At 50.1% G+C, this 57671-nt stretch carries 50 protein-coding genes (1 of these 50 running past the window's edge); 30 read left to right on the top strand and 20 right to left on the bottom strand.

Annotated features, from left to right (window positions below):
- The 4 genes in view from AAHB90_RS13380 to AAHB90_RS13365 are tightly spaced (at most 45 nt apart) and all read left to right on the top strand, a layout consistent with a single transcriptional unit that may run on beyond the window.
- Positions 1-968 carry the 3' end of a SusC/RagA family TonB-linked outer membrane protein gene (locus tag AAHB90_RS13380; protein WP_342085689.1) on the top strand. The gene continues 2587 nt to the left of window position 1, outside the view, so 968 of the gene's 3555 nt are visible here — the last part of the coding sequence; its start codon lies off the left edge, out of view; its stop codon occupies positions 966-968.
- A 24-nt stretch (positions 969-992) separates the two neighbouring features.
- The gene (locus AAHB90_RS13375; protein WP_342085687.1) at positions 993-2582 is read left to right on the top strand and encodes a RagB/SusD family nutrient uptake outer membrane protein; all 1590 of its coding nucleotides are present in this window, start codon (positions 993-995) and stop codon (positions 2580-2582) included.
- A 45-nt stretch (positions 2583-2627) separates the two neighbouring features.
- Positions 2628-3380: a 5'-nucleotidase gene (locus AAHB90_RS13370; protein WP_342085685.1), complete on the top strand. Its 753-nt coding sequence runs from the start codon at positions 2628-2630 to the stop codon at positions 3378-3380.
- Positions 3355-4293 carry a metallophosphoesterase gene (locus AAHB90_RS13365; protein ID WP_342085684.1) on the top strand — a complete coding sequence of 313 codons (939 nt, stop codon included), beginning with the start codon at positions 3355-3357 and terminating at the stop codon, positions 4291-4293. The genes AAHB90_RS13370 and AAHB90_RS13365 overlap by 26 nt, the downstream gene beginning before the upstream one ends.
- Before the next feature lie 196 nt (positions 4294-4489).
- On the opposite strand, the gene AAHB90_RS13360 is transcribed toward AAHB90_RS13365, so the two are convergent.
- The 3 genes from AAHB90_RS13360 to AAHB90_RS13350 form a co-directional block, all read right to left on the bottom strand.
- On the bottom strand, positions 4490-6103 hold the full coding sequence (locus AAHB90_RS13360) for a Na+/H+ antiporter (RefSeq protein ID WP_342085683.1): 1614 nt from the start codon (positions 6101-6103) through the stop codon (positions 4490-4492).
- 20 nt (positions 6104-6123) lie between these two features.
- Positions 6124-7449: a cytochrome P450 gene (locus AAHB90_RS13355; RefSeq protein ID WP_342085682.1), complete on the bottom strand. Its 1326-nt coding sequence runs from the start codon at positions 7447-7449 to the stop codon at positions 6124-6126.
- A gap of 113 nt (positions 7450-7562) precedes the next feature.
- Complete coding sequence (locus AAHB90_RS13350; RefSeq protein WP_342085681.1) at positions 7563-8042, bottom strand: Dps family protein; 480 nt, start codon at positions 8040-8042, stop codon at positions 7563-7565.
- 212 nt (positions 8043-8254) lie between these two features.
- Here AAHB90_RS13350 and AAHB90_RS13345 point away from each other — a divergent pair, with 212 nt between their 5' ends.
- The 3 genes from AAHB90_RS13345 to AAHB90_RS13335 all read left to right on the top strand — a co-directional run bounded on the left by AAHB90_RS13345 (position 8255) and on the right by AAHB90_RS13335 (position 11845).
- Entirely contained in the window at positions 8255-8932 is a 678-nt protein-coding gene (locus AAHB90_RS13345) for a lipid-binding SYLF domain-containing protein (RefSeq protein WP_342085680.1), read from the top strand.
- 9 nt (positions 8933-8941) lie between these two features.
- Complete coding sequence (locus AAHB90_RS13340; RefSeq protein WP_342085678.1) at positions 8942-9142, top strand: KTSC domain-containing protein; 201 nt, start codon at positions 8942-8944, stop codon at positions 9140-9142.
- Between the two features lie 156 nt (positions 9143-9298).
- Positions 9299-11845, top strand: coding sequence for a TonB-dependent receptor (locus tag AAHB90_RS13335; RefSeq protein ID WP_342085676.1), 2547 nt, complete (start codon positions 9299-9301; stop codon positions 11843-11845).
- Between the two features lie 199 nt (positions 11846-12044).
- On the opposite strand, the gene AAHB90_RS13330 is transcribed toward AAHB90_RS13335, so the two are convergent.
- The 5 genes from AAHB90_RS13330 to AAHB90_RS13310 all read right to left on the bottom strand — a co-directional run bounded on the left by AAHB90_RS13330 (position 12045) and on the right by AAHB90_RS13310 (position 20403).
- Positions 12045-13757, bottom strand: coding sequence for a GMC family oxidoreductase (locus tag AAHB90_RS13330; RefSeq protein WP_342085674.1), 1713 nt, complete (start codon positions 13755-13757; stop codon positions 12045-12047).
- A 249-nt stretch (positions 13758-14006) separates the two neighbouring features.
- Positions 14007-15176 (bottom strand): alpha/beta hydrolase-fold protein, encoded by a 1170-nt coding sequence (locus AAHB90_RS13325; RefSeq protein WP_342085673.1) that lies wholly within the window; start codon positions 15174-15176, stop codon positions 14007-14009.
- 73 nt (positions 15177-15249) lie between these two features.
- On the bottom strand, positions 15250-16782 hold the full coding sequence (locus AAHB90_RS13320; protein ID WP_342085672.1) for a DUF1501 domain-containing protein: 1533 nt from the start codon (positions 16780-16782) through the stop codon (positions 15250-15252).
- Between the two features lie 2 nt (positions 16783-16784).
- Positions 16785-20009 (bottom strand): DUF1553 domain-containing protein, encoded by a 3225-nt coding sequence (locus AAHB90_RS13315; RefSeq protein ID WP_342085671.1) that lies wholly within the window; start codon positions 20007-20009, stop codon positions 16785-16787.
- 163 nt (positions 20010-20172) lie between these two features.
- The gene (locus AAHB90_RS13310; protein ID WP_342085670.1) at positions 20173-20403 is read right to left on the bottom strand and encodes a hypothetical protein; all 231 of its coding nucleotides are present in this window, start codon (positions 20401-20403) and stop codon (positions 20173-20175) included.
- A gap of 310 nt (positions 20404-20713) precedes the next feature.
- Here AAHB90_RS13310 and ypfJ point away from each other — a divergent pair, with 310 nt between their 5' ends.
- Entirely contained in the window at positions 20714-21559 is an 846-nt protein-coding gene (gene ypfJ, locus AAHB90_RS13305; RefSeq protein WP_342085669.1) for a KPN_02809 family neutral zinc metallopeptidase, read from the top strand.
- Positions 21560-21590: 31 nt separating this feature from the next.
- Here ypfJ and AAHB90_RS13300 read toward each other — a convergent pair whose 3' ends face one another.
- The gene (locus tag AAHB90_RS13300; protein WP_342085668.1) at positions 21591-21821 is read right to left on the bottom strand and encodes a DUF4287 domain-containing protein; all 231 of its coding nucleotides are present in this window, start codon (positions 21819-21821) and stop codon (positions 21591-21593) included.
- Positions 21822-21952: 131 nt separating this feature from the next.
- Here AAHB90_RS13300 and AAHB90_RS13295 point away from each other — a divergent pair, with 131 nt between their 5' ends.
- The 4 genes from AAHB90_RS13295 (at position 21953) to AAHB90_RS13280 (ending at position 24623) form a co-directional block, all read left to right on the top strand.
- A complete protein-coding gene (locus tag AAHB90_RS13295) occupies positions 21953-22333 on the top strand; it encodes a response regulator (RefSeq protein ID WP_342085667.1) in 381 nt (126 codons plus the stop codon).
- 155 nt (positions 22334-22488) lie between these two features.
- Positions 22489-22800 (top strand): hypothetical protein, encoded by a 312-nt coding sequence (locus tag AAHB90_RS13290; protein WP_342085666.1) that lies wholly within the window; start codon positions 22489-22491, stop codon positions 22798-22800.
- 7 nt (positions 22801-22807) lie between these two features.
- On the top strand, positions 22808-24070 hold the full coding sequence (locus AAHB90_RS13285; RefSeq protein WP_342085665.1) for a ComEC/Rec2 family competence protein: 1263 nt from the start codon (positions 22808-22810) through the stop codon (positions 24068-24070).
- Between the two features lie 355 nt (positions 24071-24425).
- The gene (locus AAHB90_RS13280; protein ID WP_342085664.1) at positions 24426-24623 is read left to right on the top strand and encodes a hypothetical protein; all 198 of its coding nucleotides are present in this window, start codon (positions 24426-24428) and stop codon (positions 24621-24623) included.
- Between the two features lie 413 nt (positions 24624-25036).
- Here AAHB90_RS13280 and AAHB90_RS13275 read toward each other — a convergent pair whose 3' ends face one another.
- Positions 25037-26077: an NAD(P)-dependent alcohol dehydrogenase gene (locus AAHB90_RS13275; protein ID WP_342085662.1), complete on the bottom strand. Its 1041-nt coding sequence runs from the start codon at positions 26075-26077 to the stop codon at positions 25037-25039.
- 448 nt (positions 26078-26525) lie between these two features.
- Here AAHB90_RS13275 and AAHB90_RS13270 point away from each other — a divergent pair, with 448 nt between their 5' ends.
- The 7 genes from AAHB90_RS13270 (at position 26526) to AAHB90_RS13240 (ending at position 36241) form a co-directional block, all read left to right on the top strand.
- Entirely contained in the window at positions 26526-27362 is an 837-nt protein-coding gene (locus tag AAHB90_RS13270) for a hypothetical protein (RefSeq protein ID WP_342085661.1), read from the top strand.
- Positions 27363-27452: 90 nt separating this feature from the next.
- Positions 27453-28748 (top strand): esterase-like activity of phytase family protein, encoded by a 1296-nt coding sequence (locus AAHB90_RS13265; RefSeq protein WP_342085660.1) that lies wholly within the window; start codon positions 27453-27455, stop codon positions 28746-28748.
- Positions 28749-28818: 70 nt separating this feature from the next.
- Positions 28819-29700 (top strand): hypothetical protein, encoded by an 882-nt coding sequence (locus AAHB90_RS13260; protein ID WP_342085659.1) that lies wholly within the window; start codon positions 28819-28821, stop codon positions 29698-29700.
- A 167-nt stretch (positions 29701-29867) separates the two neighbouring features.
- Positions 29868-33200 carry a SusC/RagA family TonB-linked outer membrane protein gene (locus AAHB90_RS13255; RefSeq protein ID WP_342085658.1) on the top strand — a complete coding sequence of 1111 codons (3333 nt, stop codon included), beginning with the start codon at positions 29868-29870 and terminating at the stop codon, positions 33198-33200.
- A gap of 12 nt (positions 33201-33212) precedes the next feature.
- Positions 33213-34754 carry a RagB/SusD family nutrient uptake outer membrane protein gene (locus AAHB90_RS13250; protein WP_342085657.1) on the top strand — a complete coding sequence of 514 codons (1542 nt, stop codon included), beginning with the start codon at positions 33213-33215 and terminating at the stop codon, positions 34752-34754.
- 97 nt (positions 34755-34851) lie between these two features.
- The gene (locus AAHB90_RS13245) at positions 34852-35424 is read left to right on the top strand and encodes a Crp/Fnr family transcriptional regulator (protein ID WP_342085656.1); all 573 of its coding nucleotides are present in this window, start codon (positions 34852-34854) and stop codon (positions 35422-35424) included.
- A gap of 76 nt (positions 35425-35500) precedes the next feature.
- On the top strand, positions 35501-36241 hold the full coding sequence (locus tag AAHB90_RS13240; RefSeq protein WP_342085655.1) for an SDR family oxidoreductase: 741 nt from the start codon (positions 35501-35503) through the stop codon (positions 36239-36241).
- On the opposite strand, the gene AAHB90_RS13235 is transcribed toward AAHB90_RS13240, so the two are convergent.
- A complete protein-coding gene (locus AAHB90_RS13235) occupies positions 36242-37000 on the bottom strand; it encodes a DeoR/GlpR family DNA-binding transcription regulator (RefSeq protein ID WP_342085654.1) in 759 nt (252 codons plus the stop codon).
- Between the two features lie 144 nt (positions 37001-37144).
- Between AAHB90_RS13235 and AAHB90_RS13230 the strand changes: the two genes are divergently transcribed.
- On the top strand, positions 37145-37510 hold the full coding sequence (locus tag AAHB90_RS13230; protein ID WP_342085653.1) for a DUF4406 domain-containing protein: 366 nt from the start codon (positions 37145-37147) through the stop codon (positions 37508-37510).
- Here AAHB90_RS13230 and AAHB90_RS13225 read toward each other — a convergent pair whose 3' ends face one another.
- Both AAHB90_RS13225 and AAHB90_RS13220 read right to left on the bottom strand, forming a co-directional pair.
- Positions 37511-38875 (bottom strand): sensor histidine kinase, encoded by a 1365-nt coding sequence (locus tag AAHB90_RS13225; protein WP_342085652.1) that lies wholly within the window; start codon positions 38873-38875, stop codon positions 37511-37513.
- Positions 38876-38963: 88 nt separating this feature from the next.
- Complete coding sequence (locus AAHB90_RS13220; protein WP_342085649.1) at positions 38964-41381, bottom strand: TonB-dependent receptor; 2418 nt, start codon at positions 41379-41381, stop codon at positions 38964-38966.
- 121 nt (positions 41382-41502) lie between these two features.
- On the opposite strand from AAHB90_RS13220, the gene AAHB90_RS13215 reads away from it, so the two are divergent.
- Positions 41503-45255 carry a two-component regulator propeller domain-containing protein gene (locus AAHB90_RS13215; protein ID WP_342085648.1) on the top strand — a complete coding sequence of 1251 codons (3753 nt, stop codon included), beginning with the start codon at positions 41503-41505 and terminating at the stop codon, positions 45253-45255.
- 112 nt (positions 45256-45367) lie between these two features.
- Here AAHB90_RS13215 and AAHB90_RS13210 read toward each other — a convergent pair whose 3' ends face one another.
- The 4 genes from AAHB90_RS13210 to AAHB90_RS13195 all read right to left on the bottom strand — a co-directional run bounded on the left by AAHB90_RS13210 (position 45368) and on the right by AAHB90_RS13195 (position 48239).
- Positions 45368-45577, bottom strand: a complete 210-nt coding sequence (locus tag AAHB90_RS13210; RefSeq protein WP_342085647.1) for a hypothetical protein — start codon at positions 45575-45577, stop codon at positions 45368-45370.
- Between the two features lie 90 nt (positions 45578-45667).
- On the bottom strand, positions 45668-46000 hold the full coding sequence (gene ytxJ / locus AAHB90_RS13205; protein WP_342085646.1) for a bacillithiol system redox-active protein YtxJ: 333 nt from the start codon (positions 45998-46000) through the stop codon (positions 45668-45670).
- Positions 46001-46244: 244 nt separating this feature from the next.
- The gene (locus tag AAHB90_RS13200) at positions 46245-47171 is read right to left on the bottom strand and encodes a S1C family serine protease (protein WP_342085644.1); all 927 of its coding nucleotides are present in this window, start codon (positions 47169-47171) and stop codon (positions 46245-46247) included.
- Positions 47172-47282: 111 nt separating this feature from the next.
- Positions 47283-48239: an NADP-dependent oxidoreductase gene (locus AAHB90_RS13195; protein ID WP_342085643.1), complete on the bottom strand. Its 957-nt coding sequence runs from the start codon at positions 48237-48239 to the stop codon at positions 47283-47285.
- A 95-nt stretch (positions 48240-48334) separates the two neighbouring features.
- On the opposite strand from AAHB90_RS13195, the gene AAHB90_RS13190 reads away from it, so the two are divergent.
- The gene (locus AAHB90_RS13190) at positions 48335-49201 is read left to right on the top strand and encodes an AraC family transcriptional regulator (protein ID WP_342085642.1); all 867 of its coding nucleotides are present in this window, start codon (positions 48335-48337) and stop codon (positions 49199-49201) included.
- On the opposite strand, the gene AAHB90_RS13185 is transcribed toward AAHB90_RS13190, so the two are convergent.
- Positions 49202-51199 (bottom strand): T9SS type A sorting domain-containing protein, encoded by a 1998-nt coding sequence (locus AAHB90_RS13185; RefSeq protein WP_342085640.1) that lies wholly within the window; start codon positions 51197-51199, stop codon positions 49202-49204. It lies immediately after the preceding gene.
- Between the two features lie 222 nt (positions 51200-51421).
- Between AAHB90_RS13185 and AAHB90_RS13180 the strand changes: the two genes are divergently transcribed.
- The 7 genes from AAHB90_RS13180 to AAHB90_RS13150 all read left to right on the top strand — a co-directional run bounded on the left by AAHB90_RS13180 (position 51422) and on the right by AAHB90_RS13150 (position 55836).
- The gene (locus AAHB90_RS13180; RefSeq protein WP_342085638.1) at positions 51422-51808 is read left to right on the top strand and encodes a DUF2958 domain-containing protein; all 387 of its coding nucleotides are present in this window, start codon (positions 51422-51424) and stop codon (positions 51806-51808) included.
- A 106-nt stretch (positions 51809-51914) separates the two neighbouring features.
- On the top strand, positions 51915-52853 hold the full coding sequence (locus tag AAHB90_RS13175; RefSeq protein WP_342085637.1) for a ring-cleaving dioxygenase: 939 nt from the start codon (positions 51915-51917) through the stop codon (positions 52851-52853).
- A gap of 83 nt (positions 52854-52936) precedes the next feature.
- The gene (locus AAHB90_RS13170) at positions 52937-53566 is read left to right on the top strand and encodes an alpha/beta hydrolase (RefSeq protein ID WP_342085636.1); all 630 of its coding nucleotides are present in this window, start codon (positions 52937-52939) and stop codon (positions 53564-53566) included.
- A complete protein-coding gene (locus tag AAHB90_RS13165; protein ID WP_342085635.1) occupies positions 53563-54279 on the top strand; it encodes a pirin family protein in 717 nt (238 codons plus the stop codon). Before AAHB90_RS13170 ends, AAHB90_RS13165 begins: the two co-directional genes overlap by 4 nt.
- A gap of 45 nt (positions 54280-54324) precedes the next feature.
- On the top strand, positions 54325-54630 hold the full coding sequence (locus AAHB90_RS13160; RefSeq protein ID WP_342085634.1) for a response regulator receiver protein: 306 nt from the start codon (positions 54325-54327) through the stop codon (positions 54628-54630).
- Positions 54631-54645: 15 nt separating this feature from the next.
- On the top strand, positions 54646-55224 hold the full coding sequence (locus AAHB90_RS13155; protein WP_342085633.1) for a Crp/Fnr family transcriptional regulator: 579 nt from the start codon (positions 54646-54648) through the stop codon (positions 55222-55224).
- 147 nt (positions 55225-55371) lie between these two features.
- Positions 55372-55836: a PA2169 family four-helix-bundle protein gene (locus AAHB90_RS13150; RefSeq protein WP_342085632.1), complete on the top strand. Its 465-nt coding sequence runs from the start codon at positions 55372-55374 to the stop codon at positions 55834-55836.
- 178 nt (positions 55837-56014) lie between these two features.
- Here AAHB90_RS13150 and AAHB90_RS13145 read toward each other — a convergent pair whose 3' ends face one another.
- Both AAHB90_RS13145 and AAHB90_RS13140 read right to left on the bottom strand, forming a co-directional pair.
- Positions 56015-56509 (bottom strand): CinA family protein, encoded by a 495-nt coding sequence (locus AAHB90_RS13145; RefSeq protein WP_342085631.1) that lies wholly within the window; start codon positions 56507-56509, stop codon positions 56015-56017.
- 56 nt (positions 56510-56565) lie between these two features.
- Positions 56566-56964, bottom strand: a complete 399-nt coding sequence (locus AAHB90_RS13140) for a hypothetical protein (protein ID WP_342085630.1) — start codon at positions 56962-56964, stop codon at positions 56566-56568.
- Between the two features lie 300 nt (positions 56965-57264).
- On the opposite strand from AAHB90_RS13140, the gene AAHB90_RS13135 reads away from it, so the two are divergent.
- A complete protein-coding gene (locus tag AAHB90_RS13135) occupies positions 57265-57630 on the top strand; it encodes a hypothetical protein (RefSeq protein WP_342085629.1) in 366 nt (121 codons plus the stop codon).
- The last annotated feature ends 41 nt before the right edge of the window (positions 57631-57671 follow it).

The following is a 57671-nucleotide window of genomic DNA, read 5'->3' as shown; positions in this document are numbered from 1 at the left end:
CACGCAAGGTACCGACGCAATCGGGTGTGGGCACGATCATCGACAACTACGGTACTATGCGTAACCGTGGTGTGGAGTTGAGCATTCAGGGGAATATTATTCAGAAAAAGAATGTGACTTACTCGACGCGTGTCAATATCTCAAGGAACGTCAATACGCTCGTCGACCTTGGCGACCGGACCCAACCTGATTATGTGAGTATCAACGGTAACCTGCTGGGCGGCGTTTCGGGCATATTGGTTCCCGGGCAGGAAGTGGGCCGCTTTTTTGGCTATCGGGTAGATGGTCTGAGCCAGAAGGATGATTTCGACGCCGACGGTAATCCCAAATTTGCCACGTTCGAAGGCCCGCGGCCTCCGGGTTCGAAGGGTAGTCCGCTTTATGGCGCCTGGAAATATTCGGATGTGAACGGCGACGGCATTATTACCGCCGACGACCGGGTTGTACTCGGCAAATCAACACCCGACTTTACATTCGGATGGAGCCACGATCTGACCTGGAAAAACTTTGCTGTCAATGCATTGTTTACCGGTTCTGTTGGAAATGATGTGCTGAACCTGACACGGTTCTATATCAGCAATGGGGTGGTCGATTACGGCGGAGTAGGGTTCAACCAGTCGGAAGAATGGTTCCAAAACCGATATACCGAAGCCAGGCCGCATAATAACCCCAAGTATCCTGGTGTGCAGCGCGGGATCGCCTCGGGGGATATTAATTCGGTGATGCTGGAAGACGGCAGTTTTGCCCGCCTGAAAATGCTCACTGTTTCCTATACTTTCCCCAAACTCGGTCCGATTCAGAACCCAAGACTTTTTGTAACAGGTACCAACCTCTGGACCTGGACGAACTACTCCGGTTTCGATCCCGAGGTGAGCTCTTATGCGCAGTCGTTGCTACAACAGGGTATCGATTACGGCGCTTATCCAGCCCAGCGTTCTTATACGATCGGGTTCTCCTGCAATTTCTAGTGTTGACCAATGCATTTGAAAAACATGAAAATACATATCAAAATATCCGTAATGCTGCTGGCTTTGCTCGCCATTACGTCCTGCAAGGATAACCTGGAAGAATCACCATACTCCTCGCTGGGAAAAGATGTGGCCTTCAAAGACGAGGACGGTCTGAACCAGGCGACGATCGGCGTTTACCAGGCGTGGACTACTACCGATCATTCGGACATCTATAACCGGTTCATCCTGGCCGAGTCAGGGCACCGGTATGCGACCGCGGGCATTCTCGGCTCAGGTGCTGATCCTTATTACCGTTTTGCCCATACTTCGGTTTCCGGGGCGTTCGAATCGGTCTGGGCGCGGTTTTACAAGATCATTTACCGAGCTAATACGGTGATCGATAATGCCAAAATGGCCGTTCCGGGTGAAGAAGAGGAGGCCGATCCCTACATTGCCGAAGCGCGCGTGCTGCGGGCCTATGCCTATTTTAATCTCGTGAGGTTGTTTGGCGGCGTGCCGCTGATTTTGAAAGAAATTAAGTCGTTTGAAGAAAAGGACCTGATTTTTGCGCCACGCGCGACAGAAGCGGAGGTGTATGAAGCCATCCTGGCTGATCTTGCATTTGCCGAGACTATTCTTCCGGATTCTCGCGGTGGGGCCGAGCTTGGGCGTGTGTCTGCCGGCACCGTGAAAGCATTGATGGGCAAAGTTTACCTGACAATGGCCGGTAAGCCTCTAAACCGCACTGAGAATTACCAGAAGGCAGTTGAAAAGCTGAGCGAGCTCGTAGGGCCGGTGAACGAGGAAAAGTATGATATGGAATTGCTGCCCGATTTTGCCGATGTTTTCGCACTGGCTAATGAGCGCAACCGCGAGATTGTGCTGTCATTCGGCTATTTTGTTAATCCTTCTAATCAGAACGGTAACATATTGCCCTTTCATCTGTTTCCGTCAGGTCTGGTGAATGGCGATGAGCAGACCAACTATGGTTTGACCTATGATTTCTACAAACTGTTTGACAAAACGGACACGCGCCGTGACTTCACCCTGGTTTCCAGATATGCATTCACCGGCGGCGCCCGGGCGGGTGCTGAGCCAGGCGACAGCATTGTGTACGACCCTACCACCGCACATTACCTGAACAAGCGAACCAAAGAGCCCTTTGCGCATGACGATTTCAGATACGGCATTGCATTCGGGAAACTCGCGCGGGAAGCCCGCCCGGCCGGAGCGCCAGTACAGGGTTATAGCTCTGACCTGATCGAAATGCGGTTTTCAGACGTGTTGCTGATGTTGGCTGAAGCGTTGGTGGAAACGGGTAAACCCGCCGATGCACTTCCGTTGCTCAACCGCGTCCGGGCACGTGCGAAAGCGGCACCATCGAAGGCTGCCGGGGTACCTGCATTACGCGCGGCCATCCGTACGGAGCGCAGGCTTGAACTGAGTGGGGAATTCAATACGGTGTTCGATATTCGTCGCTGGGGAACCTTGAAGGACGAAATCGCGGCCATGTCAGACGACCAGATAGTCGACAATGTGCTGATCCCCTACACAACGCGTTTGGAACTCTACCCAATCCCGCAGTCTCAGATCGATGCGAACCCGAATCTGAGGCAGAATGACGGCTGGTAGCGGAAATTTGAAGTTTCAGATGTAATTTCAGGTTTTAATTACATTATGAAAACTCCTTTCAGACGCTGTGTGGTACTTTTTACGGGCCTTGGCCTGCTGGTATCATGCCAGAAGCACCTCTCTGTTTCCAAAAGCGAATATAAACAGTACGGCATCGACCAGCAGGTCGGTGCCGATTCTGCTATAATCCGGTACTATCAGCCTTACAAGGACAAAATGCAGGCTGAAATGAACCGCGTCGTAGGCCAGACCGAAATCGCGCTTACGAAGCCTTCCGATCCTGAAACGCTTATGGGCAACTTCTTCGCCGATGCCATGCTCAAAGAAGGTTTGAAAAAGGATCCCACCATTCAATTTACGCTGGCGACCAAAGGCGGCTTGCGTACTACATTCCCCAAGGGCAACATCACTGTTTCGCACGTTTTCGAGCTTATGCCGTTTGAAAATGAAATGGTTGTGCTCAAACTGTCGGGGCAGAATGTGCAACAGGTCATTGATTTTATTGCCAAAAAGGACGGAGAACCGGTGGCTGGTATCCGCATGAAAATCAGGGATAATAAAGCCTACGACGTCACGATCGGCGGGCAGCCTTTCGATATTACCAAAACATACAATCTGCTCACCTATGACTATCTGGCCGATGGCGGTGACGAGCTGGAATGTCTCCGGAACCCGCTCGAACGCCGTGAGATCAATCAGAAAGTAAGGGAGGCATTGTTCGAAAGTATCAGTGACCTGACACGTCAGGGTAAGAAAATAACCGCTCAACTCGATGGGAGAATTGTTTCAGATAAATAGGAGAGATTTCCTCAAAAAGGGTAGCCTGGCTGCTGCTGCGTTGAGTTTGGGCACGCTACCCGCATTTGCCAAACGGGACTCTGTCGTACAATTGACGATTTTGCATACCAACGATGTGCATAGTCGCATTGATCCGTTTCCTATGGACGGCTCACGTAACCAGGGACTCGGAGGGGTAGCCCGCCGGGCGGCATTGGTCAAGAGGATCCGCTCCGAGCAGCCTAATTTACTTTTGCTGGATGCGGGTGATATTTTTCAGGGAACTCCTTATTTCAACCTCTATGGCGGTGAGCTGGAATTTACGATCATGAGCCAGATGGGTTATGACGCTTCCACGATGGGTAACCATGATTTTGACAACAGTATTGCCGGTTTCGTGAAGCAGCTTCCGCATGCGAATTTTCCGTTCCTGGTAAGTAATTACGATTTTAATAATACCGAACTGAAAGGAAAGACGCAACCCTACAAAATCTTCAAAAAGCAGGGACTAAAAATCGGCGTATTCGGGGTTTGTATCGAGCTGGAAGGACTGGTCAACAAAAAGAACTACCTGGAAACGGTTTATCTCGACCCCATTGCCAAGGCTAATGAAATCGCCTCGCTACTTAAAAATGACCAACATTGCGATCTCGTCATTTGCCTCTCGCATTTGGGGTATAAATACAAGGAAAACAAGGTGTCCGATCAGGTTCTGGCCAAATCAACGCGCAACATCGACCTGATCATTGGCGGTCATACGCATACCTTCATGAAGGAACCCGAAAATATTCTGAACCTCGACGGCAAGGTAACGACGATCAACCAGGTAGGTTTTGCCGGTATCAATCTCGGTCGGCTGGATTATTTCTTCGACCGGGAAAAGGGTGGGCAGAAGATGGTATCGGTGGTGCTGCCGGTGGGGGAGCGGGGTTAATGATTAAATGATTAAATGATTGAATGACTGAATGATTGAATGAGTGAATGAGCGGAATCAGCAGCTTTGGAATTGGAAACTTGCGAATAAGTAAATGAGTGAGTATCCATAGACTAAGGGATCAGTGGAATTTGTAGTGAATTAGTTAAAACATCAAACAAAAATTCACTTATTAACTCATTCAGTCATTCAAAATTCATTCAATATGCAGAAACTGCTGCCGTACCTTCTCCTCTTCCAGATCCAGCTGGGCTAGGTGCTGGCGGATGATCTCTTCTTCGTAAGTCTCCTTTTTATTGAAAAGGTGCAAAATGTGGCGCTTGTGTTCGAGAAGTTCTTTGTTAATTTCCTGAAAACGGGCGATGTAAGCGTGGCCGGCCGGTTCTTCTTCTGAATCGCGGACGTGATCCAGGAACCCGATATCGCTTTGCAATTTGTATTTCAGGCTTTGCAAAAGTTCGTTGTCATCAATTTCGCTCGCATATTTGGTATTGATCAGTTCCAGCGAAGCCTTGGCCAGCTTCCGGCGGATGATCACGTCTTGTTCCTGGGCGGACACTTCGTAATCACGCTCTTCGACTCTTAAGAATCGCACCAATGCTGGAAGTGTAAGGCCTTGAAATACAAGTGTTACCAGAATTACGATGAATGTGATAAAGAGGATCATGTTACGCTGTGGAAAGGGCTGTCCATTGTCAAGCAGGATCGGTATAGATAATGCGGATGCCAGCGAAACCACCCCGCGCATGCCGGCCCAGCCGAAAATCAGCGGCATGCGATAGCCGGGGCTACTGTCAGCCGTCGTGATGAAGCGGCTGATGAACACGGTGAAAATCGATGAACCAATCGTGCTGGCAATGCGTGTGATGATTACGACCACCGAAATGATTAATCCGTACTTGATCGCTTCTCCAAGCGATGCTTCCCCAAAGCCTTGGATTATCACAGGAAGTTCGAGGCCGATGAGCATGAACACAATACCATTCAGCACAAATCCCACTGTCGACCACACATTAATGCCCCGAATGCGGCTTAAATGGCTCAGGATGCTGTGCTGGTTGCGCGATAGGAACAGACCGCCGGTGACCACGGCGATTACACCTGAAAAATGAAATTCTTCCGCGGCAATATACATCGCATAGGGCGCTACAAATGTCAGGACTGTGTCGATACTCGGCGTGGTAGGGAGCCAGCGGAGGATGGCGTAAAAAACCAGGGCGATGCCCAGGCCCACGGCAAACCCCATGATGATGACCAGAAAAAAATTCCCGATCGCATCGGTCAGAACAAACCTGCCGGAGACGACTGCTACCAATGCAAAACGGAAGACGATCAAAGACGAGGCGTCGTTCAGCAGGCTTTCACCTTCGGCAATGGCGATGAGGCGTTTGGGGACTTTTACATTTTGCAGAATGGAAGTGGTAGCCACGGCATCAGGCGGAGAAATAATACCGCCCAGCAGAAAGCCCAGCGCGAGCGTGAATCCGGGTATCACCGCCTGCGATACGTATGCGATGACGCAGGAGGTGAATATCACGATAATGAATGCAAACGAGCCGATCACGCGCCGCCATTTCCAGAAATCTTTCCAGGAGGTCTGCCATGCGGCTTCATAAAGCAGAGGCGGCAGGAATATCAGGAATATCAGCTGCGGGTCGATCTCTACCGAGGGCAGACCGGGAACCAGGCTCAACGCGAGGCCGCCCAGTACAAGCACGATGGGGTAGGCGATTTTGATCCTTTGCGCCAACATAACGAGGAACATGATCACCACGACCAGCGAAAGGTAGAGAATAATGGATTCGTGCATATAATTTATTCAGTATCGGCTTATCGAACGTACAATTTAATACCGTTGGTCGACTTTAAAACAATCTGCGGATGCATTCCCACGCTGTAACCCGGTTCTCGCACAAAGTCGAAGCGTTTGACCAGTGCGGACAGCACCAGCTGCATTTCCATCAATGCAAACTGCTGCCCGATACAGATTCGGGGCCCTGCTCCAAAGGGGAGGTAATTAAATTTTGCCCGGTTTTTTACGGCTTCCGGCTGAAAATTTTCGGGGTTGAATACGCCGGGGTTTTCCCAAAGGCCGGGGTTCCTGTGCAGTTCAAAGATCGACATGAATACAGAACTCCCTTTTTGAATACCATAGCCCTCGATCTCCTGGTCGACGGTGCTCTCGCGGGTCATCGTCCATGCGGGCGGGTACAGGCGAAGGCCTTCCTCGACGACCTGCCGCGTATACGGCATTTGAATGAGTTGCTCGAAGGTGGGTACACTATCAAAAATTTCAGCCTCTTTCCGGATACGCGCTATGATCTGCGGCTGCGCGGAAAGCTCCCAGAGCAGCCAGCTCAGGCCGGTAGCGGAAGTTTCGTGGCCTGCTGCGAACATCGTGATCGCCTCGTCGCGGATCTGCTCGTCGTTCATTTGCTCGCCGGTCTCTTCGTCCTTGCTGTCGAGCAGGAGTTGGAGCAGGTCGTTAGGCGTCTCGCCGGACAGGCGACGTTTTCGTATAAAGTCGTAAACCAGGCTATTGAAATATGCCAGGTCGGATTTGAAGCGCCTGTCTTCGCCATTAAGGGCCATCAGTGGCAGCCGGTAGGGCTTGCGCACGCGTGTGACGAGGTAGGTTTGAGTGCGGCTAACCTGCTGGTAAATCTGCTCCTTATCCTCGGTATTCATGTTTCCGAACAGCGTCTTCAACGCGATGTCAGAGGTAATACCCATCATTTTGGCATCGATATCGATCGCCGCCTTGCCCCGGAATTGTTCCAGCTCTTCCAGGAATGCAGCCATAAGCTCGCCCATCGTAAGAAACAGTTCCAGCAGACGTTCGCGGTGGAATGCAGGCTGTACCAGCCTTCTTTGTCTTAACCAGAAATCTCCGTCGCTGATAACGAGTCCATTGCCAAGTACGGGCCTGAGCATCTTGACCGAATTGCCCTTTTTGAAATTCTTGTGGTGCAGTTGCAGCACATGCCGGAAAAAGGCGGGGTCACGCGTCACGATAAATTCTCTGAACAGCCGGATTTTGAAAGTATCGCCGCATTCGTCGAAACCCTGGCGGAGAAAACGCAGCGGATCCTTTGCAAAACGGATCGCGGAAAGCAAAGGAATCGGGCCGATCTTGAATTCGGGAATGGAGCGCATTGGATAGCAAACATTGAGAATTACCGCAAATAAACCAATCGCAGGCAAAATGCAATGCACAAAAAAGCCGCGCTTTATTTCAAAACGCGGCCGCGGGTGTGCATAGGTTTCATTTATTTCTTTCCGGCGAACGAGCGCAGCATCCAGGTGTTCTTTTCTTTGAACTGCATGAAACGGTTCACCATATCGTTGGTGCCGTCGTCGCCAGCTTCTTCGGTGGCCGTGAGAAGTTCACGTTCAAGGCTGATGAGCTTTCCGAAATCGTCAAGAATAGCGTCGACCATGTCCAGGTCTTTCATCCCGATCGTGTTGATCTCCCTGATCTCCGATTCGTTGATATAATCGGCAAAACGGCTATGCGGTGGCTTGCCAAGGGTGAGTACGCGTTCAGCAATTTCATCGATCGTTTCCTGCGCGTTGGTGTATAATTCTTCGAATTTAACGTGCAGGGTAAAAAAGTTCTGTCCCTTGATGTTCCAGTGGCAGCCTCTCAGTTTTTGGTAGTGAATATGATAGTTGGCGAGGTAGTCATTTAGCAGATCCACAACGGGTTTTACGTCGGTTTCACTCAGACTGATTGCTTTGGCATCCATATTAGTTGGGGTTGGGGATTGACATTGTTTCCGGTAATTCTGTCATCAAAATCATACCAACGGATCAGAAACGGCCGGGTAATGCGTTAAAAGTTGCGGATAATGTCGGATGACGTCACGAAACCTGTTTCTATTGTCAGAATGCGGTTTTCCGGGCCGGACAGGCACGATCCTTGATTATCTTTTTTCATACCCATTAATCCCAATAATCTATGTTCCTCAACAATCTGAAATCAATGAAAATGCAGGCCCTTCTGATGATCGGAATGGCTGTTTCGGCCTCTTCTCTCGCACAAAACAAAGAAGAAGAAAAGATCAACGCCGCCACCGCGGTACTGAGCGATTTTAATGGAATGCAAATACCGGCACAGCTACTGGAAGCCTCAAAAGGTATTATCATTATCCCAAGGATGATCAACGGCGGCCTGATCGTCGGCGGAAAACATGGCAGAGGCCTGGCGATGATCAAACGGGAAGACGGCAAATGGAGCGACCCGGTGTTCGTAACCATCACAGGCGGTAGCGTAGGCGCGCAGATAGGCGTGCAGGCCGTGGACCTGGTGTTGGTATTCAAAAGCGATAAATCGCTCATGAATATCGAGAAAGGCGACTACACCCTGGGGGGCGACGTTTCGGTGGCGGCCGGGCCGGTCAGCAAAAATGCTTCCGCTACCACCGATTACAAACTTGAAGCCGAGGTATATTCTTACTCCCGCGCCAAAGGCCTGTTTGCAGGTGTTACCGTGAATGGCGCCATGCTTGACGTCGACGTGCGGGCAAATACGGGTCTTTACGGCAGCAAAGCGACCGTCAAGTCTATTTTTACAGAATCTAACATTTCGTCCAAAGCAGTCGACCAGCTGCGCGAAGCATTGGATGATTTCAACTAAAATCCCGCTATGCCATCCGCCGTCGTTTCCAAAATGATCTACAACGAGGAAACAGAAACATTGCGCATTGTTTATGTTTCGGGGATGGTGTATGACTACAAAAACGTTCCCTGGGAGGTGTACCAGGCCATGAAAACCTCGGGCTCGAAGGGGACGTTTTTGAACAAACACATCAAGGGGAATTTTGAGTTTGAAAAGGTGGATGAGTGAGTGACCTGACTATTCATCGACTCAAATGAAAATCGCCTAGCGACGTATCTTTCTTCACTTTACAAAAAATGAGTGGCCAAATACCTTGAAGGCGAATTCAGATTTTTATTACTTTGCGATATTTCCGTTTGGCTATAACGGATGGTTGCGCACTGTATGAAAAACATTTTTACTCCGCTATTTCTCCTATTTTCAATTGTCTGTCACGCTCAAAGCCAGCCTGATACGCTGAAAGTCCGTGCGCTCGAAGAAGTTGTGGTGACGGCTTCGCGGGTAAACGAAAGCATTCTCGTTTCGCCGGTGAGCGTGCAGAAAGTAAGTGCTAGGGCAACCGCATTATCACCGGCATTGTCGTTTTTTGACGCGTTGGAAAATGTGCAGGGTCTGCACATGATCACGCCTTCGCTAGGTTTCAAGGTTCTGAACGCGAGAGGATTTTCTAATACTACCAATGTGCGTTTTGCGCAACTGACCGACGGCATGGACGTGCAGTCGCCGCATATCGGCGGGGCGATCGGTAACTCGCTTGGTCCGACGGATCTCGACATTGCCAGCATTGAAATTCTCCCTGGCACGGCCTCAGCATTATACGGGATGAATACCGTCAACGGCCTTGCGAATTTTTTTACCAAAAATCCTTTCAATTCCGAAGGACTTTCAGTTCAGCAGAAAACGGCTGTTAACCACCTGAATGACAGTCATAGTAAGGCAAAGCCGTTCACGGAAACGACGATCCGTTTTGCCAAAATCATTACCCCAAAATTTGCATTTAAAGTAAACGGCGCATTTACAAAGGGTTACGACTGGATCGCATCCGACCAGACCGAACTCAACGGCAATGCTAATAGCAGCACGCAGCTTTTCGGTGCAGATAATCCGGCTAGTGACCCAGTGAATAAATACGGCAACGAAAGCTCGAACCGGAAAACCATGACGCTTGGCGGCAAGCGTTACGTGGTAAGCCGCACAGGGTACCAGGAAGCCGAAGTGGTGGATTATAACTTGCAGAATATTAAAGGAGACGTGGGTCTTTACTACAAAGCAGCGCCCGGTGCTATGCTGACCTATACCTACCATTTCGGCCTGCTTGACAATGTGTACCAGCGCGCCAACCGCTTCCGTCTGGAAAATTACCTGGTGCAGCAGCACGGATTCCAGTACCAGTCGACTTCTGTGCAGGCTAAATTGTATATCAATTCTGAAAATACCGGCCGCTCTTACAACCTGCGTTCGATGGCCGAGAACCTAGACCGGAGCTATAAATCCGACAACGACTGGTATGCCGATTTCACCAAGGGCTTCAACGGGGCTGTTTCAGGCGGGGCCGTTGTAGCGGACGCGATGCGAGCGGCTCGTTTGGCGGCCGATGCAGGCCGTTACCTGCCTGGCACCGGCCGTTTCAATGCCCAGTTACAGAAATTGCAGGACATCAACAATTGGGACGTAGGCGCCGCATTGCGTGTGAAAGCGGATTTCGTGCATGCCGAGGCGCAAGTGAGCCTGACTGAAAAGTATCTTAAAGCATGGAAAGACAAATACGGACTGGATATCTTGCTGGGCGCCGATCATCGGACTTATATCATCGTGCCCGACGGCAACTATTTCGTGAACCCGGAGCCTGGAAAGGAAGGTAACAACATCACTTATGGCAAAACCGGCGGCTTTGTTTCCCTGAACAAGGATTTGTTTCGGAATAAATTACGGCTCGGTGTGATTCTGCGGGCAGACAAGAACGACTATTTCAAAACGACATTTAATCCCAGGTTATCGGCCGTTTATAGTCCGGTTCATGACCACAATATCCGCGTTTCGTTCCAGACGGGCTATCGCTTTCCGAGTATTTTCGAGGCTTACAGCAATGTCAACAGCGGTGGTGTGAAGCGGGTAGGAGGGCTGCCGGTAATGTCGCAGGGTATTTTTGAAAATGCGTGGCTGGCCAATTCGATTACCAGTTTCCAGCAGGCGGTTTTGAATGATATTAACCAGAATAGTCTCACGCAGGAGGTTGCGATCGAAAAAAATAAAGGTTTGCTTAAAAAGAACCCTTACACCTATGTCAAACCCGAACACACAAAAACCTGGGAGGCGGGTTACAAGGGTCTTTTCCTTGACGGGGCATTGTTTCTGAATGCAGATTTGTATTTCAACAGGTACAGCAATTTCATAGCGCAGACCAACATGAATGTACCGGTATCAACCGATGCAACGACGATTCCGCACGATTTGTACGATAAAGCCCGGCAGGCGCAATACCGGATGTACACCAATTCACGCTCGGTAATCAATAACTATGGTTTCAGTGCGGGTTTGAACTATCAATTAGAGAAAAAATGGGTTTTCGGGATTAATACTACCTTCGCGAAACTAAAAAACGCTGAAAATCAGGACGGCCTTGAAGATGGCTTCAATACCCCGAAATGGCTGTGGAACGGTTCCGTTTCCCGCACCAATCTGCTGGAAAGGTTCGATGCCACGATTTCCTATAAATGGCAGTCGGGCTATTTTTCGCAGACATTTCTTGTAACCGGCACCGTGCCCTCATACAGCAGCCTCGACGCGCAACTGACCTACCGACTACCTGCCTTAAAAAGCCTCGTCAAAGTCGGTGCCAGCAATTTGCTGAACAAATACTACGTCTCATTCCTCGGCGGCCCGTCAGTCGGAGGGATGTATTATCTGACGGTTGCTTTTAATGTGCAATGAGTGAATGATTGAATTTCGAATGATTGAATGATTGAATGACCCGCCGTGGAACGGGGAATGAATTTCGAATGAGTGAATGAATAGTCATGATTTGTCAATGGTGGTCTTGAAAGTTTAGAATAGCAGAGAAACAATATCTGACAATTCCTGACCATACCTTACTAACTATTCAATCATTCGGTCATTCAATCATTCAAAACTAAATATTCCCCTTCCGCATCTCCTTCACTGCATAATCCGCTGCCCGTGCCGTCAGGGCCATATAGGTCAGAGATGGATTTTGCGTTGCCGTTGAGGTCATACATGCGCCGTCGGTCACGAATACGTTCGGGACATGGTGCATCTGATTCCACTTGTTGAGCATCGAGGTTTTAGCGTCTTTGCCCATTCTCGCGCCGCCCATTTCGTGGTTTTCACTACCGGGATTTCGCTGGGTGTCGGAGGTTTTGATGTTTTTGAAACCGGCCTTGTCGAGCATTTCGCTGAGTTCGGTGTAAAAATCCTTCACCATTTTCATATCGTTGTCGTCAAACGACACATTCATACGCAATTGCGGAATCCCCCAGTCATCTTTCAGGCTTTCGTGCAGTGTTACAAAATTGGATTCCTTGGTAATTACCTCGCCCATCATTTGAGCACCCAGCGACCAGCCACTTTCGTCGGGTGCAAACAGGCCGGCTTTCAGTGATTCGCCGAGACCGTCGTTGGTATTTCCGGCTTTTGAAGCTGAAAATGAAGTCGCGTAACCGCGTAGAAAGTCGGTTTCCTGCTTGAAAACGTTGCGAAAACGGGGAATGTAAGCACCATTCGGACGACGTCCATCGGTGGTTTGATCATGGTAGCCGTCAAAATCTGCCGTAACACGGCCGCGGTAGTTGTGGAAACCGATGAACTTGCCCAGCACGCCGCTGTCGTTACCCAGCCCATTCGGGAAACGGTTCGATTTGGAGTTGAGTAAAATCAGATTTGAATTAATGGCTGAGGCATTGACGAATATGATTTTAGCATAAAATTCTTTCATTTCCTTCGTCTGCGCATCCACCACGCGTACGCCGGTGGCCCGTTTTTTCTTTTCGTCATAGATTACCGAATGCACTACCGAATAGGGACGCAACGTGAGATTCCCCGTTTTTTCGGCCCAGGGCAAGGTGGCAGCATTGGTGCTGAAATACCCGCCGAACGGGCATCCTCGCTGGCACATATTGCGGTGCTGGCATTTGGCACGGCCCTGCTGGGTATGAATGGGTTGCGGATCGGTAATGTGCGCGGCCCGGCCGATGATAACCGGCCGTGTACCTTTGTAATTTTTGGCTGTCTGATCGCTGAAATGCTTTTCTACGCAGCTCATTTCGTGAGGAGGTAGAAACTCACCGTCGGGAAGCTGCGGCAGTCCATCCTTGTTTCCGGAAATGCCCGCGAATTTCTCGACATAGCTGTACCAGGGCGCGATGTCCTTGTAGCGAATCGGCCAGTCGGTAGCAAAACCGTCACGAGCAGGACCTTCGAAATCGTAATCCGACCACCGCTGCGTTTGTCGTGCCCACAGCAACGAGCGGCCGCCAACCTGGTAGCCGCGCATCCAGCTGAACGGCTGGTCCTGCACATATGGATGCTCATAATCCTTTACCACGAAATGCATCGCATCCTCCTTGAAAATGTAATGCTTGCTGGCCATCGGGCTTGCCTCGCGAACGGCGAGTGGCGGTAATCCACGGTGTTCGAACTCCCAGGGCATCATGTTCGTAGTGGGATAATCCACGATATGTTTGACATCTCGCCCGCGTTCGAGCACGAGCGTTTTCAATCCTTTTTCAGTTAATTCTTTTGCCGCCCAGCCCCCGCTGATTCCGGTGCCAACAATGATCGCGTCATATGTTTGTGCCTTTGTGGCGTCGATATTAAAATAGCTCATGGTAGGTTTAGTTTTGAATGATTGAATGACCGAATGTGGCTAGGTGTGATGGTAAGGCGGTCATTTGTTGTCAGGTATTGTCATTCGTTGTCAGGTGTAGTTTTAGCTATAATATAAAGTCCGATACAGTGGCTATCCCTGACCATTATGACTATTTCTGACCATTCCTGACCATTTATGACCATTCCTGACTATTCGTGCCTACAACAACCATTCACTCATTCAGTCATTCAATCATTAATCGTTCAATCATTTAAACAAATTCGGCAGCAACTTATCGTGTAGGAGCATGCGCCAAGTGCCCCAGTCGTGGGCGCCTTCGCCGCCGATGAAATAGTCGTGTTTAATGCCGGCCTTTTCCAAAGCGGCATGTGTTGCGGCCGATCTTTTGCCTACAAAATCCAGCTCGCCGCTTCCTAGTCCTACCAGCAGGTAATCCACCTTGTCTTTGATTTTAGGATCGTTAAAAAATGCAGGGTTCAATTTTTCCGGTTCCAGGTCCCCTGCGCTCAATATCCCGAACGAACTGAACAGATCGATTGCATTGAAACCCACGGCTTCCGTGTGTCTGCCGCCCATCGAAAGCCCTGAAATAGCCCGCCCTTTCCGGTTTTTTACCGTGCTGTAATGCGCATCGACAAACGGAACAATCTGTTTGCGGAGCTCTTCTTCGAACAGTTTATAAGTCTTCTCTAAATGTTTAGGATCGCTGCGGTGAACGACCTGGTTGTTAGGCATTGCGATGATCATCGGCACTATTTTACCTTCTGCCAGCAGGTTATCGGCGATAAAATTGGCCCGCCCGTCCAGTGTCCAGCCCGAAGCCAGCTCGCCGCTGCCACCCAGCAGATAAAGCACCGGATATTTCTTCTTCGGGTCGTAGCCCGGAGGCGTGTATACAAACATCTCTCGCTCGCCGTTCAGCACATCTGAATGGTAAATTTGCCTCGCTATATTTCCGTGCGGTACATTGCGGGCGTCATAATACGCAGGCCCGCTTCCGTGTACGACCAGGTTGCTGTATCCCGGCTGGTTAGATGCGCCGGTCAGCGTGTTGTTCGGGTCGGCCACAGCCACTCCGTCGATCAGCAAGCGGTACACATAGATATTCGGCGTTACCGGCCCGACCGTCAATGTCCACAGCCCCTCACCGTCTTTCGTGAAAGGGATATTGGCCTTGCTTTTCAAAGCCAGCAGGATGGGCCCGCCGGTCAGTTCGACCTTCTGTGCGTCCGGAGCTTTCACGCGGAACGTAACGGTATGGTCGTCTTTCACTTCCGGCGAAATTACATTGCCGCCGTAGGGTATCAGCTGTTCGGTATTTTTTTGCGGCGCCCAATCGAGATTGACGTTCGCCTGCTGTGCTGCCGAAAGCAACGGAGTTGCCAGCAGCGCCGAGATGATCATGTATTTTTTCAAGGATTATCAGGATAAGTATTTCGGGAACATAGACGAACAAACGGAGGAGACACTCTCATCCGAAAACAACAGATCAGGCCAGAATATCTTTGACCAGCTTTCCATGCACATCCGTCAGCCGGAAGCGCCTGCCCTGGTATTTATAGGTCAGCCGCTCGTGGTCGACGCCCATCAAATGCATCAGCGTGGCATGGAAGTCGTGGACATGAACCGGGTCTTTGATGATATTGTAGCTGAAATCGTCGGTTTCTCCATAGCTAATCCCCGATTTGACGCCGGCACCTGCCATCCACATCGTGAAGCAACGCGGGTGATGGTCGCGGCCGTAGTCGGTGGCGCTGAGCTTGCCCTGGGAATAGACTGTCCGCCCGAATTCCCCTCCCCAGATGACCAGCGTATCGTCGAGCAGGCCTCTGCGTTTCAGATCCATGATCAATGCGCCCGTCGCCTGATCGGTCGCTTTGCATTGCTGGGCGATGGCTTTCGGGAGTCCTCCATGCTGGTCCCAGCCCTGATGGTATAGTTGCACGAATTTGACGTCCTTTTCGAGCAGTTTGCGGGCCAGCAGACAGTTGGCCGCGTAAGTGCCCGGGTCGCGGCTATCGGGGCCGTAGAGTTCGAAAACGTCATCCGGTTCGCCGGATGTGTCCATTACTTCCGGGACAGAGGTCTGCATTCGGAATGCCATTTCGTATTGCGCAATGCGGTTATTGATCTCCGGGTCGCCGTAGGCATCGTTTTGCAATTGGTTGAGTTTGGCCAGGTAGTCGAGCATTTCCCTCCGGTCATGGCCGTCGTAGCCTTCGGGATTATTCAGAAAAAGCACCGGATCTTTGCCCGACCGGAACTGCACGCCCTGGTGCCGTGATTCGAGAAACCCGTTTCCCCACAGACGTGCGTAAAGCGGTTGATCTTTAGGGGCATTTTTGGAAACCAAAACAATAAAAGTCGGCAAGTTATTATTATCGGTACCGAGGCCGTAACTCACCCAGGAACCGATCGAGGGCCTGCCGGGAAGCTGATTACCTGTCTGGAAAAAGGTAATTGCCGGGTCGTGATTGATCGCTTCCGAATAAATGGATTTGACAATGCAAAGATCGTCGACCACTTTGGCCGTATAGGGTAGCAGCTCGCTCACCCAGGTTTTGGTTTTGCCGTGCTGGTTGAACCCGTAAATGGAAGGTGCCATCGGCAGTACGCTCTGACTTGCGCTCATACCCGTAAGGCGCTGGCCTTTCCGTACCGAATCGGGCAGGTTTTGCCCGGCCATTTGAACCAGTTTAGGTTTATAATCAAATGTTTCGAATTGGGATGGTCCGCCCGCCATGAACAGATACACGACGCGTTTGGCTTTGGGTGCAATATGCGGCAATGCTTTCAGAATTTCCGATTCCAGGTCGCCGGCGGCTGCCGCGCCGGATTGCGCCACCGACTGGCGTGCAGCTGAGCCGTAGAGCTTGTCCAGACCGAATAGGGAACCTACGGCCACCGCGCCGAGCCCGAGCGAAGTCTGGGTTAGGAAGCGGCGGCGGTCCAGTTTCCGGTGAAGTTTGTTGAACTCGGGGGTATGCAGGCGAAAGTCTTCGTCTTGATGATGGTGCTGCATGGTTATCGTTTGGTTAAGCAGGCGTCGGAGTTGAGAATGGTGCTGGCAATTACGCTGTTGGCGGCGAGCAATGCGGGATCGAGTGTTTTGTCGATGGAATGCTGTCCTGAACGCAGCCAACCGACCGCCTTTTCGGGATATTTCCTGAATTTAGTTTCCTGCGTTTTTCGCAATGCGAGTAGCAGCTCAATCTCTTTCACAGGTGGTTTACGACCGGTGAGCTTGCGATAGGCAGTGGTGATGGACTGGCGTGGATCGGCCATTCGGGTCATTTGCTCACCCATTACCGCCATTGCTTCCACGAATGTCGGATCATTGAGCGTCACCAGGGCCTGCAACGGGGTATTGGTTTTTTGCCGACGCACAACGCAGAAGCTTCGCGAGGTGGCATCGAAGGTGGCCAGCGTAGGATTGGGCACCGAGCGCTTTACGATCACATACAAGCTGCGTCGGTAAACTGCATTGCCCGAATCGGGGGTATAAGTAGTATTGTTGATCGACCATAGCCCTTCGGGTTGGTAGGGCTTTATGCTCTTTCCGCCGATTTTGGTATTCAGCAATCCGCTTGCCATTAGTGCATTGTCGCGGATCATCTCTGCTGACATTCTGTTTGCGGGTCCGCGCGCATACAGGCGGTTCTCGGGGTCGTGCTCGCGTACCTCCCTGCTGGTGCGCGAATCTTGTCGGTAGGTAGCAGACATCACGATCAGCTTGTTGAGTTTTTTGATGTCCCAACCCGAATCACGGAAGGTAACTGCCAGCCAGTCGAGTAGCTCCGGATGGGTGGGTAGCTCGCCCTGATTACCGAAGTCCTCCGTGGTTTTGACAAGGCCTGTTCCGAAGAAATTCTGCCAGTATCGGTTTACAGCCACGCGTGCGGTGAGCGGGTTGTCGGCGTGGGTGAGCCATTTAGCCAGGCCGTAACGGTTTTTGGGTAAATTTTTCGGGTATTCCAAAATCGAAGCCGGTGTCGACGGAAACACTTTTTCACCTGGCGCATCATAATTTCCGCGAACTAATATGTGAGCTTGTTTGGGTTTGGGCATTTCCTGCATCACCATCAGCTCGCGGATAGGCTCGGTAGAATCCGAGAGCAGCGTTCGTGCGTCGCGCAGGGTAGCACGTGCCTTCGCGGTAGCAGGATCGACTGCCGAAATATAATAGCCTTTCAATGCGGCCAACTCGGTTGCGTTCAGGGTTGCAGCATTTTTAGAGGCGATTGCCGACCAGGCCGATTTACCGGCCAGAATACCGGTTTCAAATGGCGTCAGTTCCCGGTTATAGACGGTAACGTCATCTACTTGTGCATTTTTTAATCCGAACCCCCGCCACCAGGCCCCGATCTGCAAACCTGGTTGAACCGCTGATTTAAATAAAATTTCCTTCGTCAACTGATCCATTGTCGTTTCCATTGCCGCTTCGCGCCCGTTAACATATAATCTCAAACCCGCCGCTTTGGAGGAGCCATCGTATGTGACTGTCAATTGTACCCATTGATCTTTGGGGACAGGCTGTTTGCTGATCCGCGTAAGGGCGTCGGAAGGCGCGGTGTGCGCCATGTTTAGTTCAAGACGGTCGTTTTTAAGATACAAATGATAACCTCGGAAATTGTAGAGGCGTTCGGCCTGGCTTTTGTGCAGGATCACACCTTCTTTGAGTTCTTTGGGAATATTTACCCAAATCCCGATGCTGAACGGTTCCGATTTTCGGAACACACCGTCCTGGCCCAAATCGAGGTAAACGTCGCCGTCCAGCCGAAGGGCCTTGCCGTCAGATTTAGCTGTAAATACGGGATCTCCGCCCGGAGAACCGGCTTCCCGTTTCATCACCCCGGATGCTTTGCGATTGGCCGCATTCTGCAAGGAGCTGTTGTCAAAGTTGTAATGTGCCTGTAAACCGGCCTTGGGAAGTTGTTCCCTAGCCAGATTACGGTAGCTGCCGGCATCGATCCATTTCCTGAAACCGGCCCCGGCATCGCCTTGGATGGCTGCTAGCTGCTGTTCTTGGGTTTTGATCCTTGATTGGATAAACCGTAGCGTTTGTTCTTGCGCAGCGGTTGGTAAAAGCATTGTGGGCGTAGGCAGGGCATCATCCCAGGAAATCTGGCCGGCTTCCTTTACATTGTTGAAGAAGCTGAACAATTCGTAATAGTTCTTTTGCGAAATAGGGTCATACTTGTGGTCATGGCATTTGGCGCAACCTACCGAGAGGCCCAGGAAAGCATCGCCGAACGTATTGGTACGGTCGACGACGTATTCGGTCTGGAATTCTTCCTCGATAATACCGCCCTCCATATTCTGCTGATGGTTGCGGTTGAAGGCGGTGGCGATCCGCATATCCTTCGAGGGGTTAGGGATCAGATCGCCCGCAAGCTGCCAAAGGACAAACTGGTCATAACGCATGTTTTTATTGAATGCATGGATGACCCAGTCACGGTAAGGCGACATATCCCTCAGTCTGTCGACAGTATAGCCATGCGAATCGGCAAAGCGTGCCAGATCAAGCCAGTCGACGGCCATTTTCTCCCCGTAATGCGGCGAGGCCAGCAGCCTGTCTACCTGCTTTTCATAAGCATCGCGTGAATTGTCTTTTAGAAATGCATCCGTTTCGGCCATCGTAGGCGGGAGGCCGGTCAGGTCAAGCGAAACGCGCCGCAGCAATATTTCCTTCTCTGCCTGCGCCGAAGGTTGCAGCTTTTCTTCTTCCAGTTTTTTAAATACAAAATGATCGATGGGATTGACCGCCAGATTATCGTGCCGTGTTTCGGGGATTTCCGGCTTTTCAGGTTTTACAAATGCCCAATGCGGCTTGTATTGGGCGCCTTCATCTATCCATTTGATTAAAATTGCCTTCTCGCGCGCCGAAAGGGTGAGGTGCGATGCAGGCGTGGGCATGACATAATCCGGGTCTGCGGATATGATACGATGGAAGAATTCACTATCGGCCAGGTCGCCGGGATCGATCGCCGTTCGCCCTGAATTTTTAGACACTTTGTGGAATGCAGATTCGGCCATATCCAGGCGCAGACCACCTTTTTGTTTAGCCTTGTCGGGGCCATGACATGCAAAACATTTGTCGGAAAGTACGGGTTTTACGTGCTGGTTGTAATCCAGCTTGTCGGGCAGCTCCTGCATGGCAACCTCCACATCCTCGGGCAATTCAGGGGAGCAAGAAAAGAAATACGCCGCTGATATTACCGACAAAAAGACAACTTTAACATGTTTCATACCACCCGTAAAGCCCGTCCCGCTAAAAATATAATTTAATATTTATTAAAAATAGTACAAAAAGGCGGGAAGGCCTTGTGCAGGGCACGATTTTACTGGCAGACAGGAAGGAGAAGAAAAGGGGAGGAACGTTGTAGGTAACAGGTTCGCAGCAGCAGACGTGCTACTGCTGTTGTTCGGCGAGCGCCAGGTCGTTGTTTCTGATGGACACGCGAATGTCCTCGATCTTGTGGTAGTTGAGCCAGCGCTGAAAGTCCAGTGCCCGCTCAGGCTGGTGATGGATGATCGTCCCGTTCGTCAGCATCAGCGTGAACGTGCTGTACGTCTGCAGGAACTTACAGACTTCGTTGGAGTGATATTCGAATCCTGCAAAATAAGGTTTAGTGAAAGTCATAAGCTGATTTAATTAGATTAACTTCAGTTGCCTAAAATTAATTACATCAAACTTCGCCCGAAGAATTTATTGAGCGATGTTTTGGAATTACTTATTTAACGGTTTTAAAAGTTATTGTATGGAGAAACTGCGTTACAAAATCTACAAATTGTAGTCTTGTCCACTAATATTTGTACACCGGGGCGTCTGTTGTAAAATTATCACTGCCCGTCTCTTTCCATGGCTGGCATTATTTCTATATTTGGATGCAACGGGTTCGGGAGACCGCCCCGTATTAGATTTTATCATTAACTTAAAATACATCAACAACATGCGTTGGCAGGATTTACGCAGAAGCAGCAACGTCGAGGACCGCCGCGGAATGTCGGGCGGGGGAAAAGTTGCATTAGGTGGTATCGGGGTGATCATCGTGGTCGCTATCGGATTGCTTACCGGTCAGGACCCTCAGGAGATCTTGTCCAACATACAGGGTGCACAAACCGAGCAGGCTGAAAACCGGCCGGCTGGCCCGCGTCCGGACGATAAGACAGCGGAATTCGTTTCTGCTGTTCTGGGAAGCACTGAGGATGTATGGACGGAGATCTATAAGCAGAACAACGCCGAGTATGAAAAACCGGTACTGCAGATGTTTTCAAATGCGACGCAAAGTGCATGCGGCGGGGCATCATCGGCTATGGGCCCATTCTATTGCCCTGCCGATCATAAGGTTTATATCGATCTTAGTTTCTGCGACGAACTGCGCGACCGGTTCAATGCACCGGGAGAATTCGCCGTCGCCTATGTGGTGGCGCACGAGGTGGGGCACCATGTGCAGAACCTGATGGGTATTTCGCAGCAGGTACAGGAACAGCGCGGAAGGCTAAGTGAGGCCGAATACAACAGGCTGTCGGTAAAGCTGGAATTGCAGGCCGATTTTCTGGCGGGTGTGTGGGCCAATCATGCCAACCAGATGGAAAATATCCTCGAACCCGGCGATCTGGAAGCTGCCCTGACGGCCGCCAATGCCATTGGCGACGACAAGCTTCAAAAAGAATCGCAAGGCTACGTGGTTCCCGACGCATTTACCCATGGCAGCTCCAAGCAGCGGATGTACTGGTTTAAAAAGGGTTATGAAACCGGCGACCTGAACCAGGGGCGTTACCAGGACATTCAATAAGCGGAATCGATGTATCTGGCCGTCCGCTGTGCTAGTCGCTGTTTTCGTCCTTAATACCTTTCAATAATGCATAGATAGCCATGGCATGTCCTTGGCCAAGGTCGTATTCGGTTTTGAGCCATTGTACAATGTCGCCCGCCTTTGTTGTGGCTTTTAATTGTCCGTTGGCCGTGAAGCCCTTCTCTTCGGCCAGCTTCCTGAAATCGTCGGGGCCTTTGCCGGTTTTGGCGAGAATTGTTTTGAGGTATCCCTGGAATGACATATTGTTTTGTCAGGAGTTTAAGGATTTAAAACTGCAAGATATAGGTATATTAATGTTTATGGTAAAGATTTACTTGATTTAGGCCTTGTTGTAATATAATTTGCGCCGAGATCTCTTTATACCCCTGGTTAATGCCCTATCAGAATATTCTCCTAATCGACGATGATGAAGATGATCAGGAAATTTTCCTGACCGCCCTGGAATGTACCCAAAAGCCTGTCCGCTGCACTGTCTTGGATAGTGCCGGCAAGGCTTTGAGCCAGATCATAAAGGGAGAAGTCGAAGCTGACCTTATTTTTCTTGACCTGAATATGCCCCTAATGAACGGGCAGCAGTTTCTTACGGAGATCAACAAGGATGAAGAGCTCCGTAAAATCCCGGTGGTGATCCTGTCGACTTCTTCCAATGCCGCAACGATAGCACAGGTCAAAAATCTCGGGGCGCGCCAGTTTTATACCAAGCCGGGCCGTTTTGAAGATCTGGTGGCGATCCTGGAAAAAGTCCTGGGGTAACGCCATCCCCGGCGCAAGCTGCCAGCCAGTCAGGCGGTGGTGCCTATGCAATAAAAAACTGGTGGGGCGTTCAATGAAAATTAAGATTTTGTTAAAGCATCCGCTATCTTGATTCGGCTCCTTACCTTTGGCGCCGAATTAAGTTTGGATGTGAGATGACACACGAGAAAATATTTGTTTTAGAAACCGGAAGAGCCGTGAAGGTAAAAGTGGAGGGCGTACTGGCCGACGACCTCTCGAAAGTAAGTATCCAGGTCGATGTTTTGATCAAAGACCAAAAAGAGGAAGAATTCAGACCGCCCATCGGACTGACGCATCCTAAGTACTGGAAATTAAAAAACCTGGACCCCGAAAAAGCCAGTTTGCTGCAAATCCGGTATAGTGGCGTGCACCCGAAACAGATCAGAAAGACGATCCGGGAGTTTGATAAATTGCATGCATTGGAAATACAAGACCAACCTTCTTAGTCATCGCATGAAGTGCTCCATGATTATAAAAACGGGCCTGGCCATCCTCTGGCTGGGCTTCAATGCGCCGGCGGTAGCCCATGCTCAGACTGTCGGCCAGAGGCTGCCGGCCTGGCAGCAAGGCGAGCTGGATATTCACCATATCAGCACGGGAATGGGGAATGCCACTTTTATGATCCTGCCGGATGGCACCACATTTCTCGTGGATGCAGGGGCACTCGATCCGACGGAGGCACGCACGCAAAGTGCGCGGAACACAAAGGCGATGCCCAGCGCGGAGCGGCAACCAGGTGAGTGGATCGCCCGGTATATCCGCAATGTAGCCAAAACGCCCGTGGTGGATTATGCGCTGATGACCCACTTTCATGACGATCATATGGGGTCGCCTTCTTCGATTTCCAGGAAGTCGGAGCAGGGAAATTATTTGTTGGCGGGCATTACGGAGGTAGCGGAATTTGTGCCCGTGAAAAAGATCCTCGATCGCGGCTGGCCCGACTACGCCTATCCGACTCCATCCAGGGATACGATGATGGGCAATTACCGCACGTTCCTTAATTGGCAGGTCAAAAATAAAGGAATGCGTGTAGAGACAAGCGTTCCAGGTCGTACCGACCAGATTGTGTTATTACATGATCCGCAGAAATATAGGAACCTGTTTGAAGTGCGGAATATTTCTGCCAATGGCGAAATTTGGACCGGCATGGGTAACACTACCCGTAAGCATTTTCCCGAGCTGAAAGATTTGAAACCCGAGCAATATCCCAGTGAAAACATGTGCAGCATTGCCACCAGGATCAGCTACGGGAAGTTTGATTACTTCACCGGAGGCGACACCCCAGGCGTTTTGCAGCCCGGCGTTCCAGCCTGGCATGACGTAGAAACGCCTGTGGCAAAGGCAGTCGGCCCGGTGGATGTACACATTCTCGATCACCACGGCAACCGCGATTCACAAAACGACTTCCTGCTCGGGGCGCTGCGGCCGCGTGTGCTGGTAATCCCCGTGTGGTCATCGGATCACCCCGGCCACGACGTCCTCGATCGTATTTATTCCCAAGGCATTTACCAGGGCGAGCGGGATGTATTTGCCACGGGGATGCTCGAAGCCAACAAGCTGGTGATCGGGGAAATGCTCAACCGTTTGAAAAGTGATAGCGGACATATCGTGATACGCGTCGCAAATGGGGGAGACAGTTACAGGGTTTTTGTGCTTGACGATCGTGACGAGCAGTTGAAGATCAAGGCGATACACGGACCTTACACTTCCCGTTAGTACGAGAAAGACCGGAGCAGACCGTAAATCTGAAATGCTTTCGCGAAGCCGGAAAGCTCCCTGCCAGCGGGTCGACAACGCTGACCTGACAAAGTGATATCCCGATGCAGGCACGATACGTTCTGTCAGTACGCAGATCGGTTTGTGGACGAGGCGAATGACTTTCTGGGAGAGCAGACCTGCTGAAACCTGCGGAATAATGTGCCATTCGGACATTGATCCGGATGGCACATTTTGTCATTCAGAGATACTTAGGGTCCCGCAGGATAAACGGTATTTTATTTGTTTTGAAAGCCAAAAAGCATGCCATACATTTGATTGAAACAAAGGCACTTAATCAATCAAACGACACTTTATGCAATTAACAGACTATGTCTCGTGGGCCATCATGATCGGCACCGGAAGCTGGGGATTGTTTTCTGTAATCAAATACATCTCGATCTTCTTTAAAGACGAAGTTACCTTTACCAATCTTAGAAATGGTAAGACGATTACATTGGGGAAACATCACCGCAAGGGCCAGGCGGAGGAACTTCTGGATTTTTTTGACTAAAAATGCCGCCTGTCAGAACTCGAAAAAGAAGGGCAGTTAGCAGGGCCGACAGCTCGGTAACCGCGATAGCATCATTCTATTCGACGATTATCCTCCACCTCCCGGAGTTTGCGTCAAAGGGAATCTTATCGGTTTGCGCGCCCGTTTTTGGGTATTTGACTTTCATTGTATGGAGATTGCTGAGATCAAATGCCAATCTGGCGTATCATGAATTCAAAACCAAAAAGTATCTGGCCGAACTTGAAACCGAAAAGCGCCGTCCCGATTTGTCATGCGAGGAGCTAAGGGTTGTTGAGGCGCAGATGAGGATGTATAAATCTGCAATTCATCAAAAAAGGACGGAGGATCTGAACATGGATTGATGTCTTTCAAGGTCATTCCCGGCACCGTCAATCCGGCGCCGGGATTGAAGATTACAAAGTAGCCATATCAATCACGAACCGGTACCGCACATCACCTTTCAGCATACGTTCGTAGGACGCGGTGATGTCTTTGATATCGATCAGCTCAATGTCGGATACGATATTGTGCTCTGCGCAAAAATCTAGCATTTCCTGCGTTTCAGCAATGCCTCCGATGCCGGAGCCTGCCATGCTGCGACGGCCCGTCAATAACGAGAACGGATGTACAGAATAGGCTTCGGTGGGCACCCCTACGTTAATCAGCGTCCCGTTTGTGCGAAGCAGCGACAAGTACAAATCCATGTCGTGGACGGCAGAAACGGTGTCGAGGATGAAATCGAAGCTGCCTTTTACTGCATTTACCTGCTCTGGATCAGAGGTGACTACGAAATGGTGGGCTCCAAGGTCTTTTGCAGCCTGTTCTTTTGAAGCAGAGGTGCTGAGCACGGTTACTTCTGCGCCAAATGCAACGCCGAATTTTACGCCCATGTGGCCAAGACCACCCAGGCCCAGGACGGCTAACTTATGCCCTTTGCCCACTTTCCAGTGCCGAAGCGGGGAATAGGTGGTGATGCCGGCGCACAATAAAGGGGCGGTGGCTGCCAGAGAAAGCTTATCTGAAACCGACAGGACAAATTCCTCGCGTACGACGATCGTGTTGGAATACCCGCCATAAGTGGGCACACCGCTGCGGTCGAGGTTGTTGTAAGTTTGCGTGTTACCGTCCAGGCAATACTGTTCCAGGCCGTCCTTGCAGTTTTCGCAAACCTGGCAGGAGTCGACCATACAGCCAACGCCGGCAAGGTCGCCGGTTTTGAATTTCTTCACGTGCGCGCCTACATGCATGACTTTTCCGACAATCTCATGTCCGGGTACCATCGGGAAAATACCGGGAAACCATTCGTCCCTGATCTGGTGAAGATCAGAGTGACAGACGCCGCAGTACTGGATTTCAATCTGAACGTCGTGCGGGCCAACCTCCCTTCTTTCAAATTCCCATGGCGCCAGGTCGGTCTCGGGTGATTGGGCTGCGTATGCTTTTGCTTGTATCATGTCAGAAAATGGGGTTTAATGCAAAAGACAAAATTAGCACGCGCTTTTCTATCGGAATTAATACTTTCAAAACATTGCTTATAGTTTTCAAACAATGTCCTTTCCCGTTCGTTTTTTGAACACTTTCTTTTTCGTGAGCGGGAGGAGAGATTGCGCTCCGATTAAAAAAGAGCTTTCCCTTACATCGAAAATGGCTTTCGGATCGTTTATTAATTTATGTTGGCTCAACGTATATGAGTGGTGCGTTCCTGCTCCGGATTTCGTCCGGAACTTAATGAATGCATTGCTGCGTTACCGGCTCATAGCGAATAATTTAGTGCGACTTAGAACTATTACAACCATTTACAGGCGAAGTATGCAAATTCGGAGGCCGGAGGCATTTGCGATTTTTTTGTCCTTGTGGGGCATAAGCATGATTTGTTGTGCCCAAAAGCCTGGCTTGCAAGGCATGGCACCGTCCAAATGGATCACTTTCCGTACAACGCATGCACCAGGGAAGGTTTATCGGTTTGCCAATGGTGGTAACAAGACTTTCACAAACGAGGAAATGTACGTCCGCGCATGGATTCCTGTGATCCATAAAAAGAACTTCGCTTTGGTTCTCGGGCCTAATTACCGGGCTGAACAGCTGGAATTTAAGAGTAGCGGTGAAAACCCTGCCAAAAAGTTCGAGGGATGGAACCTGAGGACATTCGCGCTGGACCTCAACTCATTTGTCCGGCTCGACAGCACTTCATGGCTGGTTTTGACCTCCCATATCAACAAAACGGGCAATTTTGCCATGCTTTCGGCAAAGGAAATTCCGCTCAACTACACCGTTTCTGCATCCTACCTGAAAAGAAAGTCGCCCAACAAGGAAATCGGGGCGGGTGTCATTTTCAACAAAAGCTACAAATTGACTTTACTGCCAGTTTTTCTCTTCAATTATAACTTCTCTGAAAAAGAAGGCGTTGAGATTATGTTACCCAAGAAAATGGCATGGCGTCATAATCTTTCACCCAGCGATCTGCTCTATTTCAAAGCCGAAGCCGTTACGCGGACGTATTACCTTAACCGTGTCGCGGTGGGAACGCCTGATGTCTGCCGCCGTATAGATGTCGATATGGGCATTTCCTACAACCGCAGGTTCGGAAACTTCGGAGGCGTGGAGGTCTTCGGCGGTTACCGTAAGAATATTTCAAACAAAATGGTTCATGACGCAGTGCCGGTCCGCACTTCCGGGCTTGCAGCGACTGTCGAATTCTATATCCAGCCGCCCAGTTTCAGAGGGAAAGGCCGGAGGTAGGCCTTAACAAAATGTTGATTTGGCGTGCTTTGAATTAACTTTCGGGTAAAATCGGCCAGTGTAGTTTTACGCAAACTAACCTGGATACAGATGAAACCCTTTTTACTTTCCCTGATCTCGACAGCCGCTGCTGTTGCTATATTAAATAGCTGTACCGACCATAGCCTTCCCCATGAAAATTATCCTGAAAGGGCAGAAGCGCAAAATCCGAGAATCATTACGCAGGTCGGTAATGTAAAGGTTTACAATGGCGGTTTCGGATCGGCCGTCGTACAGGATCCGAACGATCACACAGCCTTTTACCTTCTTACCGACCGCGGTTCCAATATCGACGGCAAGGTTGCCGACTCCAAAGTATTCGCGGATCCCGGTTTTGCGCCGCAAATCGGCAAGTTCAGGCTAATGGGTGACCAGTTGGTGCTGGAAAAGACCATTGAGCTTAAAAATGAGAGCGGGATCAAACTCAACGGCCTCCCTAATCCTCCCGGATTTGGTTACAGCGGCGAACTGGCGCTGGATGTGAACAACAACACCCTGCCGAACAGCATCGACGGGCTGGATTCCGAAGGTCTCGCCATGGCGAAGGACGGTACTTTCTGGGTAAGCGACGAGTATGGCCCGCATATCGTGCATTTCGATGCCAATGGCAGGACGATAGAGCGTATCAACCCATTTGGAAACGGGACGGGTGGCCGCAGGATGCCCCTGGTTTTTGCCAAACGACGCCCGAATCGCGGAATGGAAGGACTTACGATCACTCCCGACGGCAAAACGCTGGTCGGTATCATGCAATTTCCACTCTACAATCCATCGGCAGCAGAGGTTTCGGGCTCGCTGGTGACACGAATCCTGAGCTTTGACATTGCTACGGGCGTCAGTAAGGAATATGTGTACCTGATCGACCGCGCCAACTTGCAGGCGAACAGCGAGATCGCGGCCATCGATAACACTACTTTTCTCGTGCTCGAACGTGATGGTGAGTATGCCACCAATGCGAACCGCTCAACCGTGGTCAAGAAAGTTTATAAGATCAATATTGGCAATGCTACCGATATTTCCGATCCGGCCAATGGCGTGAACGGCAAGCTGTTCGGCGGACTCACGGTTGAACAACTGAAAACATCGGCTAACCTCGCTGCCAATGGTATTAAACCCGTTACGAAGACGTTGGTGGCCGATCTGATGACCGACATTCCGGCCCTTTATCCACACGACAAGGCGGAAGGAATCACGATCATTAACTCCACAACTATTGCCATTTCCAATGACGACGATTTTGGCGTGGTAGGAGCAGGCGGTGTGTATGCGCAGAAATTACTGCCCGCTACCGGCGCAGTAGACCGCAACACGATCTATTTCGTGAAGTTGAAACAACCACTTTGGTAATAATTCTCATTTTCAAGCGGGTGCAGGGCTTTGCCTTGTGCCCGCCATTTTTTTTAATACCCATATCAAAATGAAGCTACTAAAATTCCTGGGCGCGGGAGGCGTGGCTTTCACGGCCATTTCCGCATTCATCATACCTGCCAAACCTGATGTGTCGCTTGTTTCTTCCTGCACCGTCGATTCGCTCGGGGCCTGCCAGGGAGCCTCGTTCCTGGATGGCGAGGTTTATCTTTATGGAGATCGCGAAGTGGGCATGGTGCGCGAGTTCGATCTGAGGGGCGACTCTTTACAATTCACAGGAAAGGAAGTCCGGCTGACGGTCGATGGCAAGGATGTGATTAATCATCCGACGGGTATTGCCAGGCACGGCAAGTTACCGGTATTTATCGGCAACAGCATCCGCCTGAATACGGAAGGTACCTCGTGGCGGGCTGTGATTTACCAGGTCGATTGGAAAGGGTTGCTCAAAACAGGCACGCTCGACGGTAATCTGATCCGTACGGTCGAGGACGACGCCTGCATTCAGGGGACAAGGCCGGAGTATGTTCAGTACCACGGCAAATGGTTCGTGGCGACGGCCGATTACGGCGACAAGCGAAATGAGGTGCGCCTCTATGATCCGGCTATGTTACAAAAAGTAGGTAAAACGAGCGCCCGGGGTGTACTCGTGAAGAAGTTTACCTGTGGGCCTTGGGTGCAGAACTTGCACTGGGTACCGGAGAAAGGTGTTTTGGTCTTAATTCAAAATCAGATAGAGGGGCGACGCTGGCGGTTCACATTTGTCGATCTTAAAAAGTCACTTGAAAAAGGGGAGCAGGTTGTACTTAACTCGGTGGATATTGATAAGGCCGACGAGCTCGAAGGTTTTACTTTCACAGGCGCTTCTTCAAAAGGAATAGCGGTGACATCGTCCCGCAAAAGCAACGTTCATCAGTTACATGTGAGCTGGTAACCGGTTACTTCTGGTTCTTGAGAATTTTACATTTTCATAATAAACATATCCCATACAGGTAATAGGCGAAAAATACCTTTGCGCTCGATTTTTAGCTCCTAGGTGGAAAGGTATTGACGTGGGTTGTGACGTGTTTTCTTGTTTTTGTTAAATTTTTTAAAACTATTATGAAGAAACTGATACTGCCAATTGTTCCGTTGGTCTTGACAGGTATCCTGGTTTTCAGTCCGGGCAGGCATGCAGTGGCTTCCGGTAAAGGCCGGACAATGTTTGAGAAGCCGGTTCGCGTAATGAACGTGACCGGTAAAGTGGTAGACGAGACTGGCCAGCCATTGCTGGGTGTGACGGTTTTGGAAAAAGGTACCAACAAAGGTACGGTAACCGATGCCGCGGGTACGTTCTCGCTTGACGCCGGCGCTGGTTCCACACTTGTATTTTCATTTGTAGGCTTCATTGCGCAGGAAGTGGTGGTTTCAGGCAACGAGCCATTGACCGTTACATTGAAAGAGAATGCGATGATGCTCAACGAGTTTGTGGCGGTAGGCTATTCTACAATGCGCAAAAGCGATCTGACGGGCGCCATTTCCAGCGTGAAGGCGAAGGAATTGAATTTGACCACTCCCACCGTTGGACAAGCACTTGTAGGTAAAGTGGCCGGCGTGCAAATCTCGCAGGTAAGCGGCGCACCTTATGTAGGCACGAAGATCCGCGTCCGTGGTGTGGGTTCGGTGAATGCGAGCTCGGATCCCTTGTATGTGATCGATGGCTACCCGGCTGGTAATGATGTTTTCATTAATCCTAATGATATTGAATCGATCGATATCCTCAAAGACGCGGCCTCGGCGGCTATTTACGGTTCCCGTGCAGCGGGTGGGGTAGTGTTGATCACCACCAAGAGGGGAAAGGAAGGTAAAGGCCGGCTGGAATACGAATACCAGTTTGGCGTGCACCAGCTGAGCAAGAAGGTCGATCTGCTGAATTCCTCCGAGTTTGGCCAGCTGATGATCGATGGCCGCAATGCGAGCTACCACGACCTGACGGTGAATGCAGGCAAGCCATGGAACGACGGAATGTACTCCGACGACAATGCTACCCGCATTAAAAATGTGGGTAATGCGGGTTCGGTGAGCATTCCTACGGATTTGTACGATTTCGCCAATCAGAAACTGATTACTCCGAAATACAATACCGACTGGCAGGACGAGCTGTACCGCAATGCACCTGTGCATCGTCATAATATCTCATTTTCCGGCGGGAAAAACGGTTTGCGATATGCGATCAGCGGCGGGCAGCTCAATCAGCAGGGCATAATCCTGAGCACCGGCCAGCACCGAACCAACTTCCGGACCAACCTCGATGCCGAAATAAACAAAAAGCTGAAAGTTGGGGCCAATCTCGCATTTACTTATAATACCAACCGCGAGGTTCAGGAAGGCCGTTTCGATAAAGGGCCGATCCTTGGGGCATTGATTTACATGCCGATTTTCAAGGCTTACAATGAAGACGGCAGCCTTTCGAAGAACGAGGCGGCTGCTCTAAGCTCGGCGTACGGCTTCCAATCCATTGAGAACCCGGTGGCATTGGCAACTGAGACGCACATCAACCGCAGAGGTCAACGCGGGACGTTCAATGGTTTTGCAACTTATGAGATCATCCCCGACCTGACATTCAAAGTCAACCTCGGTTTGCAGACTTACAACGAGAAATATGAATTCTACGCTCCGACCAGCCTCAGCAGCGGCGCGAATCCTCCGGGATCGCCCCAGGCTATTGCGGCGGCAAATGCCGTATCGCAGATGACCACGCAAATGGACAAGCTGGCCGAGTTTACTTTGAACTACAAAAAACAAATTGGTAAACACAGTGTCGACGGTCTGATAGGCTATACTGCGCAGGAAAACAACCGCGACATCGTTTCGGTTACCGCCCGGGGATTTTCCAACGACCGCATCGAGGAAATTACAGGAAAAGGCGCAGATGCAACCCTTTTCTCACTGAATACCGGAGCTGACCAAACCGGTAAGGTGAACTGGACCTTGCTCTCATACCTGGCCCGTGCTGCTTATAACTACGATGGTAAGTATTATCTGACCGCAACGTTCCGTACCGATGGTTCGTCGCGCTTCGGCCCGAACAACCGTTGGGGTAATTTTCCGTCGGTTTCTGCCGGCTGGAATATCTCCAACGAGCAGTTCTACAAAGATGCATTAGGCAATAACTCGACGTTGAAACTTCGTGCCAGCTGGGGATTGAGCGGTAACAACAATATCGGTAACTACAACTTCCTTCAAACCATGGCTGCGCCGGGCGGGGTAGTGTACGGAAACGGTACTGTGAATACCGCTATGTGGGCCACGGGTATCAAAGACCTGAACCTGGGCTGGGAATCGACCTCGCAGTACAACTTCGGAGCTGACCTGGGCCTATTTGACGATCGTTTGTCGATCATGGCAAACTATTACATCAGCCGCTCGTTCAACTTGTTATTCAATCAGCCGCTATCGGCGATTTCCGGTGCTTCGACGATTCTGACCAACCTTCGCAACTCAAAGGTACAGAACAAAGGCATTGATCTTCAAGTGGATGCCCGCGTGATCTCGACCCAGGATTTCGACCTGAATGTGAGCGGTAACATCTCTGTGAACCGAAACAAAGTACTCGATATGGGTGGTGCCAGTACGATCATCACCAATGGCGCCGAGCGTTCATACCTGACGCATATTACGCAGGAAGGTCAGCCGATCGGTATGTTTTATGGTTTCAAGGTAAAAGGAATGGTTCGCGAGAAGGATATGGAAAATATCGCGGCAGATAATGCAGCTTATAACTCGTCCACACAGTCGTATCCGGCAGGTTACCAGCTGAAAGGACCCGCACGTTCGACGGCTTCTACCAATCCGCTTCGTCCGGGTGACCTGTATTTCGAAGACGTTAATAATGATGGTGTCGTAAACGATGCCGACAAACGTGTAATCGGTTCGCCGCATGCGAAATTTACCTACGGTTTTGCGATCACGGCAAACTATAAAAACTTCGATTTCAGCTCTTCCTTCAACGGGACATATGGAAACAAGGTGCTCGATGGGCAGGATTACTACCTGTACAACATGGAAGGATCGGGTAACCAGTATGCGAAGGTGGCAAACCGTTACCGCTCCGAATCGCAACCGGGCGACGGCCACGTGTACCGCGCTTCGCGTGGAGGCACGCAAAGCAACAGCACGCGTTTGTCGACCTTTTACTTGCAGAATGGTTCTTTCCTCAGATGTACCAACCTGACATTGGGCTATAACATGACCAGCATTGGCAGTCTTACCCATAATGCGATCAGTGCATTGCGCTTGTATGTAGGTGTCGACAATGCTTTTACCTTAACGAAATACCTGGGCTACAACCCGGAGGTGGATTACAACAACGGAGCTAACCTGACGCCGGGTGTCGACTATGGAAAATACCCGCTCGCGCGTGCCTATAACATTGGTGCCCGTATTACATTTTAAGCAGCAGAAGAGATGATCAAGCGCAAATACATTTTCAATACTTTATTTTCCGCATTCGGGCTGGTAGCCATGTCGGGTTGTTCAAATGACTTCCTGGACCAGGAAAATCCCAATGCGGTGTCGGCGCCCACTTTTTACAGGACGCCCGACGACGTGGCCCTGGCCGTAAACGGTATCTATAACTCGCTTCGCGACGGAAATGGTCTCGGAGAGAACAGCGGTTTGTTCAGCGAAGAGCGTTCGGACAACACCGGTCGAAACGACAACCAGTCGAACGCGGGCGAGCCGTTCCAGTTCAATGATTTTTCGCTGTTGCCCAGCAATACTTACCTGAAATCGCACTGGCTGACGCTGTTCCAGATGGTGACGCGTTGTAACCAGGTGCTGGCGGGTATCGAGCGGGTAGCATTTGCAGATAACAACCTGAAAGAGCAGTACAAGGCTGAGGCCAAATTCATCCGCGCATTGACCTATTTCCATCTCGTGCGCAAATGGGGCGATGTGCCTTTGGTAACCAAAGAACTGCTCAGCACAGAGGAGGTAACAGCTGCAACTTACCGTGAGAAGCAGGATGTAGTCTACAACCAGATCGTACAGGACCTCAAAGACGCGGTAGCTTCGACGTTGCCGGACAAACAGACGGCCAATACCAAAGGTAAGGTGACCAAAAATGCCGCCAATGCATTGCTGGGCCAGGTGTATCTGACAATGGCGACCACGCTGGACGCTGCCAACCGTACGGCAAACCTGAATGAAGCCAAAAAATACCTGCTGGCCTCGTATAATCTGCGCTCGTTCGGGGAGTTGAAGGAAGTGCCTTATGTGGATGTGTTTGATGTAGCCAAAAAATCGACGAATGCGGAAATTATCTTCCAGATCGTGAACAAGCAGGGTGATATCAACTTTTCGTCTTCCATTGCCCGCAACAACCAGGCGAAGGGCGAGACGATCAACTCATTGTTTGCCTCTTCGGGCTCGGGCGGTAATGTGACGCCCGATCTGGTGCAGGACTACGAAGAAGGTGACGCCAGAAAAGACTTCTCCATCAAATATGCCAACGATCCGATCGTGAAGGACTATTTTATCACCAAATACCGCGATGCCAGCTCGGCCGCTACGACCAACGGTTACGGCGGAAATGACTGGATCCTGATCCGCTATGCGGACGTAATCCTGATGCTCGCCGAGGTGAACATGCAATTGGGAGACGAGCCTGCCGCTATCGGTTTCCTCGACCAGGTTCGGGAGCGGGCCGGGTTACCCAAATATGCAGCTTCAAAGGCTAATGCGACCTATGCGGCCAACTACCCGACATTGAAACTGGCCATCCTGCACGAACGACGCGTGGAGCTCGCATTCGAAAACCACCGCTGGTTCGACCTGCTGCGTTTTTTCACGACCGATGAGCTGGTGGCCTATTTCAAAAGCAAAAAACAGGAGAATTTTGGCATTGCCAAGCTCAGCAACTTCGGCAAAAAGGACCGCTATTATCCGATCCCGTTTGACGAAACGAAGCTGAACCCGGAGAAAATGTACCAGAACGAAGGCTATTAAAACCTGAACCGGACTATTGCAAAACCCTGTACCTAGCAAGCGCAGGGTTTTTGTTTTTGGGGATATTATATTTGAATAAAACTTTTCAAAATGACTTATGCCGCAGCGATTGCTTTCGATCCTCCAACTCACCCACACGATCCCGCCCGCTGATCAGGAAATAATCCTGGATGCATTCGCTGTGCGGCAGTTCCGGGAAGGCGATGTGCTGTTCAAAGGCGGAAAGATTTGCCAGGAAATGTTTTTTGTCCTGAATGGGGTGCTGCGGATTATGGTTACCAATGAAAAGGGCAATGAAGTAACGCATTACTTTTTGAAGGAAACCCAATTTTGTACCATTCTGAACAGCTTCAATAACCACGTGACGGCCCACGAAAGCATTTGCGCGGCCTGTAATGTGCAGGTTTTGAGCATTAGCAAAGCCGATCTATGGGCGCTCTACACCCGCGTGCCTTACCTGAAAGCGGTGATCGACACGATTACCAACCAGACACTGCTCGAAAAGATACAGATCCGCAATGCCTATCTCGGTCAGGACTCGGCCACGCGGTACCAGCAGTTTCTGTCGCGGCAGGCCGATATAGCTACCCGTGTGGCGCTTTCAGACGTCGCTTCCTACCTCGGTATTACGCCGCAATCGCTCAGCCGCATTCGCAAAAGCCTGCGCTGAAAACCGTTTTTACCATTTGTTAAGTGCTTTGGCAGGCCGGTAGAGGAGATTTGTATTGTCAAAACATTCAATACAAATGGAAACTTCAAATTCAGAATTCTCCCTTTATGGAAAAAGAGTAGTAATCCTGGGCGGTAGCTCAGGGTTAGGACTGGCTACGGCCAAAGCGGCCTCGGCGGAAGGCGCAAACGTGATCATCGTATCGAGCAACGCTGCGCGGGTACAAAATGCGGTATCGCAATTGCCCGGCAATGGTTTCGGAATGCAGGCGGATCTTTCGGACGAGGTGTCGATCAAACGGGTTTTCGAGGAAATTGGCATGTTCGATCACCTCGTTTTTACGGCTGGCGAAAGCCTTTTGTTAAGTAAAATCGCCGATACGGAAGTTGATAGTGCCCGTGAGTTTTTCAAGCTGCGTTACTGGGGTGCATTCATGGCGGTCAAATACGCGGCACCCCGGATCAATGCGGGGGGCTCGATTGTACTCACTGGCGGGATCGTCAGCGCACGCCCGAACGCGGGCTGGTCGATAGGCGCGAGCATATGTGCAGCGATGGACGGTTTCACGCGGGCAATGGCCGTGGAACTGGCCCCGGTACGTGTAAATCTTGTATCCCCCGGCGTGATCCGCACCAACTTATGGTCGTCAATGGACGAAACGGAGCGCGATGCATTTTATGACCAGGTCGCGGCTGCATTACCCGTGCGTCATGTGGGTGAGGCCGACCAGGTTGCGCAAACTTATATCTACCTCATGAAGCAGCCCTTTGCGACCGGCCAAATCCTGGTCACCGACGGCGGTTCGGTGCTCGTCTGATCAGCCAGCCAACTCCACATTCAGCCCGTTCTGTTGCAATGCTTTGATTTTCGCCTCGTCGGCACTGGAATCGGTTATCAACGCGTGAATGGCTGAAAGCTCTGCGAATTTGACATAACTGTCCCTGCCGATTTTGGAGGCATCACAAAGCAGGATCACTTGCCCCGCATTGCGGATAAATGCCGTTGTAATGGTCGATTCATGCTCGCTGTGCGCGGTAAGGCCGTTCTCTGCCGACAGACCATCCACGCCGATGAATGCCTTGTGAGCATGGTAACCATTAATATGCTGCACTGCTTTGTCGCCGTGGACGGCCTTGCGCGCCTTGTTAAGCTCCCCGCCGATGAGGTTGATCTGGATCGACGGAACGTCTATCAACTCAGCCAGGATAGGCAGTGAATTGGTAATGACACGAATACTTTTCTTTTTCAAAAACCGGCACATCTGAAATACGGTGCTGCCACAATCGAGAAAGATGATATCGCCATCCTGCACGAACGAGGCAGCTTTTTCCGCGATCTGCTCCTTGGTCGGGCTATTAACACCCGACTTTTCCGAAAACCCGGTCAATACCGGGTTTTCCATTTTCATAGCGCCCCCATGGGTACGTATGAGCAATCCTTCCTCTGCAATGTCCCCCAGGTCGCGCCGGATCGTTGCTGGCGATGCTTCCAGGATTTCGGCCAGTTCGAATACGGTAAGGCTTTCCGCCTCATCCAACGCCGCAAGAATTTTTTTCTTCCTTTCTTGAAAGTTCATAGTATTTGCTTACTTTTGATCAATATTAATCATTTTTGATCAATATTGATATATCTATTAGCTGTGGATGTTGGTAATGCTCACCAAAAGTAGCATGTATGATCATTTTTAATAAAGTTATTTCATTTTTAATCACAATTAGCCATGAGTGGATTAATGATCCTGGTTGCCGGACCCTACCGGTCGGGTACGAACGATGACCCTGTTTTAATGCGTAAAAACCTCGACAAGCTCGAATCGGTGACCTTGCAACTATTTCGCGCCGGTCACTTACCGGTGATAGGGGAATGGATTGCCTTGCCGCTGTTGGAACTGGCAGGTTCCAAGGTGCCCGGGGATGCGCCGTATGAAGAGATTTTGTACCCGGTAGCAGGCCGGTTGTTGGAGAAATGCGATGCGATCCTCAGGCTGGAAGGGGAGTCCAAGGGGGCCGACGAAGATGTAAGGATCGGTCGCGAGCGCGGGTTGAAAATTTACCATGGTCTCGCCGAGGTACCCGGTTGCGCGTGATCAGAGCAAATTGGGCTGCGGCACTTTGTTCTTGTCGAACATAGGTACCGAAATGTAGAAGCAGGTCCCCTCTCCGGGCCTGCTTTCCAGCCAGATCCGGCCGTTCTGGGCTTTGACGAACTCCATGCAAAGCATCAGCCCCAGGCCAACCCCTTTCTCATTGTTGGTCCCGAACGTAGATTCTACGTTCAGCGAAAAAATCGATCGCTGTTTTTCTTCCGACATTCCGATGCCGTCGTCCTGTACGGAAATCAGGCAGTTCTTGCCCTGCGCCTGGGCTTTCACGATAATATGTCCGCCCATGCCGGTGAATTTGATCGCATTTCCTACGATGTTCCGCAGGATAAGCTGCATCATGTCACTATCGGCGTAAATGCGCGCCGATGGGTCGAAATAATAGTCGAGGCTGATGTTTTTGCGGGCTGCGATGTCGCGTTCCAGGTTCAGGGTAGGTTCAAAGAGCTCCTGGACTTTCAGATATTCCATATGCACCGAAACACCATGCAGTTGCGATTTGGACCAGTCCAGCAGCTTGGAGAGCATGGCCATGGTGTTCTTAGTCGAATTGAGCAGGTCATTTTCGATATCGAGCTTCTGTTCTTCGTCGAGTTCGTGCTGTGTCAGAAGTTCGAGGAAGTTCTGGATACTGGCCAGCGGTGAGCGGAGGTCGTGAGCGACAATGGACATCAGCTTGTTTTTCTCTGCATTCAGTTTTTCGAGCTCCTCATTCTGTTTGACGATCTGAGAGTTTTGCAGCTCGATCGCCTTTGATTTTTCCAGTGCCGATAACTTTTCGCTTTCATAACTTCCCCTGATGTAATCGATGCAGAAGTAGGTAATTGCCGCCACTACCGCGTAAGCCGACATATGATCGACAAAGCGGTTAGAGCGGGTTGTATAGGTTTCCGGCACCAGATGAGGATAGTATAATTCGATCAGATTGAGAATGATCAGCATCGTTACGTTAACCGGGATCCACACCTTGTATTGTTGGACGGGGGAAATAGCAATGCTTAGCAGCAGGAAAAGCAGGAAAAACAGGTCGGTAGGCCCGCTTAGACCCGAATTAAGGAAATAGTTAACGATGAACAGCGCAAGCCCGACGATATTGGCCAATAACGTGCTGACACTGCTTCTGTTTTTAAACCGCGACGCGTAATACAACGCGACGGTAATTAATAAAACGATAAGACTGGCCAATGCTATTTTGGGCAGTCCTATCGCATAGTTGAATGGTACATTATAAGTCAGTGCAAAGGTTGATATCAGGCATACCGAATGGAATATCCGTGCATTCAGGGGAAAGACTGACGGGTCACCGGATAGGTAAGTCCATGTTCGATAGATCGAATCTTTGAGAGGCAAGACGTGTAGGGTTTCGTTCCTGCAAATATAACGTACGCGAATCCATTAAACGCAAGTAGAATTAATATTAATTGACGTTTGTAGAGCTCTATCCTTTGATGCGGTTTAACTCATCTTCCGACCCCGACCTGCGGCTGCGTGCTGCTTTGATTTCCTTGCTTCCAAAACGGTAGTTGAAATTAATACGCAGCATCTGACCTTCAAAGCGGAACCGCAGGCGCGTTTCGATTCCCGCATATGCCGATGTATAGCCGCCGCGTGCAGTATGGAAAACGTCGCTGAATGTGGCCTTTAAACTGGCATTATCCTTCCAGAATTTTTTCTGGACTCCCACATCCACCATTCCCATTTGCCAGTTGTAGTCGATACGGCGGTAGGGCGAGTTGTACCAGCCCGAGAGCTCGATTGTCCAGCTGTTTTTGAGCTTGAAAGTGTTCTGGCCGTTGAGATTAAATGCGGTCGTCCGGTTGTTGACGATGATGCCGTTGTCGAGCGCGGCCTTCCACAGATTGTGGTATCCGCTGACATTGAAATTCAATTCCCACCATTTGGTGATCGGCGTGGTAAGACTTATATCGAGACTGAAACCCTGTGAATAGTCGAGATTTTCGGTGATGAAATAGGTGCGGCTGCTATCGTAGGGAATGCGCAGGCCAACCACAGGGAACTTGGTGCGCCGGTAGCCGAATGAAGTTGTGAGTATGCCTTTGTATACGTGCGAAAGTTTGAAACTGTTGGCATACTCGGGTTTGAGGAACGGATTGCCCTTCGAATACACCAGCTCGTCGATGCGGTATTCGAAAGGGTTGAGGTTCTGGTAGCTCGGGCGATTGATACGGCGACTGTAATTGAGGTTCCAGGTGTGGTTCTTCGAAGCCCGGAACGAAATGGCGCCGCTTGGGAAAAAATTCAGATACGTGGTATCGACTTTGTCCAGGTCGTTATGCTTGTAGCTGGTCAGGTCGCCCAGCGATTTGGTATGCTCGGCACGAACCCCCGCTTGTATATCCCATTTTTTACCTAGCGAGATATTGTAGTTGATATAAGCCGCATATACGCGTTCGAGGTATTTGAACCGGTTGCTGCGGTTGGTATCAATCACTTCAACGTTCTGTAATACGTTGTAAAAATTGAATGTATTGTCTGATTTGACGTCCGAAAGTTTGACGCCATAGCCGAGCTTCCCTTTCCTGAATGGTTGCTCATAATCGATTTTGAATGATTTGATTGTGATATCTACGGGCGTTTTCGAAACATAATTCCGCTCGATCGGCTCGTCGCTGCCGGTCTGGAAGCGGTATTTATTGGGTTGGTAGCTGATCCCGCGCGAAGAAAACCGGCCATAGTCGGCGTCGACATTCAACTCGTGGCCGGTCGTGTCGGCATAGCGGTAGTTGATATTCAGGTTCAGGTTCTTGTTCTTCTCCGGGTTGGATGTCCGCGATGACAGGATCAGCGAGTCGGCTGTCAGATTGTTGCGCTTACTGATAAAGGTCTCGCTTTCCCCGCCGCCATTGTGGTTGCTAATGCGGCCGTTTGCGCTGAAACCAAGCGTGTTTTTGGAATTGATAAAATAGTCGGCGCCGATTTTAGCGCTATGCGTGGTATCGCGCCAGATGCCGTGCCACAGTTTGTTGTAGGCTACATTGTTGAGAATCTGATCGTCGTAGGTGGTATTGTGCCAGGCGCCCTGGTTGAAACCATAGTTGCCGAATACATTCAGCTTCTTGTCGCGGTGGTTCAGGTTTACCGATGCATTGTATTTTGGAGTAATACCAAACATACCTCCGAGGCTTACATTACCGTTGGTACCGAGCTTGGCATTCTTCTTCAAACGGATATTGATAATGCCGAGGTCGCCCGCTGCATCGAATTTAGCGGATGGATTCGTGATGATCTCAATGGCTTCGATATCCGCTGAGTTCATGCTCTTTAATGTGGAGGCGAGATCTTTCCCGGCCAGGGGCGAAGGCCGGCCGTCGATGTAGATCCGTACCCCGGTTTTGCCCCGCACCAGAATATTTTCGTCCCGGTCGACCTGCACGCCCGGGGATCGTTGCAGCAGATCGAGCGCATTAGAGCCAGTGGCGTTAATGCTCGCTTCTACATTGAAAACCATCCGGTCGTTTTTGACTTCGATGAGCGGCTTGGTGCCGGTCACTTTCACTTCATTCAATTGCTTCGCTTCGGGTAGCATCGAAATCGGTGGCAAACTGACATCCAGGCCGGCTACGTCGAACATCGCAGATTGATACATTTGCTGGCCTACCGCCGACACACGTACAAAATACCTGCCGTCGGGGATGCTGCCGAGTTTGAATGCGCCGTGCTCATCGGCGACGTCGGCTTTAACCAGGGTGGAGTCTTTGGATTGGTTGATAGAAACGGCGGCGAATCCGATGGTCTCATTTTGCTGGTTTTTAACAACGCCGCTTACCGTGTACGTCTGTGCGAAACCGGAGAAAGCAAGTCCATGAATCAGTAGGCTGAGTAGTAATTTTTTCATAAATGGCTAATATTCGTATAGCCCAAGGAGTAAGAATGACTTTAAATGTTGCATTAGGTCATAATTTTTCTACATTTAATCTGATAATCGACGTTCCTTACCCAGAATTGAAAGAAGTGCCATGAAAGCGATCTTGTATAAGATTGTATTATTATGCTTCCTATGCTTTCAGGATGTGATCGCCCAGGAATTTGCACCCAGGTTCCGGCGGTTCACCACCGAACTGGGACTGTCGCAAAGCCATGTCAGCGCCATCTTAAAAGATAACAGGGGCTTCATGTGGTTTGCGACAGAAGACGGCCTGAACCGGTTTGACGGCTACAAATACACGCATTATAAGCACGATCCAGCTAACCAGGCATCCATTCATGACAGCTTTGTATTGTCGCTGCTGGAAGACGAGGAAGGAACACTGTGGGTGGGCACATCCACCGGCCTTGACAGTTACGATCGGCTGACGGATCGCTTTATACATTACCCGCATCCGCGATATGGCTTGGCGATCAATACCATATTCCGCGACAGCCGTAACCGCCTCTGGCTCGGTACCGACAAAGGTCTTTACCTTTTTGACCGCAAACGCGGCACCTATCAGCTTTACCGGTACTCAGGCATGGGTATACGTTCGGGTAGCGAATTTGTGACCAGCATAGCAGAGGGTAAAGGTTATGTGCTTTTGGTAGGGACGGAAAAGGGTTTGTTTAAGCTGGATTTCAAATCAGGCACACTTGCCGCTTACGGGCCGGGCGCCGGTACAGGCAGCGCACAGAAGTCCGATTGGATTAAGGTACTTTATCCCGACGGGAAAGGGAATCTCTGGGTGGGGACACATGGCGGGGGCGTTTCGGTGCTCAATCCGTCGGGTGAAATTGACAGGCATTTTGCGCATGATCCGGCAGATCCATGGAGTCTGGCCCATAATGATATTCTTTCAATGGCTGCCGACGGCGCTGGAAAGCTCTGGATAGGTACCGAAAACGGCGGGATCAGCATATATGATCCGGTCATGAACCGGTTTTCCACTGTGCGCAACAACCCCGACGACCGCTATTCTCTGAGCAGCAACTCCGTTTACGCCATTTACCGCGACGATGCAGCGAATATGTGGATCGGTACCTATGCCGGCGGCGTATCATATCTACCTAAGTTCGGCCCCAAGTTCGATTCCTACCGTCAGAAAGTCGGTAACCCGAACAGCCTGAGCAACAATACAGTACTTGCTATCTGTGGCGATAGTACCAACGACGACATCTGGATCGGTACCGATGGGGGCGGCCTGAACCGGTTCAATCGTAAAACGAAGAATTTTACTTTCTACCGGCACCGGGAGGGAGATCCCCGCTCGATTTCCAACGACTATGTGATCTCTGTGATCTGGGTTTCACGGGACGTGCTTGGCCTGGGTTTTCATAATGGTGGATTTGATTTCTTCAATGTAAAGACGGAGGCAGTCGAGCATCATATTCCTGAAAAAAATAACCCTAACAGCCTTTCAATTCTGGACGTCAACAATATGACCAGGGACCGTGATGGCAACCTTTGGATCGGAACATGGAAGGGAGGACTCAATTTTTACGATGTCAAAACAAAAGAATACACGCATTACCGGCACAATACGGGCGATCCTGCAAGTATCAGTGGCGACATCATAGCGACGATTTATCAGGATAAGAACGGAAATATATGGGTAGGGACCTTCAATGGCCTCGACCTTCTTTTACCCGACCGCAGCGGTTTTAAACATTTCCGAAATGATCCGAAGAACCAGTCGAGCATCTCCCATAACAAGGTACAATCGATTCTGGAAGCGGAAAACGGTGATCTCTGGATAGGTACGGTGGGCGGCGGACTTTGCTATTTCGATCAGAAAAAGCAGGCATTCAAGTCGTTTAGTGAAAAGGACGGGCTGGCAAGTAATGTCGTCTTTGGCATTCAGCGCGATAGTAAGGGGAATTTGTGGCTTAGCACGAACAAAGGCATCTGCAAATTTAACCCTCATACCAAGGTATTTAGAACTTACGGGGTTTATGACGGCCTTCCTGGTAACGAATTCCGCGATAATTCGCGGTTTCAAACCACCGACGGGCAGATGTATTTCGGGGGTATCAATGGTTTCATCAGCTTTTACCCCGACAAACTGCGGTACAATGACTTCGTTCCGCCGGTTTACATCACCGATTTTCAGATATTCAATCGCCAGGTTGTTACCGGCGCTGACGATCATATCTTGAATAAGCAGATCAGCGAGGTCAGAAACATTACCATTTCTCATGACCAATCGGTGATCACGTTCGAGTTCGCTGCATTGAGCTATACCGTGGCCGAGAAGAATCAATATGCCTATATGCTGGAAGGTTTCGATACAGATTGGAACTACTCGGGCAACAAGCGTACGGCGACCTACACCAACCTCGATCCGGGTACCTATACATTTAAAGTCAAAGCTTCGAACAACGACGGTTTGTGGAATGAAACGGGTGTGGCCGTCGAACTGGTCATTACGCCGCCTTTCTGGCTGACCTGGTGGTTCCGCTTGCTGAGCGTCATCGTGATTGTAGCGATGATCGTGGCCTTATATCAGATCAGAACTTACACGATCCGTAAGCAGAAGCGGGTTTTGGAGCAGCAGATCCAGGAAAGGACCAAGCAGCTCGAACGCGCGATAAGCGAACAGCAAATGGCCGTGGAAAAGGCAGAACTGGCAAACCGGGCCAAAAGCGCCTTTTTGGCGACTATGAGCCACGAGATCCGGACGCCCATGAATGGGGTGATCGGGCTCGCATCCCTGCTGGCGGAAACCGAGCTCACCGAGGAGCAGCGCAATTTTACCAAATCGATCCAGACTTCCGGGAAGGATTTGCTGAACGTGATCAACGACATTCTCGATATTTCCAAAATAGAATCGGGGAATATGGAGCTCGAAGAAAACGAGTTTGGATTGAAGACCTGCATTACCGAAGTGATGAGCCTTCTCAGGGCCAAAACGGTTACCCAGCTGTTGAACCTGACATTGAAAATTGATGATAATGTGCCGTCCTACATCGTGGGAGACCGCCTGAGACTTGGCCAGATCGTGACCAATCTGGTAGGCAACGCCGTGAAATTCACGCCGCGGGGCGAGGTGCATGTGCATGTATACGTGATCGCGCAAGAGGATAAGGATGTCCGGCTGGGCTTCGAAGTTACCGACACAGGCATCGGCATTGCTGCAGATAAGCTCGACAAGCTTTTTAAGCCTTTTTCGCAGGTCGATTCATCAACAAGCAGGCAATACGGGGGCACGGGCCTTGGATTGGTAATCTGTGAAAAACTGACAGCGCTCATGGGCGGCGGCATTGAAGTGAAGAGCGAGCCTGGCAAGGGAAGTAAGTTTCGGTTTTCGATTGCGGCGAAAATCGCTCAGGACATACATGAACCGAAAGCCACCAGTCCGGACAGCGACGATTCGCGAAGAAAACTACATTCAGATTTTGCCGGGCAGTTTCCGATGTCGATCCTCGTTGCAGAAGATAATAAGGTGAACCAGATTGTGATCATGAACACGCTAAGCAGGCTCGGTTACCGCGCGGATCTGGCACAAAACGGGCTGGAAGTTCTGGATCAAATGCAAAAAAACGATTATGATGTAATCCTGATGGACATGCAGATGCCGCAAATGGACGGACTGGAGGCTACCCGGCGGATTAGGGCAGAGCATACCAAACATCCTTTTATCATTGCCATGACCGCCAATGCTTTGCAGCAGGACAAGGAGAAATGTTTTGAGGCCGGAATGGACGATTATCTCAGCAAGCCGGTGATCCTCGACGATCTGGTTGTGCTGCTGAGGAAGTGGGCAATCCGTCTTGAAATGCGTGCATCGGGCAGCGTATGATTTTGTTCTCAAACTCCGGAGGAGGGCATTATGCAAAAAGAGCAGCCTGAAAGCTGCTCTTCTGCGTTTGTATATGATGAAGTGTTAATAAGCCTAGGTTTAATTTGTTGTTTTATAATGTCTTAAAAAAATCCGTTCCAATGAACCCGGACCCGGATTCTTTTCCTTCACCTTCACGCCTGACGAAGGCAACTGCATCATCGGTAAGCAACTCTTTGAGGTGCTTACCTCCGAAATCATCATAGTACCAAATCCATACCATTTTTTCGGAGACGATCGAATAATGCAGGCCCGTCATAGTTTCTGTTTGTTGATGAGACAAATTTATGGATTATTTCCTTATTAATGGAAATAATCCATAAAATATTTTTTGATAACACAGGTTGCCTGGGTAATGGTCCTTGGATGAGCCTTAATTCAAAGAAGCCAGGGAGTCACGTAAGGAAACGTCTTCATGAGAAGCGTCGTAAACGCATTGCCCGCCCTTAACGACCAGAATTTGGGGAGATTCGTGCTCAACGCCAAAATTGCTGGCGATGGCCTGAGACTCTTTACGGTTCTGAATCACATCTACGATATAAATAGGTATTTCAATATGGGAAGCGGCATTCACTTCTGATTTAAGCTGCCGGTAAGCCATCAGGCTGGTCGCGCAGCGGGGACTGTGTTTATAGATGATGGAGTAATCGGCCGACTGATAAATGCTATCTACTTCTTGTTCACTGCTAATGGTAATCCAGTTCATAACCTGTAAGGAATTTTGTCAAACTAATTGCAACAGGTTACACAACACAGAAAGTGTAGTTTTTCATTCCATTTAAATTGAAAAAGCGCCCTGGTATTCTGTCAGTGCATAAATCTCTCTGTTTAGCCGCGAGGGGAAAGTACGGGGAACCGCTCGGAGAATCTGATGCTGGAGACAATCTGTAAAATGCAAAAGGTGCTTCAAATCAAATTGATTGAAACACCTTTTAGCCATTTACGCGAGGCTAAGCCTTCTTCTCAACCGGAACGATGATGAAATTGAGCAGCTCCGTGTGCCGGATTACCGAAATGTCTGTCATGCTGAGAATGTCACGGCTGGTTAGTGCTTTGAACAATTCATTGGAATTACTCACGGGCTTACCGTTGAATGAAACGATAATGTCGCCTTCCAGAAGCTGTGATCTTGATGCTGGCGTGTCCGGCTCGATACGCGTGATAAAAATCCCGTGGTGGTTGGGAAGCTTATGATGCTGGCGAACTCGTTCATTGACCGGAACATCCTGTAATTGTAAGCCCAGGTACGCCTTGAATACCTTTCCGTCGCGGATAAGTTGCCGCGCAATCTCTTTTGCAGTATTAATATCCACAGAAAAGCTCAGCCCCTGCGCACCCTGAATGACAGCCGTGTTCACACCGATCACTTCGCCGTCGGTATTGATCATGGGGCCGCCCGAGTTGCCGGGGTTCAGCGCCGCGTCCGACTGGATTACATTATCGACAAAACGTCCCGACTGTGTTTGCAAGGTACGGCCCAGGGCGCTTACCACGCCTGTGGTGACCGTGTGCTGGTAACCATAGGGGTTCCCGATCGCGATCACGAACTGTCCGATCTGTAATACTCCTGAATCGCCGAGTCTGGCAACGGAATAACCCTGCGTGTAAATTTTCAGGATCGCCAGGTCGGTATCGGGATCTTTCCCTATCAGCGTCGCTTCGATCTCGTTCTCATTCAGCAAACTCACCATGATCTTTTCCGCTCCGTCGACCACGTGGCTGTTGGTGAAGATAAGCCCGTCCGAAGAGAAGATGAATCCTGATCCGGATCCTGCGGGGCGGATTTTTCCGTTGACTGTCTTGAATATATCGATTTTTACAACGGCGTTTTTGATCTGATCAACCGCGCCGATGATCATAGTTGAAAAGGTGTCCATTGCTGCTGGGTATTGTTTTAATAGCGCCCATTCAAAAAGCTATCCAGCAGGCTTTCAATGCCAAAGTGGCGTGCCGCGGATGTGCAACGCGCCAAAAGGGCATAATCTGCATCAGGGTAGGGTTACCACGATCTTTCCAAGCGTTTTTCCGGATTCTATTGCGTCATGCGCTTTGGCCAGTTCTTCAAAAGGGTAGGCTGCCGATACATGGGAGCGTACCGCGCCGGAGTCGAGGAGCCTGGCCAATTGTTGCATGTCCCCGCCGTTAGAAGCAACGTTCAGCGTGTGGGCATAAAGCTTCTTTTCCTGGACCTTGCCGACCAGTTGTTCACCGGTAAAGGGCACCAGCAGTGCTATAATCCTGCCTCCTTCCTTAACCGCATCCAGCGAGCGGAATATGTGGTCACCCGGTAGCGGATCGATCACAAGGTCTGCGTCGTTGACGAGGTCTTCAAACCTGACGGCAGCATAGTCGATGAATTCGTCTGCGCCGAGGCCGAGAATGAAATCTTTTTTGCCGGCGGAGCCTGTTCCGATCACGCGGGCGCCCAAATGCTTTGCGATTTGCACGGCGTAATGGCCGACACCCCCGCCTGCCCCGTGGATCAATACTTTTTCTCCGGCCTTTACTTTTCCGTAGGTCACTAGCGCCTGCCAGGCCGTCAGCGCGGCGAGTGTGGCTGCTGCCGCTTCATTGTGAGATACACTGTCTGGCTTCAATGCAAGCTGGTCGGCAGGGGCTGCCACATATTCGGCGTATGCTTTGCCGTGCCCCCGAAAGTTGACCATTCCGAAAACTTCGTCGCCCGCTTTCCATTGCGTAACCTTTTTACCGACAGCTTCGACAATACCGGAAATATCCCAGCCAATTATGACCGTTTCACCAGGCTGCGGCATCAAGAACATGTCAAGCGCAAATGGATGGTTTCTGACAAATGCATCGACCGGGTTGATTCCTATGGCTTTCACGCGGACAAGCACTTCGTCTTCGTTGATTTCCGGTGTAGGAATTTGGCTTAATATCAGGTTTTCGGCTCCTCCGTTTTTTGCTAATGTGATGGCTTTCATGATTTGCAATAGTTTGATTTGATGTGTGCAAATTTCGAAGGCCGCCGGTATTTTCTGGTTGTAAAAATTTGGGTTAAATCGGTACCTTTGCCGGTATGCATATCCATCATATCCATCAGCCTTTCGATGTTCTTCTGGTAACGGTCGATGAATGCCCTATTAAGGAGCATAAGAATACCTTTATCGAGTTGGTATATATGTTTGACGGGGCAGGGGTTTATCACATCAACCAGAACGAGTTTAGGTACCAGAAGGAAAACCTGTTTCTGGCAATGCCTATGGACTTGCATTATACCGAGGTGAAGGAAACGACTTCATTTATGTTTATCCGCTTCAATAACATTTATCTGAACGCCCAGAAAGCCCGGGATGAGCACAGCAACCTGGGCGACTGGATTCATAAATTGGAATATATCTTCCACAACAACAATCACTTGCAGGGCTGTATCCTCCGCAATGTGCATGACAAGCCGCTGGTAAGGGCACTGATGGAGGCGATTAGGCAGGAGTATTCCAACAGGCAAACGCTGCATACCGAGCTTGTCCAGCAGCTGCTTAATACATTATTGACGGTCGTTGCAAGAAATATCACAACACACATCCCGGAGAAGACCAAGCTTGCCCAGAATACTTCCCTAGACATTATTCATTACATTCACCAAAATATTTACAACCCGGAAATGCTGCGTGCGGAGCGCATTGCGTCGCACTTTAACCTGTCGCTCAATTACCTGAGCGAATACTTCAAAAAGCACACGCACGAGACCTTGCAGCATTATATTATCAATTACAAAATAGCGTTGGTGGAGATCCGTCTGAAACACAGCGATATGCGTATTAATGAAATAGCTGCCGAACTGGGTTTTACAGACGACAGCCATCTCATTAAAACGTTCAGAAAACACCGCGGTATGAGCCCGCTCGAATACAGGCGGGAGGCTTTTGCGGTGACGTGGGCCTGACTATTTCACAATTTTCAGCTCGCGGCCGTCCACAGACACCACATAAAGTCCTTTTGGCAGACCAGCGGTATTCAACCGAATGGATTTCTCCCCGGTTTGAGCGCTTTGCACCAATTTACCTGTGCTGTTAAAAATATCAATGCGGTTTAATGCCTGCGATGATTCCACGTTGATCAGATCGGAAGCGGGATTCGGGAAAATGCGCACTGTTTCATTTCCTTCGACACGGACACTCACAATGCGGGTCATATCGGACAGGCCATCGGCATCCACTTCTTTCAGGCGGTAATAGTAGGTTCCCCTGGGAAGGAATTCGTCTTCATAGTGATAAAAGGAGCTGTTTAGCGAATTGCCCATCGCATTTATACTCTTTATCGTCGTAAAAACGCGCGAATCGTTACTTCGTTGGACTTCAAAATGGGAGGCATTCACCTCGGAGGCAGTCGCCCAGTCGAGCCTTACGCGCCCATTGGTACCCATGCGCGCACTGAACGATTGCCAGGTCACCGGAAGAGGGGTTGCCAATACGTTCAATGCCGGTGAGAAAATGGTGTTGCGGTTGGGGTCGATGACTTTCAGTTTATACAAACCTGTTCCGACAGTCCATTGCTGCGCCGTGTTCTGTACCTGGTTGCAGTCGCCGGCGTTGAGCCAGTTGTACTGATGATCGCCCGGCAGCGACGGGCCTGTGAATGTGACCTGCGAACTGCCGGACACGTAGGTGGCGCCCACAACCGGTGGCGGCGTGGCTGAGTACGGGGCCGATTGGCTTAGAAAATCTGGTGTGATCTTATCTGCCCAAAAGCCTGCAAGGTGGATCAACCCGGAATAGATTTGCCCGTCTGGTGAAGGTGTGACGCCGTCGCCGCGGAAATGGATCTCGTCATGACGGTATTCGATACTGTAATAGGGATCTGTTTCGGGGCCCTGAAATACGTGTGGATAGAGACCGTCCTTGTTGATCAGCTCGTTCTGTGCATTTACGACGTTGTTGGAGACGCGCGTGGCACCGTTGACGGTAAACCTCGAGGCACGCGCCACGACCCATGCCAGGTTGGGCTTGCCCGTAAGGTTGCGACTGGCATTTACCACGTCCCAGAGCGCGGATAAGTACCTGTTGTAAGTATTATCTCCGGGTTGTTCGATGAAATTATCTGTTTCGCCCTGATGCCACAAAACAGCTCTCACGCCCAACTGGGCAATGTAGTTGTTCAGGGCAAGTCGCAAATGCCCGAATGGCAGGCCCGCCGGGAAGGTGTAACCGAATGGACTGGTGGTTACTCCATTAGGGTCGATGCTCTGTTTCCAGTTATCGATTCCGGTACTCGACCAGCCGCCATTGAATATCATAACGGGTACCCGCAGCTTTTCATAGATTTTGTCGCCAAACGAGCCCCAGCACCACGCATAATTACCGAACGGTGCGGTCTTGACATTCGCATCGAGGTGAACAAATTCGGGGCAGGGGAGCTGCACGTTCGGGTAAGGTGTGATGGTAGACGTGGAAGGATCGACATTCTGGAAATTGACGCTATTGACCTGATCGTACGCCGCGCCAGGTCCGTTGGGGTTCGAGTCACCGCCGGTTGAATTGGACTGCCCGGCCACTACAAATACCTCGCCTACACCTACACGCGCCAGTGTGGTGACAGCCGAAGTACCCCCTGACGAGACACCTCGCGCTTCCAGTTGATACCAGCCACCTTTCAAATGGACAAATCCCATAAACTGACCCGCGGAAATCTGGTCGTCGAGCGTCGTCCAGCTTCCATCGGCAGGAAACTGTTGTCCCTCACCCGGAACGCGGGGCGTAAGCCTTACTTCGATCTTCTGAAAGGGCTGCGTCACGTACCCGCCTATATATACGTCGGCTTCATTTGCATTGTCGCGCTGAAAAACGGCCCGCTCTGTCGGAAAGGTTACTACAACCTGGGACAGGGCTTTGTACGCGCTTAATAGAATGAGTAATAAAATGAAGGTTGATAGATTTCTTTTCATACGTAATTTTTTAGTTGGATGTATAGAATTTATTCTACTTTAATGCGACTCAAAATGCCAAAAAATACCTGCACATTCCGAAATGGAGCGTATACGTAATTTCGCGGGAAGTTGTGGAAGGATAATAGTTACGGAAAGGTAGGCAAATAAGTGATCTAAAACGCGCTGAATGTAGTGTCCATTTATTTTATGGCGCACGGGAAAAAGCCCTAAATTTGCCGCATGTCAAAAATGATCCCGCAAAACCTGATCGAAATTATGATCCACAATGCGCAAGAGGTCCAAAACCAGCTTGCAAAGGATCATGCGCCCGTTGTGAAACTACATTCCAAATATGGCAAGGCCGTCTGGCTTCTCTCCGAACTAGACCCGGTCAGCAATATCGCGTTCGGCCTTTGCGACCTGGGACAGGGTAATCCGGAACTGAGCTACGTCTCGCTTTCGGACCTTGCAAGCATCAAGCACGCCCGGCTGAAAGTGCCTATGGTAGAGACGGATCCTGTATTCGAAGGGAAATACCCGATGAGTGTATATCTGAAAGCCGCAAAGTCCGCGGGCCGGGTGGTGGAGGATGATCATGTGCTCACGAGCGTTGGTACAGCCGAATAATTTTTAAAAGCTTCTGTTTTCTTGTCCTAGTTCAATGCCCTGCCCCTGGCTGAGGGTGTACCTTTGTATCATCAAAAAGAAAGAAACATCTTAACTGGACAAGACAATGGAAAATACAATCAACGGCCTCCACCACATTACAGCCATCGCTGGTGACGCTAAAACTAACTACGATTTTTATACAAGGGTATTAGGACTCCGAATGGTGAAAAAAACCGTCAATTTTGACGATCCTAATACTTACCACTTTTACTACGGGGATGAAAACGGTACTCCCGGCTCAATCCTGACCTTCTTTCCCTGGGGTAATCAAATTCCCGAAGGCCGTCGCGGAACCCGCCAGGCAACCGAGATCGGCTATTCTGTGCCAGAGGGAAGTCTGGATTTCTGGTTGAAAAGACTGGATGCCAACAAAATAACCTATAACAAACCTGCCGAGAAATTCGGGGAGCAATATCTGACTTTCCTCGATCCCGACGGTTTGAAGTTTGAACTCACGGTACCCAAAATCACAGATAACCGGATTCCCTGGACGACTTCCGAGGTGGGTGCGGAACATGCGACACGCGGCTTCCATAATGTGACGATCACCACGAACAAGATCGAAGAAACTGCCAAAGTGTTGACCGATATATTCGGCTACCGACTGGCCGAGCAGCACGTGAACCGCTTCCGGTTTGTTACCGACGCGGTTGAAAATGCAAATATCGTCGATCTGGTAGAGGCTCCCGGTGAAAGGGCAGGTCATGTGGCCAAAGGTTCGGTTCACCACATTGCATTCCGCGTTGCAAATGACGATATCCTGATGGAGTTCCGTAAAAAAGTACTGGACGCAGGATTGCAGATTACCGATAAGATCGACAGAAACTACTTCTATTCGCTCTATTTCCGCGAACCAGGTGGTGTTTTGTTCGAAATCGCCAGCGACAATCCCGGTTTTGCAACTGATGAAACTGTCGAGCAACTGGGTTCAGGTTTAATGCTCCCTCCTCAGTACGAACCTCGCAGAGAGCAGATCGTGAAAGTGTTGCCGGTACTTAATTAATGTCGAATGATTGAATGATTGAATGACCGAATAAAATCTATTCAATCATTCAGTCATTCAATCATTCAAAATTCAAAACTGTCATGTACACCCATAACAAACAATTCATCACAAGCGGACTGCCTGTGCAGCAGGCCAAAAAGGCGATCGTTATGCTGCATGGCCGGGGCGGGACTGCTGCCGATATTATTTCCCTGCAAAAGGTTTTGAAACTGGAAGATATAGCGATTTATGCGCCGCAGGCGACTAATAACAGTTGGTACCCATACAGTTTTATGGCCCCGGTTGCGCAGAACCAGCCTGCGCTGGACTCGGCATTGGCACTCGTCGGCGACGTTGTCGCTGAAATAGAAGCGGCCGGTATTCCTGCTAGTCAAATCTATTTCGCCGGTTTTTCTCAGGGCGCTTGTCTGACCCTGGAATATACTTCACGCAATGCCCGGAGATATGGCGGGATTATTGCTTTTACAGGAGGTCTGATCGGCCAGGAGTTGGCGATCGGAAATTACAAGGGGGATTTCCAGCAGACACCAGTATTCATATCCACCGGTAATCCTGATCCTCATGTGCCCGTGTCGCGTGTGCAGGAGAGCGTCACGATGCTGGAAGATATGAATGCAATCGTTAACCAGGTGATTTATCCCGGCAGGCCGCACACAATTTCAGGAGAAGAAGTTCAATTAGTGAACAACACGATTTTAAAGAAATCATGAAAAACCCCGTTCTGCATCCGGCTGCGTCGCGTTTCTACGCCGACCATGGATGGCTCAAAAGTGCCCAGACTTTTAGTTTTCATGGAAACTACGACCCGCAGCGCATCCAGTTTGGTGCATTGCGGGTGTTGAACGATGATACCGTCCACGGCGGCAAAGGTTTCGGCCGGCACCCGCACGACAACATGGAGATCATCTCGATCCCGCTCGAAGGCACTTTGGAGCATCAGGACAGTATGGGAAATACGGCTTTGATTCGCCGGGGCGAAATCCAGGTAATGAGCGCCGGCACCGGTGTTTATCATACAGAGTTTAACAAGGATCAGGACGAGCCGGTAAGTTTTCTTCAGATATGGTTATATCCCAATAAACTGAATGTGGAGCCCCGTTATGATCAGGTAGCATACGCCTCGGCCGACCTGCACAACCGCTTTCAGCAAATCCTTTCACCCGATCCGGACGACGAAGGTGTTTGGATCAATCAGGATGCCTGGTTTCATCTGGGCGAGTTCGATAAGGGTTTCGAAACCAGTTATGAGCTTAAAAAAGACGGAAATGGTCTATATGTGTTTGTGATTGAAGGAAATATTGAAGTCGATGGTCAACTGCTTTCTGCGCGTGACGGCTATGGGTTTTGGCCCGGATCGCCAGTGTCGATAAAGGCGGCGGAGAAAAGCTTCCTGCTATTGATGGAGGTTCCCGAAAAATGGTAGAATATCAACCCGCCGGCTGGGTCGGCCGGCAAATCGATTCGTAACATGTCGCAAATCAATATTTTGGCAATAGCCAACCATCCTGAAATCCTGGAAACGATTATCCGGTTGATCAATCAGAACGAATCCTGGCACGGTATTCCGGTCGGTTCTTTCAAAGAAGCCGAAGAGGTACTTCGTTTAAATTCGATCGATTTAGTACTTTTGGGCGTCGGTGTTGATGAGGAAACCGGTGAACGAATAACGTCGCTGTGCCGCTCCATTGACCCGAACATTGTCTGTTTACGCCACTTCGGGGGCGGTAGCGGGCTGCTTTATTCTGAGATCCGGCACGCGTTGGCCGGAGGCTAACCTATCAACCGGATTATGTTTGAAAAGATTAACAACTATGCACTGAGGTGTCTGCCGTTCACCGCGGAGAACCTGGAATATTTCGACTCGTTACTTCAATTCAAATCATATCCCAAAAAAACTTTCCTGTTACAGCAAGGCGAGGTTTGCCAATTTGAAGCTTACATTCTTAAAGGCTGCATCCGCACGTATTATATCGACAGCGAAGGAGCCGAGGTAACCTTGCAATTTGCCGTCGAGGATTGGTGGGTAAGCGACATTACCAGCTTTCATAACCAGACGCCCAGCCACGTTTATATCGAGACGCTCGAAGATTGTGAAGTGCTGATCCTGACACCGGAAACCAAGGAGAAATTACTGGCGAATGTTCCGGGTTTTGAGCGGATGTTCCGCCTTATGGTGCAGCGCAACCTGGCGCAGACGCAGGAACGGCTGTTCAGGACTATCTCTACCAGCGCGGTCGAAAAGTACCTGGACTTTCTCAATCGCTATCCGGCTATTCCACAGCGTGTTGCGCAGCATTACATCGCTTCATACCTTGGTTTTTCTCCTGAATTTCTGAGCAAGGTCAGAAGGAAGCTTAGTGAAAAATAGCGCTGGCCGGAGTCAGTAAGTGGCTCATTACCTGCATATACGGCGCAAAAACCTCCACAAAATCATAGACAGTTGGCGCCATATGGCTCCTTAACGCAATGGAACAATAGTTTTTACACAGTGCCGCATCACTAATCATGAAACATCATGTCACAAAATGCAGCAATCATAGAAACTCTGAATGACCTGATCCTGATCAACAACGACCGCATCGTCGGCTACGAAAAAGCTTACGACGAAACCGAGACCAGCGACACAGACCTTCGCTCGCTCTACAATAGCCTGGCGAACCATAGCCGTGACAATGTGCTTGAATTAAGCGGAGAAGTTAAGGCATTGGGTGGCGAACCGGCTACGGGTACTATGGTATCAGGTAAGCTGTACCGAATATGGATGGACGTCCGGGCCGCATTCAGCAGCGATGGCCGCAAAACTTCACTGGAAAATTCAGAATTTGGTGAAGACGCCGCGCAAAAAGCCTACGATTCAGCGCTTGAATCGGATGAATTAACGCCTGAACTGCGGGCGCTGATCACGCGCCAGAAAGCGACGCTGAAAAGTGGTCACGATACGATCAAGCGGCTCCGGGATTCGGAGAAGGTATATCACTAAGCATTCAACAAATTGCTTTTCATCAGCAAACATTCGAGGCCGGCTATCAACCGGCCTCGTTTTTTAACTATTGAATTGTTCGGATTAGTTGTCATGTTTTTTCCTGGTAGAATCCGCATTCAGGTTGGGGCACCTTGCCTGCGGGGTGGCGCAGGATCACTCGGGCAAACCCCGATTTTCATACCTGATCGCTGGCTACGGGAATTTCTGAGAGAATAAGCAGGGCAATCCGATCGATGCATTGCAGCACGATTTCCTCCGGCGAGCCGGAGAATACTTCCCGGATCGCCACAGACTTTCTCCTTGTGCAGAGATGGACGAACATGGTACCAACCGGCTTTTCGGGCGTTTCGCTCCCGCCGGGACAGGTAAGGCCCGTGACGGCTATGTGGAGGTCGGCCGGAATAAAGGTTTGAAGCCGCTCGGCGAGCTCACGTGTCACTTCCGCACTCTCGGGCGTGAAATGGCGTAGCATGTCCTTGGGTACGTGCAGTATACTTTCTTTTAATGAGGCGTCGTAACACACCAGACCGCCTTTTAGTATGCTTCCCGATTCGGGGCACATGGAAAACTCGGCGGAAAGCCGGCCGGCGGTGGCACTTTCGACGAATGCAATCGTAAGCTGGCGCTCTGAGAGCGCCTGACTGCATTGCATGACAATCGTTGATGGCATAATTGGCTGATTAGTTTTTGGCCGGTACGATCAAAAACTCTGCCAGCCATCCGGCATCATTCCTTGTAAGTGGTGATGAGGATTTCCGAATCCGCCAACGCGCTGATCGAGTGAGGGACGTGTGCGTGGAAGGACATCATTTGGCCATTTGTGGTGTAAAATACCCGGCCCTCAGTTTCCACTTTCAGTTCCCCCGACAAAACCTGGAATGTAAGGCACTCATCAATCGAATGGTCATTGACCTTCGCGCCCGATTTCAGGATGGCGATGACAATGGTGGTTTTGTCCGATTTGTAGACAGTAATGGCATTTCGGTCATTCTTTGTCCAGGATTTTTCCGATCTGAGCTGGTCGATATACATGGGAATATCGGTGAAAACATATGGAGCGTCCAAGATGCGGTCTCCCTCTGGACGGTTGCCGGTCGAGTGGTTCGATTTGATTTCCATTGACATGGTGAATAAGGGTTGATCAATAGGTTTTCCAACTCAGGAAAATCATGCCATTCTGATATTAGTCGTCATTTTAATAAATTTTATAAAAAAAATACTATTAAAGCAACCTTTCGACCGACTTGCAGTGTGGGTAAGTTTTTTGTAACTGAATTGCTTTTTACCGTGAAATACTTGGCTCAAACGAATGACTTTTGCCTTTTGATCACAAGATCGACCGTTCAATAAATGAAATAGTACTTTTTGTAGAGTTAATCCATTATTTTTGGACATCACACTCTTAACTAAAATTTAGCTGTGGAAATGAATAACAGGGAAATCGGCGCTACACTTATTCTGGCCTGCATGGTAGCTTTTTGGACTTTATCGTCTATTCGCAAGCGGATCGCAGAGGAGAGAAAGAAGAAGATTCTCAAAGAAGGCGTTCAGGCGAACGCCACCGTGCTGGCCATCCGGCCGACGGGTGAATACCTCAATAACCTGCCGGAATTTCAGGTGCAGGTACAGGTGAAGGCGAAAGCTGGGAACGATTTTGTTTCGGAAATGCGGGAGGTACTTCCTTATTCAAAATACGATTCTCTCCGCAAAGGCACTCAAGTACTCATCAAATACGATCCTGAATATTATAAGAGAGCGATCTTCCTGCAAATGGCAGAAACGCTTATCTGAATGTAGATCTTTACCGTTTCATAGAAAAGGGCCTCGAAAGG

The organism is Dyadobacter sp. OTU695 (assembly GCF_038440355.1).
Classification (GTDB): domain Bacteria; phylum Bacteroidota; class Bacteroidia; order Cytophagales; family Spirosomataceae; genus Dyadobacter.
This window is presented reverse-complemented; position numbering and strand designations above follow the sequence as displayed.

Coding starts and splice junctions, on each gene's coding strand:
- AAHB90_RS13350 (WP_342085681.1), bottom strand. CDS start 8,042: ATGGATGCCAAAGCAATCAGTCTGAGTGAAACCGACGTAAAACCCGTT.
- AAHB90_RS13290 (WP_342085666.1), top strand. CDS start 22,489: ATGACACACGAGAAAATATTTGTTTTAGAAACCGGAAGAGCCGTGAAG.
- AAHB90_RS13345 (WP_342085680.1), top strand. CDS start 8,255: ATGTTCCTCAACAATCTGAAATCAATGAAAATGCAGGCCCTTCTGATG.
- AAHB90_RS13285 (WP_342085665.1), top strand. CDS start 22,808: ATGAAGTGCTCCATGATTATAAAAACGGGCCTGGCCATCCTCTGGCTG.
- AAHB90_RS13220 (WP_342085649.1), bottom strand. CDS start 41,381: ATGAAAAAATTACTACTCAGCCTACTGATTCATGGACTTGCTTTCTCC.
- AAHB90_RS13260 (WP_342085659.1), top strand. CDS start 28,819: ATGAAGCTACTAAAATTCCTGGGCGCGGGAGGCGTGGCTTTCACGGCC.
- AAHB90_RS13200 (WP_342085644.1), bottom strand. CDS start 47,171: ATGGACACCTTTTCAACTATGATCATCGGCGCGGTTGATCAGATCAAA.
- AAHB90_RS13335 (WP_342085676.1), top strand. CDS start 9,299: ATGAAAAACATTTTTACTCCGCTATTTCTCCTATTTTCAATTGTCTGT.
- AAHB90_RS13135 (WP_342085629.1), top strand. CDS start 57,265: ATGAATAACAGGGAAATCGGCGCTACACTTATTCTGGCCTGCATGGTA.
- AAHB90_RS13180 (WP_342085638.1), top strand. CDS start 51,422: ATGTCAAAAATGATCCCGCAAAACCTGATCGAAATTATGATCCACAAT.
- AAHB90_RS13255 (WP_342085658.1), top strand. CDS start 29,868: ATGAAGAAACTGATACTGCCAATTGTTCCGTTGGTCTTGACAGGTATC.
- AAHB90_RS13315 (WP_342085671.1), bottom strand. CDS start 20,009: ATGAAACATGTTAAAGTTGTCTTTTTGTCGGTAATATCAGCGGCGTAT.
- AAHB90_RS13375 (WP_342085687.1), top strand. CDS start 993: ATGAAAATACATATCAAAATATCCGTAATGCTGCTGGCTTTGCTCGCC.
- AAHB90_RS13270 (WP_342085661.1), top strand. CDS start 26,526: ATGGCACCGTCCAAATGGATCACTTTCCGTACAACGCATGCACCAGGG.
- AAHB90_RS13190 (WP_342085642.1), top strand. CDS start 48,335: ATGCATATCCATCATATCCATCAGCCTTTCGATGTTCTTCTGGTAACG.
- AAHB90_RS13295 (WP_342085667.1), top strand. CDS start 21,953: ATGCCCTATCAGAATATTCTCCTAATCGACGATGATGAAGATGATCAG.
- AAHB90_RS13230 (WP_342085653.1), top strand. CDS start 37,145: ATGAGTGGATTAATGATCCTGGTTGCCGGACCCTACCGGTCGGGTACG.
- AAHB90_RS13280 (WP_342085664.1), top strand. CDS start 24,426: ATGCAATTAACAGACTATGTCTCGTGGGCCATCATGATCGGCACCGGA.
- AAHB90_RS13365 (WP_342085684.1), top strand. CDS start 3,355: ATGGGAGAATTGTTTCAGATAAATAGGAGAGATTTCCTCAAAAAGGGT.
- ytxJ (WP_342085646.1), bottom strand. CDS start 46,000: ATGAACTGGATTACCATTAGCAGTGAACAAGAAGTAGATAGCATTTAT.
- AAHB90_RS13300 (WP_342085668.1), bottom strand. CDS start 21,821: ATGTCATTCCAGGGATACCTCAAAACAATTCTCGCCAAAACCGGCAAA.
- AAHB90_RS13155 (WP_342085633.1), top strand. CDS start 54,646: ATGTTTGAAAAGATTAACAACTATGCACTGAGGTGTCTGCCGTTCACC.
- ypfJ (WP_342085669.1), top strand. CDS start 20,714: ATGCGTTGGCAGGATTTACGCAGAAGCAGCAACGTCGAGGACCGCCGC.
- AAHB90_RS13215 (WP_342085648.1), top strand. CDS start 41,503: ATGAAAGCGATCTTGTATAAGATTGTATTATTATGCTTCCTATGCTTT.
- AAHB90_RS13150 (WP_342085632.1), top strand. CDS start 55,372: ATGTCACAAAATGCAGCAATCATAGAAACTCTGAATGACCTGATCCTG.
- AAHB90_RS13235 (WP_342085654.1), bottom strand. CDS start 37,000: ATGAACTTTCAAGAAAGGAAGAAAAAAATTCTTGCGGCGTTGGATGAG.
- AAHB90_RS13250 (WP_342085657.1), top strand. CDS start 33,213: ATGATCAAGCGCAAATACATTTTCAATACTTTATTTTCCGCATTCGGG.
- AAHB90_RS13310 (WP_342085670.1), bottom strand. CDS start 20,403: ATGACTTTCACTAAACCTTATTTTGCAGGATTCGAATATCACTCCAAC.
- AAHB90_RS13340 (WP_342085678.1), top strand. CDS start 8,942: ATGCCATCCGCCGTCGTTTCCAAAATGATCTACAACGAGGAAACAGAA.
- AAHB90_RS13275 (WP_342085662.1), bottom strand. CDS start 26,077: ATGATACAAGCAAAAGCATACGCAGCCCAATCACCCGAGACCGACCTG.
- AAHB90_RS13140 (WP_342085630.1), bottom strand. CDS start 56,964: ATGTCAATGGAAATCAAATCGAACCACTCGACCGGCAACCGTCCAGAG.
- AAHB90_RS13195 (WP_342085643.1), bottom strand. CDS start 48,239: ATGAAAGCCATCACATTAGCAAAAAACGGAGGAGCCGAAAACCTGATA.
- AAHB90_RS13185 (WP_342085640.1), bottom strand. CDS start 51,199: ATGAAAAGAAATCTATCAACCTTCATTTTATTACTCATTCTATTAAGC.
- AAHB90_RS13170 (WP_342085636.1), top strand. CDS start 52,937: ATGTACACCCATAACAAACAATTCATCACAAGCGGACTGCCTGTGCAG.
- AAHB90_RS13265 (WP_342085660.1), top strand. CDS start 27,453: ATGAAACCCTTTTTACTTTCCCTGATCTCGACAGCCGCTGCTGTTGCT.
- AAHB90_RS13165 (WP_342085635.1), top strand. CDS start 53,563: ATGAAAAACCCCGTTCTGCATCCGGCTGCGTCGCGTTTCTACGCCGAC.
- AAHB90_RS13360 (WP_342085683.1), bottom strand. CDS start 6,103: ATGCACGAATCCATTATTCTCTACCTTTCGCTGGTCGTGGTGATCATG.
- AAHB90_RS13175 (WP_342085637.1), top strand. CDS start 51,915: ATGGAAAATACAATCAACGGCCTCCACCACATTACAGCCATCGCTGGT.
- AAHB90_RS13160 (WP_342085634.1), top strand. CDS start 54,325: ATGTCGCAAATCAATATTTTGGCAATAGCCAACCATCCTGAAATCCTG.
- AAHB90_RS13245 (WP_342085656.1), top strand. CDS start 34,852: ATGCCGCAGCGATTGCTTTCGATCCTCCAACTCACCCACACGATCCCG.
- AAHB90_RS13355 (WP_342085682.1), bottom strand. CDS start 7,449: ATGCGCTCCATTCCCGAATTCAAGATCGGCCCGATTCCTTTGCTTTCC.
- AAHB90_RS13320 (WP_342085672.1), bottom strand. CDS start 16,782: ATGCAGCACCATCATCAAGACGAAGACTTTCGCCTGCATACCCCCGAG.
- AAHB90_RS13240 (WP_342085655.1), top strand. CDS start 35,501: ATGGAAACTTCAAATTCAGAATTCTCCCTTTATGGAAAAAGAGTAGTA.
- AAHB90_RS13145 (WP_342085631.1), bottom strand. CDS start 56,509: ATGCCATCAACGATTGTCATGCAATGCAGTCAGGCGCTCTCAGAGCGC.
- AAHB90_RS13330 (WP_342085674.1), bottom strand. CDS start 13,757: ATGAGCTATTTTAATATCGACGCCACAAAGGCACAAACATATGACGCG.
- AAHB90_RS13370 (WP_342085685.1), top strand. CDS start 2,628: ATGAAAACTCCTTTCAGACGCTGTGTGGTACTTTTTACGGGCCTTGGC.